We start from the raw sequence: 57,671 nt of genomic DNA, 5'->3' as shown, positions 1-57,671 counted from the left end.
CGCCCGGCAGGCCCATTTCCTGCGCCAATCCCTGGAACTGGAGATCGTGCACCTGTTGGCGCAACGGCCCGACCCGGTGCTGCACAAGCGCCTGAAAGCCAGCATCGACCTGCAACGCGTCAGCCATGCCAATGGCGAATACCAGCAGTTCATCGACGCCGACCAGGCCTTCCATCGCGACATGCATGCGGCTGCCGGCGTGACCAGCCTTTGGGAACTGGAGCAACGCTACAGCGGCCACCTGGACCGCCTGCGCCGACTGCATCTGCCCGAGGCCGGCAAGGCCGAACGCATCATGGACGACCACCAGCGCCTGCTGGATGCCATCGTGGCGCAGGAGCCTGGGCGGGCACAGCAAGTGCTGCGGGAACACCTGTCCGGCACGCTCAGCCAGGTCGCAGAGATCTGCAAGCGCTATCCGGAATACGTGCTGGCGGAGTGATGCGTCGCGGCGCGGGTTACCGCGTGCCGTCGTCGGCCGATTTCTTGAATGCCGCGGTCAGCGCTTCGGACGTGTACGCCACCAGGATGGACGCCCCCTGCTCCTTCATTTCCCTGCCGAGCTCATCCCACACGCGCGTCAGCTTGGGCACGACCGAAGACGACTTCCCCTCGCGCCGCAACGAATTCAATTCGTCCGCGCTGAAGAATTTTGAATACGAGGCGGCAAGCGTCTCGTTCCACCTGGGCTGATATTTGGGCAGCGCCCCCGCCAGTTCCGTTTCGACGTAACGGTCGGCCTTGCTTTGCCCCAGATTCGATACCATCCCGCGATACGTGACGGTACTGGAGATGGTTTTCCGGGCCATCATCGGCAGGTTTCTGCCAACCTGCTGTTCCTCGACAAACCTCAGGGCCGCCGCGTAGGCTGATTCGTCTGCAGCGGAGGCTGGCGTTGACCAAAACAGGCTGGACGCGAGCGTCAAAAAGGTGGCCGCCGTTGCCCGGCGAAGCGGGCGAGAAAACGTGTCGTCAATCTTAGCGAACAAGCATTCCATAGCATCACCCGAGGTAATGTGAAGAGAGTTGTCTATTGCCTTGAATTCCAACGAGAAAAACGTCCTGCCACCTCAATCCAGCGGATACCGCCGGATCACCGTCTTCCCATCCCGCTCCGCCAGCGACAGTAAGGCTTCGCCCGACGCGTCCATGCCCAACAAGCCCGTTTCCACGTCCTGCGGAACTTGGAACGGACGCCAGGTCTTGCCCTGGTCTCGCGTCGTGAAATAGGTTTTGGTGTATTCGTTGAATGAAAACAAATGGTCCGCGTAGGTCTTGATCACCCAGGCCTTGTGGCCGAACCAGGCGTCGCCGATCCAGCTGGGTTTGCCCTGCACCGTGGGCGACGCCGAACGCTCGTTCCAGACGCGTTCGGCCTGATCCAGTTCGTAGATGGCGTTGCCCGAGGTCTCGAACACGGCTTCCCCTCGGGTATAGCGCGCGTCGGGCGCCGGCGCGGGGACCGGTGGCACGTGCGGCGTGATGCGGAAGGCGGGTGAGGCGCCGTCCTGGAACTCCACTTCGAACCGCCGGGTTTCCAGCACTTCATTCTTTTCCGACGCATTCAGGCTGATTCGCGTGCGCCAGCTCCAGCCCACGGCGCGTCTCTCGTCCAGGGGGTACAGCGACCAGTCATAGGCCAATTGGCCGCCGTCCATGCCGGCTTTTTCCTGGAAGGCGCGGTCGAAGGCTTGCGCGTCGGGCCAGACCTGCTCGTCCAGCAAGGTGGCCGACCAGCGCCTGGCGCCGTCTTCGCTGACCAAGAGGCGCTGGCCGGCGTCGTGCCGCTCCAGGGCGATGACGCGATCCTGGGTCAGGAATACGGTGAACTGCAGCGGTGGCCCCAGCGTCACGTCCGGGTCGTAAGTCCAGGTCTTGCCCAAGTCATCAGAACGCAGCGTTTCCCACGCGGCTGGGGGCTCGCCCCCGGTCGGTGCGGCGGCGCTGCGCGGCGTGCCGGTGATCAGGTACAGCGTACGGCCTTGGGGCGAACCGATCAGGCTGACGCCCGTGTCGCCGCTGATCGAACCCAGCAGTTCAAACACGCCCGTGCCCTGCCCGCCATAGATCAGATTGCGCGTGTCGGCCAGCTGCCACGGATTCTGAGGGCGCGTGTTCAGGGCAGGCACCAGCGTGTCCAGCAGCGGCGCCTTTTCCAGTGCGGCCATCTCTTTGCCCGAGACCAGCCGTTGGCCGATCAGCAATTGGCGTTCGCCGAACCGTTGCAGGGACACCCGGGACGACAAAGCAAAGGGCGGGCCGTTGAGTTCGCCGATCACCTCGCTGCGCGCAAGCGGCTGGCCCAGGGGCACCAGTTGATAGATGCCATAGCCGATGATCCCCGCGACCGCGATCGCGGCGCCGCTGGCAAGCAGTCTAAGGTTCATGGCTGCAAAGCATCCTGATGCGTGGGCGCCCGCCATCTGGCCGGCGACTTTTAGGAAATTGACGAAACTATAGCGTGTCGCACATCGTTCTCTATACTGGCGTGACATACTCTCACGCCGCACCCGGCTGCACACGGAAACCCGACATGATCGCAAGGCACGCACGCTTCGCCCTGGCCCTGGCTATGCTGGGGACGGCCGGTTGGATGCAAACGGCAACTGCCGCGCCGCCCGACGTCTGCCAGGCCGTGACCGTGCGTGAAGGGGACCCGATTCCGCCCGATGCCTGCGCCGTCAATATCGCGCCTCGGAACCTGGACGTGTCGAACATCATCTTCGGCGACGGCCCGGCATGGACGCCACTGGATCCGCAGGCGATGCCCGGCGTCTTCTACGACACGGCGTCGATTGCGCCGATGACCGACCGGCCGGTCGTAATGGCGGTGACGGTCGCGTGGTTCTATGCGCAGCCGCGCGTGTCGGAGACGACCGGCCAGTCGTATGGTTCGGTGTCGCAGCCCGTTCTGCTGAACTGCAGCGCCAACACCTATACCGTCACGGAAACCCGGCATTACGCCGGCAGCAATGCCACGGGCGCGCTGGTGGAATCGATTCCGGTGGCGGGCATCCACAACGCGCCGGTGGCGCGCGACCCCGTCCAGCGCAAACTGCGCGCGATGGTCTGCCCGCCCCCGGGCAAGACCGTGCGCAAGTAGGCTTGACGCCCTACCCGCGCCAATAGCGGTACAGCGCCCGCGCCGCCGCATCCAGCAGGAAGCCCAGCACCCCGATCATCAGCACCATGGCCATCAGCTCGGAATAGGCCAGCCGATCACGCGTGTCCAGGATGAAATATCCCATTCCCGCAGACACGCCCAGCATTTCGCAAGGCACCAGCACGATCCACAGGATGCCGATGGCCAGGCGCACCCCGGTCAGGATATGGCCCAGCACGCCGGGCAGGATCACGCTGCGCAAGGTCTCCCAGCGCGTGGCGGCCACGCTTTGGGCCAGTTGCAGCCAACGGGGATCCAGCTGCTGCACGCCAGCCGCGGTGTTCAGCACGATGGGCCAGACCGCCGCGAAGGTCAGCAGGAAATAGACGGGGTCGTCGCCCACGCCGAACACCATCACCGCAATCGGCATCCAGGAAAGCGGCGAGATCATGCGCAGGAACTGCATGGCGGGCGACACCGCGGCCTCCAGCCGCCGCCAACTGCCGATCGCCAGCCCGAGCGGCACGCCGATCAATAGCGCAAAGCCCAGTCCCACGGCGATGCGCCGCAGGCTGACCAGGATATGCATGGGCAAGTCCGATGCGGTCAGCAGTTCGCCCAGGCTGACGAACGTGGCGCCGGGCGAAAAGCGCCGCGCCATGCCGCCTGCGGGCGAGAAGACGTCAGTGCCTAGCCACCACAGCGCCAGCAAGGCCGCCAAGCCGGCCAGCCCCAGCGCGCACCGCCCGCCCAGGCCCAGGCCGGCGTTACCGGCACGACTGGCCGGTTTGGCGGATGATCCGGCCGGAGCAACGGCGGCGTGCCCTTGCGAGCCAGCGACGGACTCGCGAGCCGTCACGCCTGCACCATTTCGGTCCGCGTATAGGCGTCCGGGAAGCCGAAGCGGTTCAACCCGCCCACGGATTCGATCGCGCGTCTGACGTAACGGTCGTCGACCAGCTCACGCGCGGCGCGTGCCGGGTCCAGGTCGGCCAGGAAACCCCGATCGGCCTCGATCAGCGTGTCGCGCAGGCGGCGCACCAGTTCCTCGGTATAGCTGGGGAACGGATAGGGTTGGAAGTCGATGCGCCGTTCGTCCCAGTCGGCGTGGCGGATGGCGCCAGTGCCCAGGTACCCCTCGCGGTCGGACGCGGGCGGCGCCAGCACCTTGGTCAGCGCCGGCAGGCCGTGCGGCGTATAGCGGTTAATGCCTTCCTTGGACAACAGCTGGGCGGTTTCGGCGCGGTTGTCGCGTATCCACAGTTGCGCCTGCACGATGGCGTCCACCACCTTTTGCGACCACTCCGGGCGTTGCTCCAGGTCGCGCTCGTGCATGAAGACCACGCAGCACGCATGGTTGCGCCAGACGTCGCCGGTAAAACGCAGCACCTTGCCCACGCCCAGGGTCTCAGCGACCGCGTTGAAGGGTTCGGCCACGATGTAACCGGCGATGCGGTTCTGCGCCAGCGCGGGCGGCATGTCGGCCGGCGCCATGACGATCAGGTTGACTTCGTTTGCGCCGACCGACCCGTCTTTCCGCGCCACGGGCGTCAGGCCGTTCTCGCGCAGCAGATACTGCAGCATGACGTTGTGGATGGAATACCAGAACGGGATGGCGACCGTCTTGCCGCCCAGTTCCTTGACGTTGTTGATGGCGGGCGCCACCGTCAGGCCCGATCCGCCCACGTGGTTCCAGGCCACAACCTTGGCCGGGACCTTGCTGCCGAAGCGCGCCCAGACCGTCATCGGCGACAGCAGGTGCACCACATTCACCTGGCCCGAGATGAAGGCCTCGATCACCTGCGCCCAGCTGCGCAGCAGCGTGGGCTTTTCCGCCTTGACGCCGGCCTTGTCGAACAGGCCGTTGTTATGCGCCACCAGCAGCGGCGCGGCGTCGGTGATGGGCAAGTAGCCGATGCGCACTGGCGCGTCGGGCTCGCTTTGTGCACGGGCGTTGAACGCCGACAGCAATGAGGTTGCGCCGCCTGCCGTCAGCAGGGCCGAGAGTTTCAACCAGTCGCGACGCGACATGTGTTCCAGGCACATCAATGAGCTCCTAGCAAGGGGTCAAACGTCAGTTCAAACGTGCACGGCATCGCCGCGCACGGCCCGCAGCGCAGCACGCAAGCGGGTCAGGATTTCCAGGCGCAGCGCGCCCATTTCGGGCAACAGGTCGGCGCGCGGGTGCGGCAGATCGACCTGCCATACGCCCAGGATGCGGCCAGGCACGCCGCCCAGCAGCACGATCCGGTCGGCAAGCACCAGCGCTTCGTCGATATCGTGCGTGATCAGGACGGCGGCGGTCTGGAAGTCGGCCACCACCTTGCGCAGCAGCGCCTGCATCTCGCTGCGCGTCACTTCATCCAGCGCACCGAAGGGTTCGTCCAGCAGCAGCACCGACGGCTGCCGAGCCAGACATCGCGCCAACGCGGTGCGCTGCGCCATGCCGCCGGACAACTGCGCCGGGCGCAGGTGCCGCGCGTGCGACAGGCCAACTTCGTCGATGGCTTGGTCCACCCGCGTCCGGCGCTGGCTATCCGTCAGTGCGGGTTGATGCTTGAAATCCAGGCCGAAGGCGACATTGCGTTCCAGCGACAGCCAAGGCAAGAGGCTGGGGTCCTGGAACGCCACGGCCACGCGGGGGTGCACGCCCGTCAAGGGCGAGCCTTCCATCAACAGCGACCCAGCGGTCGCAGCCTGCAGCCCGGCCAGCACGCGCAGCAGGCTGGACTTGCCCGCCCCGCTGGCGCCCAGCACGGCTACCACTTCGCCGCGTGCCAGATCCAGGTCCACGTCATGAAACACCGGACCCGCCGCGCCGGGATAGCGCAGCGCCAGGCCGCGCGCCTGCAATACCGGCGGCGCGCCGCCCGTCATGCGGCGGCCTCGGCAGCGAGTTTGGCCTGGCGTTTGGCCAGCTCGGTCTTCAACTGGACCAGACTCGGCGTGACGATCGGCAGGAATGCGGCTTCGCGCCAGCGCCGGGCGAAACCGGCACCGGCAGGCTTCAGATACGCCGCGCCGCCGCTGGCCTGCAATTCCAGCTGCACGGCTTGATGGGCCGCTTCCGCCAGCGCGATGCGGATTTCGAACAAGGCCCAGGGTTCGGCCACGAAGCGTTCGCTGCGCACGCCGGCGATCAAGCTGGCGCTAAGCGCTTCGACCTGCGCGTGCAGGGCTTGCAGCGGCTCGCCCAGGATGCCGCGCGATGCCTGGCCTTGGCCGGTTTGCGTGGCGGCCTGCAGGGCGCGGCGCGCCAGTCCGATGGACAGGCCGCATTGCAGCCCGGCGAACGCCGGCCGGGCGCGCGGCAAATACTGCCGGGCATCCGGATGGATCAACCATTCCGGGCCGATACGCACGCCCTGCACTGCCAGCGCCGCCGTGTTGCTGGATTGCAGGGCCAGCAAGGACAGGTCGGGGCTGCGGGCGAGGCCGGCGATGTCGTGCGGCAGCGCCACCACGGCAGGCGTGCCATCCGGCGCGGTGACGGCGGCGGCCACTAAAAAGCCTTGCAGGCGCAAGTTGGTCACCCACGGCATGCGGCCATCCAGCACCCATTGGCCATCGGCTTGCCGGGCGCTGATCTGCAGGGACTCGATGCCCGACAGGAATTTCATGGCGTTGGACAGCGCGGTGGCGCCGGCGTGTTCGCCGGCCAGCAGCGGCGTCATCCAGGCGTTGGCCAAAGCCGTATTCGGGCTGCGCAGCAGGTATTCGATGAAGACGCGCTGGCTCCAGGCCACGAAGGCGCTGGCGACCGACCGCTCGGCCACCTGGGACACGGCCTCGATCGCATCGCCGATGTCGGTGCCCGGCAAACCGCCCTGATCCGCCGGCACGCCGATTCGGAAGAGGCCCGCGTCGGCCAGCCGGGGCAGCACCGTGACGGCGTCCAGGCTGCCGTCGTCCAGGGCATCGGCATGCTGGTCCAGCCATGCCGCCAAGTCCGGGGGCAAGCTCCAGCCCGAGGCGGGGACTGCGCTAAGCGGTTGCCCCGCCATCACGCGCCGCTCCAGGCGTAGTCACGCAATTGGTCGTTCAGCGGCGTCTGGGCCAGGTTGTTGCCGAAGTTGCAGATGGTGGCCAGCCCGACGCCCACAATCACTTCCAGCGCGTTGCCGTCCGTGTAGCCGGCTTCACGCAGGGCCTGCAGGGCCTCGTCACTGACACGGCCGCGCGTCTGGATCACGGCTTCGGTGAAGGCCGCCAACGCCTGCAGGCGTTCATCGGGCACCACGCCCTGGGCGCGCAGCGCGTCCACGACTTCGGGCGACAGCCGCGCCTTGTTGCGGGCCAGCGCCGTATGGCCGGCCACGCAGAACGTGCAGCCATGGCGGGTGCCCGCCACCAGTTGAACCACTTCGCGTTCCTGCAAGGTGAGGCCGGCGCGCGCATTGATCTGCGACAGCGTCTGGTAGGCCTCCAGCGCGACGGGCGCGTTGGCCAGCACCCCCAGCAGATTGGACAGGTATCCCGAAGCCTGTTCCGCGGCGGCCAGCGCGGCGCGCGTGGGTTCGGGAGCGCTTTGCGCGGTATGGACGGGCAGACGGGCCATGAAGATCTCCTGGTGTATCGTGGAAAAGCATATTGTGCGGGTGCCCGGCGGCAAGCGACAATGCACGAAGATCGCAACTTGATGCTAGATCTTATCGACTTTCAGCTATGCGCTTATAACCGGATTCGATCTTCCATCATCCTCCCAAACTGCGACGGCGTTCCGACCGGATCAGTTTGACGCCCCTACCCGGCCCTCTACTTTGCCTTTCAAACCCGACCATACCGACCAAGCCGCCGTCGACGCCCTGTTGCTGTCCAGCCTGGAAGTCCAATCCAGCTTGTATCACCTGGGGCAATACTGCGGCAATTGGTCCGCCAGCACCAGCGGGCGGGCGCGCGCCAGTTTCCATCTGATCCTGCACGGCCGCTGCCGGGTGGACCTGGGCGAAGGGCAAGATGCGCTGACGCTGGCTGCGGGAGACGGCATCTTCTTCCTGCGCGACATCCCGCATGCCTTGACGCCGCTGGATCCGCCCGCCTCCGCCAGTGCCTTGTGCACGGCCATGGAGCCGCTGCTGCCGCGCCAGGCCGACAGCACGGGACTGGCCTGCGGGTTTTTCCAGTTCCGCCCCGGGTTGGCCGACCTGCTGGCCGATACGCTGCCTGACTACCTGGTGCTGCGCGCCGACGACGAACGCTTCCGCACGGCGCGCGGCGTTTTCGAATTGATCCTGGGCGAAACGGCGCGCGAACCGGGTGCGTCGCCCGTAGTGCTTGAACGGCTGACGGACCTGCTGATCTTCTTCATGCTGCGCTATCTGGCCATCCACGACCGGCAGGCCTATGGCCTGTTCGTGCTGGCGCGGGACCCGGCGATGGCGGGCCTGCTTCAGGCCATCCTGAAAGATCCTGCCGCCACGTGGAGCATGCAGGACATGGCGGACCGCCTGCATATGTCCAAGGCGACGTTCCATCGGCGCTTCACCCTGCAAAGCGGCACGACACCCGCGCAGCTGCTGCAACGATTGCGCATGCGCGTTGCGCGCCGCCACCTGAGCCAGGGCATGGGCATCCAGGACGCGGCCGAACGCGTGGGGTATCAATCCCAAGCCGCGTTCAGCCGCGTGTTCCAGCGTACAGAGGGGGTCGCGCCTTCGGCTTGGCGCAAGCGCGGCCCCGCCGTGGGCTAGGACCCGCCGGCGCTTTAGCCCAGCTTTAGCCCAAGCCCAGCAGCAGTTCCGCCAGCACGCCGGGATGCGTGATGTGCGCCTCGTGCGGGGCGGCGATGTCCACCCACTTCCAACCCTGCTGCGACTTCACCAGCTTGCGCGATTCTTCCAGCACCGCCAGTTCAGGCTGCGTGCAATGGATATAGGTGCGCGGACGCCCGTTGCCGATGGGATTCTTCAACGTCAGCGGCGTGGTGTAGCTGGCCAGCGGATGCGCGGTCAGGCGGCGCTTGACCCATTCGTAGTCCGCGCTGCCCGGGGTGAATCCCCAGGCCGCGGGAATCGGATCCGGGATCGGCACGGCCAGGCCGCCCGTGGCCTTCGAGGCTGCGGCGATGCGCGCGTCGGCATCCGCCTTCGGGTAGACCGAAAACGCATTCTGGCCGCTTTGCAGCACGATGGCGTCGAAGTACACCAGGTGCGCCAGGCGCTCGGGAATGCGGTCGGCCACGCCGGTAATGGGAATGCCGCCGAAGCTGTGGCCCACCAGGATCACCTCATTCAACTCTTCCGTTTCGATGACCTGCACCAGGTCTTCGACGAAGGTATCGATGGTGATGCCCTTGTTCAGCAGGTGGGCGCGGTCGCCCATGCCGGTATAGCTGGGCGCGTAGACGCGATGGCCGGCCGCCTGCAGGCGATCCGCTACCGGGCGCCAGCACCAGCCGCCGTGCCAGGAACCATGCGCCAGCACATAGGTCTTGGCCTTCTTGGCCGGCGCGGCGGCAAGCGCCGCCGACCCCGCCGCCAGGGCGGGCAGCCCGGCGGCCAGTTTCAACAGGGTTCTGCGGGGAATCATCGTCATTGCATTACACCTGCGCCAGCGCCTGTTCCAGGTCGGCGATCAGGTCGTCGATGTGTTCGATGCCGATAGACAGGCGGACCGTCTCTTCGCGCACGCCGGCCTTTTGCAGCTCTTCGGGATTCAGCTGGCGGTGCGTGGTGGAGGCGGGGTGCGTCGCCAGCGACTTGGAGTCACCGATGTTGACCAGTCGCGTGAACAGCTGCAAGGCATCCTGGAAGCGCGCACCGGCGTCGCGGCCGCCCTTCACGCCAAACGTGAACAGGCCCGGGACCTTGCCGCCCAGATACTTCTTCGCCAGCGCGTGGTCGGGGTGATCCGGCAGGCCGGCGTAGTTCACCCATTCCACCTTCGGATGCTCGCGCAGGAAGTTGGCGACCTTGACGGCGTTCTCGACGATGCGGTCCACGCGCAGCGCCAGCGTTTCAATGCCTTGCAGGATCTGGAACGAGTTGAACGGCGAGATCGCGGCGCCCGTGTTGCGCAACGGCACGACACGCGCACGGCCGATGTAGGCAGCGGCGCCGAAGGCTTCGGTGTAGACCACGCCGTGGTAGCTGACGTCGGGTTCGTTCAGGCGCTTGAAGCGCGTCTTGTGTTCGGCCCACGGGAACTTGCCAGAGTCGATGATGGCGCCGCCCAGGCTGGTGCCGTGGCCGCCCAGGTATTTGGTCAACGACTGCACCACGATGTCCGCGCCGTGCTCGATCGGGCGCAGCAGGTACGGCGACGGTACGGTGTTGTCCACGATCAGCGGCAGGCCGTGGCGGTGGGCCACGTCGGCCAGCGCGGCGATGTCGGTGATGTTGCCCAGCGGGTTGCCGACCGATTCCGCGAAGATGGCCTTGGTGCGGTCATCGATCTGCGCTTCGAAAGCGGCCAGATCGCTGGGGTTGGCAAAGCGCGTGGTGATGCCGTACTGCGGCAGCGTGTGCGCGAACAGGTTGTAGGTGCCGCCGTACAGCGTGCTGGACGAGATGATGTTGTCGCCCGCTTCGGCAATGGTCAGGATGGCGTAGGTGACCGCGGCCTGGCCCGAGGCCAGCGCCAGCGCGGCGATGCCGCCTTCCAGCGCCGCCACGCGCTGTTCCAGCACGTCGGTCGTGGGGTTCATGATGCGGGTGTAGATGTTGCCCGGCACCTTCAGGTCGAACAGGTCGGCGCCATGCTGCGTATCGTCGAACGCGTAGGCAACCGTCTGATAGATGGGCACGGCAACGGCGCGCGTCGTCGGATCGGGGCGGTAGCCGCCATGCACGGCAACGGTTTCCAGGCGCCAGTTGGGCTTCTTCGGTTCAGTCATGTGTCTCTCCAGGAGATGCGTTATTGATGATTCAGATCAGACGGCAAGCGCGCGCGGCGCGCAAGATGCGTTCAACGTCTGCATGATTGTTATAGGCGCCGACGGACAAGCGCACGTAACCATACTCCACTACGCTGGCCACCACGCCCGCTTGGCTCAAATGGGCCAAGGCGGCGGCGGGATCGGCCACGCGCAATGCCGTGGTGGTGCTGCGCAGCGCGGCGTCGGGCGGCGACACCACGTGCGCGCCCAATGCGCGCAAGCCCTCGCTGAGCGCTTGCGACAGTTCCAGGACCCAGGGTTCGATGCGCTCGGGTTGCGCGCCTTCGATCAGGTCCAAAGCGCCGGCCCAGCCGGCGATGCCGGGATAGTTGAGGTTGCCGGTTTCCAGCCGCCGGGCATCGCCCGCATCGGACACGCCCACCTGCCATTGCAGGCCGGTCTTGTCCAGCGTGGTCACGCCCGACGGGCCGATGTACAGCGGATCCAGCGCGTCCAGCAGCTTGGGCGACACATGCAGCAGCCCCACACCCAGCGGGCCCAGCAAGCCCTTGTGCGCACCGCAAGCGAAGGCGTCCACACGCCATTCATCGACGTGGGCGCGCAACAAGCCCGCGCCCTGGATGCCGTCGACCACCAGCCATATGCCGCGTTCCGCACAGCGGCGGCCCAGTTCGGCGATGTCGGTGCGCAAGCCCGTGCCGTACTGCACCCAAGACACCGCGATCAGGCGGGTGCGGGCGTCCACGTGCTGCCACAGATCATCGACCGTGTAGCGGTGCGATTGAGCTTGTGCCACCCGCACCTGCACGCCGCGGCGGCGCAGGTTCAACCAGGGCAAGGCGTTGGTGGGATGTTCCTGGTCGTCCACGATCAGGTTGTCGCCGTCCTGCCAGGCCAGGCCTTGCGCAACGGTGTTCAAGCCTTCGGTGGTGTTCTTGGTGAAAGCGAGCCGGCGCGCCTCTCCGCCGATCAGGCGGGCCAGGCGCACACGCAGCGCATCGGCATCGCGCAGCCATTGCGGCTTGTCGCTGCGGGCGTGCGTGATGCCATCGAAGAAGGCCGCGACGGCGTCCGCCACCTTGGGCGACAGCGGGCTGGTGTAGGCGATGTTGGCGTAGGCCTTGTCACGCGTGATGGGAAACAACTGCCTGAATTCGTCCTGCCAGCTCATGCGCGACCTTCCGTGTGAATGCAACTTGGTATGCCGGAATTCTAGGTATATGACGCCAATCTGGATAAGGCTAAGTTCTTATATTCATATGACCATATAGTCGCTCGAAAAACGCCGTCGGCCCCATAGAATTCATGCCTTTCTTGCATACACACAATACGGGAACGGCATGCGATTGACTCAACTCTTCAAGGCGGCGGGCGTCGCCGCGGCGCTGACGATTGCCGGCGCGGCGCACGCCGGCACGGTGGACACCATCAAGAAGCGCGGCGAACTGGTGTGCGGCGTCAGCCAGGGTTCGGCGGGACTTTCCATTGCCGACAAGCAAGGCCGCTGGACGGGCCTGGACGCGGACCTGTGCCGTGCGCTGGCCGCCGCCGTGTTGGGTGACCCCGAGAAAACGCGCTTCGTCCCGCTGAGTTCGCAGCAGCGCTTTCCGGCGCTGCAGTCGGGCGAGATCGACGTGCTGAACCGCAACACGACCATCACGTCCAGCCGCGACGCGGGTCTGGGGATCGTGTCCGCCGGCATCGTCTTTTATGACGGCCAGGGCTTCCTGGTGCCGCGCAAGCTGGGCGTGAAAAGCGCCACCGAACTGGATGGCGCGCAGGTCTGCGTGCAGCCCGGCACGGTCAACGAACAGAACCTGGTCGACTACTTCAAGAAGCACAAGCTCACGTACCGCCCGGTGGTGATCGAGAACCTGGTGGAACTGGAGCAGGCTTTCTATGCGGGCCGTTGCGACGTCTATCTGTCGGACGCCTCGACGTTGGCTGCCAGCCGCGCCGCGCGGGCCGGCAAGCCCGACGACTTCGTGATCTTGCCCGAGCGCATCAACAAATCGCCGCTGGGTCCGTTCGTGCGGCAGGATGACGCCCACTGGGCCGCCATCGTGCGCTGGACCGTCAACGCGCTGGTCGCCGCCGAAGAGCTAGGCATCACGGCGAAGAATGCCGACAGCCAGACGCAAAGCACCGACGCGCAAGTGCGCCGCCTGCTGGGCGTGGAGCCGGGCATCGGCAAGAGCTTTGGCCTGGACGAAAGCTGGGCGAAGAACGCCATCAAGGCCGTGGGCAACTACGGCGAAGTGTGGGACCGCAACCTGGGCGCGGCCACGCCGCTGAAGCTGGACCGCGGCCTGAACGCGCAGTGGAACCAGGGCGGCCTGCTGTATTCGCCGCCGTTCCAGTGAGTGTGATCCCCTGAACGCGGCAGGCGGGCTTTGGCCCGCCTTTTGCATTGGCACCGGCCATCATGACTGCAACGACCCTTCCCTTCCCCCCTCCCGGCCCGCTGCGCCGCTGGCTGCCGTCGGCAGCCTGGATCCTGGCGCTGGGCGGCATGGCCGCCGTGCTGCTGCTGCACATTGAATCCGTACAGACGGCGCGCGGCATCCAGGGCGGATTCGGCTTCCTGTTCCAATCCGCGGGCTTTCGCATTTCGGAAAGCCTGCTCGCCGTCTCGCCCGACGATCCTTACTGGATGTCCATCGCGGCCGGCCTGGTCAATACGCTGACCGTGGCGGCCGTGGCCATTCCGCTTGCGACCGCGTTGGGCATCGCGCTGGGCCTCATGCGCCTGTCGTCCCACGCCTTGGCCGCGCGCTGCGCCGCCGCCATCATCGCGCCGCTGCGCAACACGCCGGTGCTGCTGCAACTGTTCGTCTGGTACGGCTTGCTGCTGCGGCTGCCGGACATGCGGCAAGCGTGGTCGCCGCTGCCTTCCGTGCTGCTGTCCAACCGTGGGTTGGCGCTGCCCGCCGTGCAGGGCTGGCTGCCGTATGCCGCCGTCCTGCTGCTTGCCGTGGCGCTGGCCTGGCGTGCCAGGCGCCGCTGGGGCAACGGCGCCGCACTCGCCGCATTGGCCGTCGCCGCCTTGGCCTGGGCTTTGCTGCCCGCCATGCAGGTAGACCTGCCGGTCAAACGCGGCTTGGGGCTGCAAGGCGGCTGGCAGCCCAGCATCGAATTCGCGGCGCTGCTGATCGGTTTGGTCGTCTTTCATGCGGCCTACATCGCCGACATCGTGCGCGCCTCGGTCCGCGCGGTGCCCGTCGGGCTGGTCGAGGCCGGCCAGGCAATGGGCCTCGCGCCTTGGGGCGTGCTGCGGCTGGTGATCGCCCCCTACGCCACGCGCGTCGCCCTGCCCCCCTACGCAAACCAGTGCCTGGCACTGGTGAAGAACAGCACGCTGGCGATCGCGATCGGCTACCAGGAATTGATGGCCGTCATCAACACCGTCATCACCCAGACCGGCCTGGCGCTGGAAGGCATTGCATTGGCCGTGGCGGTCTATCTGACGCTGGCGCTGGTGCTGGGCGGGGGCCTGTCGGCCTGGAACGCGCGCAATACCCGGCACGGCCCTGGCGACACGCACGGCGCGCGACTGAGCGACCGCCCCTTGTGGCGCGCAACGGGAAGCAACCCGCATCCGTGGCGCGGCAAAGTCCTGTCGACGGTGTTGGCCGTGCTGCTGGCCGCGGTGGCCTGGACAATGCTGGACTGGGCCGTGTTGCGGGCCGTCTGGCTGGGCGACCCTGCGGCCTGCGCCAACGCTGCCGGCGCCTGCTGGGCCGCCGTGGGGGAAAACCTGCCGCTGCTCTTCTTCGGCACCATGTCGCCCGCCGACCGCTACCCGGCCTTCATCGCCTGCGCGGCGCTGCTGGGCGGAATCGGCTTGACGCTGGGCGCGCGCCGCCTGCCCGCCCGCGCGCGCGCCGCTGCGCTGGCTATCCTGTTGCTGATCGTCATCAGCGCCCTGACCGGTTGGCCGTGGGGCGGCGTCCTGATCGGCCCGCAGCGCTGGGGCGGCTTGCTGGTGACGTTGATCCTGGCCATCGCCGCCTTGGCCGCCGCCGTCCCGCTGGCCTTTGCGCTGGCCCTGCTACGCCGCTCCGGCAGTCGCGCAGGTTCGCTCGCTGCCGCCGGCCTGATTGAAGCCGTGCGCGGTGTTCCGCTGGTGACGCAACTGCTGTTCGCCTCCTTTGTGCTGCCCATGCTGCTGGGCGGCGGGGTCTCGAAGTTCAGCATGGCGCTGGCCGCGCTGACACTGCACACGGCTTGCCTGCTGGCCGAAGTGCTGCGCGGCGCGTTGCAAGCCATCCCGCCTGGCCAGATGATGGCAGCGCGGGCGCTGGGCATGCGCCCCGCCACGGCCTATGCGTCGGTCATCTGGCCGCAGGCCCGCCGCATTGCTGCGCCGGCCGCGCTGGGCGTCTTCGTGGGCGCCGTCAAAGATACATCCCTGGTCAGCATCATCGGCGTGTTCGATGTGCTGGGCGCGGCCAAGGCGGTGGTCGCCGGAACCGAATGGCGGCCCTACCACGTCGAAGTCTATCTGGCGGTGGCACTGCTGTACTTCGCGGCCAGCCTGGCGTTGTCGAAGGTTGCCCGGCGGATGGAGGCCCGCGCCGCCTAGAATGCGTGCCGACTCAGCCCTTGTTCAACGCCGCGGCGGCCTTGATCAATGCCTTGAACGCCTTTTCGTCGATGTTATCGCCTTCATGGATGTCGATGGCGCGGCGCGTGTTGCCCTCCAGGCTGGCGTTGAACAGCCCCGCCGGATCGGCCAGCGCCGCCCCCTTGGCGAAGGTCAGCTTCACCGCCGCCTTGTAGGTTTCGCCCGTGCAGAGGATGCCGCCATGCTCCCATACCGGCACCCCGCGCCATTTCCAGGTTTCGGCTACGTCCGGGACGGTCTGCTTGATCCACTTTCTGACCTGGGCCAGCGCGTCGCCGCGCCAGTCGTCCAGTTCGCGGATCCTGGCGTCGATCTTCTCGGAAGCGGTAGCGTCCTGCTCCGCGCCGGCTGCCTGGCTGGTTTTTGTTGCCATGCCTGTCACCCTCCTCGTCGGGATGGAATCAGCCCGCCCGCGAACCGAGCGGCGTGCGGTTCAGAAATCGGTCGAAGGCGCTGAGATACGCCGCCTCCGCCGCAGTCAGTTTGCGCTGCTTGTGCCAGGTCAGGAACACGTCCATCTCGGCCACGGATTCGGCCGGCGGCAGGCGCCGCAGTTCACCGTTGACCACATCCTGGCGTATCAGGTGTTCCGGCAGGAAGCTCAGCCCGATGCCGGCCACCACCATGCGCCGAACCTCTTCGATGTTGGACGAGGTGCCGACGATCCGGCCGGTGAAACCCTGCTGGTCCCGGAAGATGGTCAGCGGTGACAGCGTGTCGCCGATCTGGTCGCTGGCGAAGCACACGAAGTTCTGATCCATCAGGTCTTCGATGCTGACCCGCTGCTTGGAGAACAGCGGATGATGGCGCCCGCAGACGACGGCGTAGTGGTGGCGCAGGAACAGGCGCCGTTCCAGTCCCTCGACGGGTTTGCGGCACAGGCAGATGCCCAGTGCGGGCACGCGTTTGGTCAGCGCGTCCAGGATGGCCGCGCTGGGCAGCACGTCCATATGGAATTCGATCTTCGGGTAGCGCCGATGAAACTGCGCCAGGAAGTCGTCGTAGGCCGGGCTTTGCACCTTGCTCATCACCAGCAAACGCAACGTGCCGGCGATTTCGGCCTTGTCCTGGATAGCGGCATTTTCGATGCGCGCCATGGTGCCGTACATGTCCCGGGCGATCGCGTAGACCTCGTCGCCCAGGCCGGTCAGCCGGAATTCGCCATTGCGGCGGTGCAGCAGCATGCCGCCCACCGCGTCTTCCAGCCGCTTGAGCGCCTGGCTGACCGCGGGTTGGCTCAGATGCAGCGCCTGCGCGGCGCGGCCGACCCCGCGTTCCTGCACCACGAACATGAAGGTGCGCAGCAGGTTCCAGTCCATGCGCTCGGGCGCAAGCGGCAATGAGGTGGGATTTCGGGCGGGCGGCTGGGGCATGGCGTCGCGTACGGGGTCCGGGAAAAGACAGGATCGAACCCACGCAAGCGACGCCGCGTCCCAGTGCTCAGACGCCGGCCAGCCCCGCAAAAAACCGCGACGCGTTGGATTCCAACCCTTCGATATAGTAGCCGCCTTCCTGCACGATCAGGGTCGGAAGCCGCAGGCTGCCCACCTCGCGGCCCAGGCGCTCGAAGCCGTCTTCCGTGACGCTGACCATGGCTTGGGGGTCTTTCTCGAAGATATCGAAACCCAGCGACAGCACCAACGCGTCAGGCTGGAACAGTTCGATCGCGCGGCGCGCCTGCGCCAGGCGTTCGAAGAACACCGATTCTGGCGACCCGTGCGGCATCGGCAGGTTGACGTTGTAGCCATAGCCCTCGCCCGCCCCGCGTTCGTCCTCGAAACCCGCGACCACGGGATAGAAGTTCTCGGGATCGCCGTGGATCGACACGTACAGCACATCGCTGCGTTCGTAGAAGATCTCCTGGATGCCCTGGCCGTGGTGCATGTCGGTATCCAGGATGGCCACGCGCTGATACTTCGAACGCAAGCGCTGGGCGGCGATGGCGGCATTGTTCAAATAGCAGAACCCGCCAGCCGCGTCACGACGCGCATGGTGGCCGGGCGGCCGGCAGATCGCGTAGGCGTGGCGGTCGCCCGCCAGCACGGCCTCGGCCCCGGCGACGGCGCACTGCGCCGACCAATAGGCTGACTGCCAGGTTTGCGGACCTACCGGGCAACTGCCATCGGCCAGGTAGCGGCCGGCCTTGGCCAGCACGCCGCGCAGCGCGTTGGGTTCGCGCACGAACACGTTGGAGACGACTTCGCCGCCCCAGTCGCCCGGCAGCTTCATCCAGTCCTCATGGGCGCTTTGCAGGAACTGCAGATAGTCCAGGGAATGCACGGCCGACAACGCGCCTGCCCCATGGTCGGCCGGCGCCTGCACGTCAAACCCCAGCTTGCGCGCCGCCTGCACCAGGCCGTCCAGACGCGCCGGCACTTCCTGGGGCGTGCGCATCTTGCCGCGCGAAAAATACGTCTGTGGATGGTGCAGCTTCTGGTCGTCGTGAAAAAATGCCTTCATGCTTGCTGATCCTTCAGTTGGAATTGCTCGGTGCGCTGGCCCACATTGCCCAGCAGCAGGACGGAAACCAGGGAAAGCAAAGAAATCGCCGAAAACAGCAACGCCAGCGGCCACCACTGGCCTTTGAAGTTCTCGGCCAGCACGGTGCCCAGCAAGGGCGTCAAACCACCGAAGATCGCGCCCGACAGCTGATAAGCCATCGAGATGCCGGTGTAGCGGATGCTCGTCGGAAAGCTGTCGCTGACGTAGCCCGCGATCACCGCGTAATACGCGCCCATGAAGAGTACCGCCACCCCCACGCCCAGCGTAATACTGGTAAGCGAGCCCTGGTCGACCAGGTTGAACATGGCGTAAGGCGTGAACATCGACACGAAGGCCATCGCACCCAGGAAGCGCAGGTTGCCAACGCGACTGGCGATGTAGGCGGCCAGCGGCGTGATGAAGAACTGCATGATCGACACAACCAGCAAGCAATCCAGGATCACCGCCCGGTTCAGCCCGACGTACTGCGTCGTGTAGGCAATCATGAACGTGTTGGTGAAGTAGAAGCCGGCAATGCCCAGCACGTTGGCGCCGACGGCCAGCGCCAGCAGCCGGGGTGCGCCGCGCAACACCTGTGCAAGCGGCGCCTGGGCGGGCTTGGCCGGTTTGTGGGATGGGGCGGACTTGGCGCGGTCGGCCTGCGCCTGCTTTTCAGCCAGGAAGTCCGGCGATTCGTTGACACTTAGCCGGATCACGAACCCCACGACCAGCAGCACCGCCGAAAACAGGAACGGCACGCGCCATCCCCAGCTGAGGAACGCCGCGTCGTCCAGGCCCGTCACCAGCTTGAACATCAGCATCGACAGGATCAGCCCGGCGGGGCTGCCCAATTGCGCGAAGGACGCGAAGAAGGTGCGCTTGCTCTTGTCCGGCGAATGTTCGCCGGCCATCAGCACCGCCCCGCCCCATTCGCCGCCCACGGCAATCCCCTGCACGATCCGCAGCAGGATCAGCAGCACGGGCGCCCAGAAGCCGATGGATGCATAGGTGGGCAACAGGCCGATCAGCACCGTGACCGTGCCCATCATGACCAGCGTGATCACCAGGGATTTCTTGCGGCCGATCTTGTCGCCGATGTGGCCGAAGATCGCGCCGCCCAACGGCCGGGCGAAGAAGCCCACCGCGAACGTGCCCAAGGCGGCCAGGGTTCCGTAGAAGCCCGTGGCCGACGGGAAAAAGAGTTTGCCAAACACCAGCGCGGCAGCGGTGGCATAGATATAGAAGTCGTACCACTCGATCATGGTGCCGACGAAAGCGGCGGTGGACGCGCGCACCGGCTGGTGCCCCGTCGCAGGTTTTCCCCTCATGTTTATCTCTCTTAAGGTAGGTTGAGGTCTATCAGCCCGCTGTTATAGCCCTGGCCCAACCATAAGAAAAATTCTTATTTCTTATCCGCCGAATTACTTCGGCTAATGAGTAAAAACCCTTATCACGTATTTTCGCGCCGCCGTCTTGCAGCTAGCCCGCGGCCCCGCTCATCCGCTGCAACCACGCCGGCCGCGGTGCCGCATCCAGCCAGTTCTTCACGATCAGCCCCAGCTCGGTATCGCCCGATATTCGCAGCCGGCGCTGGAAGAACAAGGTGTCCGCGTCGGTCTCAGCCCGAATCAAACGGAACAGGTCAGCCAGCTTCGCGCCCAGTTCCAATTCACATGGTGCACGGCTCCACGCAGGCCGGAACGCGCTGTCGCGCACCGTAAAGGCACTGCGCAGGCCCAGGTCTTCGATGGTGATGGCGAAACTGCGGCCGTCGAGTTCCGGCGACGGGGACAGCCATTTGAGCCGTCTTGCCAATTCCAATCCCGCCACGAAGTGCAGGGATACCACCGGCGTGGGCACACGCCGGCCCAACTGCGCGAATAGGGCCGGCGGGTTCAGGTTCCAGGTCGCGCTCATGCCGTGGCCTCCAGCAATTCGATGCCGGAGCGGCCGTGGTAATAGCCGTTGCACCGTCCGATACCCGCAGGTGGCGCGACGGCGGCGGGCGTGCCGCCGCGACGCGTCGCGTCCAGCGCAGCCACGGCGTCCAGCGTGCCCGCCGACTGCGGGCTGACACGCAGCACGTCGACGCCCATGCGGGCCAGTTCAGGCGCCTGAGCCAGCAAATCCAGGCAGGCGGCGGACTGCACCTGGATGCCGTTGATGCCCAGGAATTCACGCGACTCGCGCGTGCGCATGTCCAAGCCATCTGGGTGTTCGATGCAGCGGAACCCGCAATCGTCCTTCTTCAGCCGAAAATGCCGCGCGGTGAAGCAGCGTGCGGAAAAGGCCAGTGCCATACGGCCCCACACCATCACTTCGGCCGCCATGTCTGCCGGCCGCTCTTCCAATAGCCGTGCGAGCGTGCCGCCGTCCATTTCCAGCGGCGCCACGAAGCGCACCGCGCCCTGGCTTGCCAGCCATTGCAGCGTGCCGCCGTGATAGGCGTTCACGTGCGGGCCCGCCACGAAAGCACGGCCTGCCAGGTGCCGCACGGCGCCCAGTTCGCCCGCTTCGACCATGAAGTCATCCTGGTCGCAAAGCTTCTTCAGCGCGTGGGCCTCTGCCCCGGTTTCGATCAAGGTGCGGCCGGACAGCACCACGGTCTTGCCTGCGGCGCGCAGGTCGCGCGCCAGGTCCAACCAATCGTCCGCCCGCAGTTCGTGACGTCGGCTACAGACGGTTTCGCCGATATAGAGGATGTCGGCCGCGCTATCGGCCAGGTCGGCGTAAAAGTCCAGCGTACGCTGGCGCGGCCAGTAATACAGCAACGGGCCGACGGATATCTGGAATGCGTTCGGTTTCATTTCCATGGACGTTCAAATGCGCCTTGGGTGACTTGGGATCCTTCCGCGTGGCGCGCCAGCAAGGCGTTCCATTCGGGTCGCGGCGAGAAGCGCGCAGCGTCGGCATGCACGCTGTCCAGCGCCGCACGCAAGGTCGACACCACTTGCGTGACATAGGCGGGGCTACGCTGGCGGCCTTCGATCTTGATGGCGGACACGCCCATTTCGGCCAGGCGCGGCAACAGGCCGATGGCGTTCAGGCTGGTGGGCTCTTCCAGCGCATGGTCGGCCTGCCCGTCGATTTCGAAGCGGCCTTTGCACAAGGTGGGATAGGCGGCGGGTTCGCCGGGTTCGTAGCGGTCGATCAAAATGCCGGACAGGCGCGCGTCCATGCGGCCGTTTTCTTCCACCCAGCGCACGGCGTGCGCGGGCGAACAGACGCCCTTGTTGTTGGGCGAATCACCGGTGGCGTACGACGACAGCAGGCACCGGCCCTCGGCCATGACGCACAGGCTGCCAAAGCCGAAGACTTCGACTTCCACACTGACGTTGGCACAGATGCGCGCGACTTCGGCCAGGGTCAGAACGCGTGGCAGCACCACGCGGCGGATGCCGAATTGCTCTTTCATCAATTCAATGGCGTCGGCATGCGTGGCGGAACCCTGCACGGACAGATGCAGGCGCAAATCGGGATAGCGGTCGCTGGCGTAGGCCAGCAGCCCGGGATCGGCCATGATGACCGCATCCGCGCCCAGCCCGTGCGCAGCGTCTACCGCGTCGCGCCATTCCTGCGCGCGGCCCGCCTGCACGAACGTGTTGATGGCGAACAGCACCTGACGCCCCTTGCGATGCGCCAGTTCGACGCCTGCGCGGATGTCGTTTTCGGTGAAGTTGAGCCCGGCGAAATTGCGGGCGTTGGTCGCATTCTTGAGCCCGAGATAGACGGTGTCGGCGCCCGCCTCGATGGCGGCTTTCAAGGCGGCGAGGCTGCCGGCCGGGGCCACGAGCTCGATGGGAGAGGTTCGAGTTTGCATGCCGGCCAGTCTAGGGTCCGGCGGGCATCCCGGCCTTGTCGCAGATCAAACCGGGGTGCGGCCGCAAGCGTGATGGCGCGGCGCTATTCCTCGGAATGCAGCCCGTGTTCCACGGCGTACACGGCGACCTGCACGCGACTGGTCAGGTTCAGCTTTTTCAGCACGTTCTGAACGTGGATCTTGACGGTGCTTTCGCTCACATCGAGCTCGCGCGCAATGACCTTGTTGCTGGCGCCGCGCGCCAGGCATTGGACGATTTGCGTTTCGCGCGCCGTCAGCCGGTGGCGTTCGGCGCTGCCAGAAGCCTGGGCCGCCTGCGAGGCCGCCCCGCGGAACTGATCCACCAGCTTGGCCGTCATGCTTTCGGCGATGACCGACTCACCCGCCGCGGCGCGGCGGATGGCAGAGGTCAGGACCTCGGCATCGATGTTCTTCACCAGATAGCCGCGGGCGCCGTCGCGCAGCGCCTGGCCCAGTTCGTCGGCCTCTTCCGAGACCGTCAGGATGATGACCGCACAGGACGGCAGGTCCTGCGTCAATAGTTGCAGCGTTTCCAGGCCGGACAGGCCGGGGAGGTTCAGGTCCAGCAGGATGACGTCGGGCTTGAGTTCCTTGGCGCGCTTGATGCCTTCCACGCCGTCGCCGGCTTCGGCCACCACTTCGAAATCGGGCTGGCGTTGCAGCAGCAGGCGCACGCCCGAGCGGAAAAGCGTGTGGTCATCGACAAGCAGGATACGGATAGGCATGTTCAGAACGTGTCAGGCGGCCTGGCGTTCGCTGCCAGGCAAGGTCAGCGCCACGCGCGTGCCGGCGCCGGGCTGGGATTCCAGTTTTATCACGGCGCGCATCCGCGCGGCGCGCTCCTGCATGATGTGCAGGCCCACGTGGGACTCGCCGCGCGCAGCCACTTCGGCGGGGTCGTAGCCCTGCCCGTCATCCTGGATCATCAGCGAGAAGTCGCGTTCGTTGTTGACCGACACCTGCACCTGGCTGGCCTCGGAATGCTTGCGCACATTGGACAGTGCCTCTTGCAGGATGAACAGCACTTGCAGCTGCTGCTCGGGCGGCAACGGACCGCCCTCGTCCCCGCCGAAGCGCAGCTCGGTCTGGATGCCGGTCTGTCGGCGGAAGCGCTCCACGGTGGATTCAATGGCGGCTTGCAGATCGCCCTGCCCCAGCTTGCTGCGGAAATTGGTCAGCAATTCGCGCACGTCCTGGTAGCTTTCGTCCACGCCCGTACGCAACAGCGGCAGGATCTCGGTAATCTCTTCCTGGTCGCCGCGCTTGACTGCCGCGTCCAGCATCTGCAGTTGCAGGTTCAGGAAGTTCAGACCTTGCGCCAGGCTGTCGTGCAGGCCCTGGGCGACCAGCCCGCGCTCCTGCACCACCGCCAGTTGGCGGGCCTGCGCGCTAAGCCGCCGGTTATCCAGCGCCACGCCCAGGTGCTGCCCCAGGGTTTCCAGCAACTGGGAGTCCGACGGCGCCAGACGGCGTTGCTGGCGGAAATGCAGCGAATACGATCCCAGCACTTCGTCGCGGGTCACGATGCGGAACACCGCCACGCTGGCAAAGCCCTCGCGTTGGCAGTTCAGATCCAGTTCGGGCGGCGAATGACGGAAATCCTGGATGACGATGACGCCTGCCTGGCGCGTGGCGACGCCGCAGTAGCAGTCGTCCACCTTCATGCAGTGTTCGGATTCCACGAGCTCGTTCGACAGCCCCACCGACACCACCAGGTTCAGCTTTTCATTGGTGGGGTCCAGCGCGCGGATGCTGCCGCCTTCGGCGTCGAACTGCAACATGACGCGGCGCAGGAAGCCGTCGCACATGGCTTCGATCTCGTTGGGCTGGTTCAGGAAGGCCGCCATGTCGTACAGCGCGCCGATATCCCGGTTCTGCGCGGCCAACTGCGCCGTCTTGTGCTCGACGCGCTGTTCCAGGCCGGTGTACAGGTCTTGCAGCTCGTCCGCCATGCGGTTGTAGCCACGGGCCAACAGGCCGAATTCGTCCTGGCTTTCCACCGGCAGCCGCGTGCTGAATTCGCGTTCGGCCATGCGCTGCAAGCCGTCACGCAACCGCAGCACCGGCGCGATGATCCATAGGTAAAGCAGATAGATCATGGCCAGCGTGCCGGCGCTGGCGATGGCCGCCAGAATGCCTTGCGACAGGCGCAGCGACGTGGTCTTGCCGGCGTTGTCCTGTTCGATCATCCGTACCAGCGTGTCGGCGCGCGACACGAATTCCGGCAGGGTCTGCAGATAGGCGGCCGCATCGGGCTGCGCAATGGCGCGCAAGGCGGCAGGTCGCATCACGTCTTGCCAGTAACTGGCCACATCGTGCCATTGCGCACGGATCGCTTCGTCACTGGGGATGAACAGCGGACGGGCGGGGTTGCCTCTTGCCAGCCGCGCAATGGTCTCGTCCAGCACCGCGATCTGTTCCTGGGTGCGGACTTCTCGGCCGGCTTGCGGGCGCATCAGCTCCACTGCCACGCGGTTGGCGCGCATGCGCAGGCTGCCCGTGTCGTTGATGGCGGCGCCCGCCCCTTCCAGTTGCCACGACAGCCACAGCGTCCAGCTGATCATGGACAGCACCACCACCAGCGCCACCAGCGAACTGGCGATGATGCGCGTAGACAGGCGATGCCGGGGGGAAGGCAGGCCGTCAAGTCCGGAAATGGGTGAAGAAGACGTCATGAAGATCGGTGCGGGCGGCGCGGTACGGTTAATAGTGTAGTCGCCTTCAACCCAGGCCCAGCGCGCCGCACAGGAAGTCCGCCACGTGCGCCGGGTCGTTCAGCGGCAGGCAGGGCAAGGCGGTGTCCAGCGGCGCGTCGGTCACGATCGCCAGGAAACTGCCGTCTTCAGCGTGCAGCGGCGGCTTGCCCAGCGCGGGGCGATAGACCTCGATGCGCGGGATTGCCGCCTGCTTGAATCCTTCCACCAGAACCAGGTCAGCCGGTGACAGGCGTGCGAGTTGGTCCGCCAGCGATGGTTCCGGCGCATCGCGCAGTTCGTGCACGATGGCATACCGGTACGGCGAGGCCACCATCACCTCCTGGGCGCCCGCCAGCCGGAAGCGCGCGCTGTCCTTGCCCGGGGGCTCCATCTGGAAGTCGTGATGGCTGTGCTTGATGACGTTGACGCGCAGCCCCCGCGCCGCCAGCAAAGGCAGCATCGCTTCGATCAAGGTGGTCTTGCCGCTGCCGGACCGGCCGGCGATACCGAAAACTGGGCTCATGCATGCTCCGTAAACAAGGGACAGACCATAGGTAAAAACGCGTCCGCCCGCGGCGAGTATGCCAGCAAAGCCCCGGCCACCAGGTCGAAATACCAGCCATGCAGCGTCAGATCGCCCGCCTGGACGGCGCGGCGCACGAAGGGCAATTCCTCAAGGTTGCGCAGCGAAATCAGGATGGACGCCTGCTCGCAGGCGCGGCGGCGTTCGGCGTCAGTGGCGTGAGGCATCTGGCGCAGCACCCGATGGCGGGCCGGCTCGGCGATATCCATCCAGCGCTCCAGATAGTCGGTTTCGCCGTCGCTCCGCGTGCGGCGCTCCATCAGCGCGCGGATGCCGCCGCAGTGCGCGTGCCCTAGGACGATGACGCGGCTGACCCTCAGCTGCTCCACCGCGAACTGTATGGCGGCCAGCACGCCTTGCAAGCCGCGGTCGGCGCTGGTGGGCGGCACCAGGTTGGCCACATTGCGCACGGCGAAGATGTCTCCGGGGTCGCAGCCCAGCATCATGGCGGGGTCCACGCGGGAATCGCAGCAGCCGATCAGCAAGGTGCTGGGGTGCTGGCCGTCACGCAGGTTGCGGTACAGCGCGGGCGCCTCTTCGTAATACTGCTGTTGAAAGCGCTGGAAACCGTCGATGAAGCGTTCGATGTCTCCCATCTCAGCCCCCCGTCTGCGCCATGAACCGGACGATGCGCTCGGGGCGCGTGACGAAATCATGGCGTTCCGGCTTGGCGGCAATGCCCGCCAGGATCGCGCGCACCAGTTCGGCGTCGCTGGCTCCGCCGCGCAGCAGGCGGCCCAGCGGCACCTGGGCTTCCTGCCCCAGGCACAGGTACAACGTGCCATCGACGCCCAGCCGCACCCGGTTGCAGGTGGCGCAGAAGTGCCGCGACATGGGCGTAATCACGCCCAGCACCGGCGCGCCCTCACCCACCGTCCAGTACCGCGCCGGGCCCGTTCCCGAACCCGCCAACGCCGGCACCAGACCCGCCTCGCCGGCCAGGCGCGCGCCCATGGCATTCAAATCCGTGTGGGTGAAGCCGCGGCCGCACTCCCCCATCGGCATGGGTTCGATCAGGCGCAGCACAAAGCCCTGCCCCATCGCGTAGTCCAGCAGGCGGCGCACATCGGCCTCGGGCGTGGCGGCATGCACCACACTGTTCAGCTTGATGGGCGAAAAGCCTGCCTGGCGGGCGGCCGCCAGCCCCGCCAGCACAGAATCCAGGCAATCGCGCCCGGTGATCTGGCTGAAGGCGGCGGCGTCCAGCGTGTCCAGGCTGATGTTCAGCCGCGTCACGCCTGCGGCGCGCAGGTCTTCGGCATGACGAACCAGTTGCGTGCCATTGGTGGACACCGACAGGTCGGTGAGGCCCGGCATCGCCGCGATGTCACGGGCCAGGCCCGCCACGCCGCGGCGCAACAGCGGTTCGCCGCCCGTCAGCCGGACCTTGCTGACGCCCAGGCGCACGAACAGGCCCACCAGCCTGGCCATTTCGTCATGGCGCAGCCAGTTGGCCGGGGTTTCGAAGCCCTTGAAATCCTTGGGCAGGCAGTAGCTGCAACGCAGGTCGCAGCGGTCCGTGACCGAGACGCGCAGGTAGTCGATCCGGCGTCCGAAGCCGTCTGTCAGGGGGCCCGCAGCAGGCTCGTCCATCATGCGGCGCTCCCGCCATAGACCCGTTCGGGCTCGCCGCCCGCCTCCAGGTCGATCCCCTGGACGTCGGCGCGTTCGACCAGCAGCTTGGTGTATTGCCGCCAGGCGGTGTCGCGGCTCATGGACGTGAGCGCCATGGCGATCTGCTGCGCCACGTGTTCATAAGGCAGCAGCCGGCCTTCGATACGGCGCGTCACCCGCACGATGTGCAGGCCATGGCGGGTCTGCAGCAGTTGCGGCAGCAGGCCGCCCGAAGGCAACGCGAAGACGGCGCGCTCGAACTCCGGCACCGTGTCGCCACGGCCCAACTGACCCAGGTTGCCGCCCACCGTCGCCGACGGGCAGTTGGATTGCTCGCGCGCCACCTCGGCAAAGCGCGAGGGGTCGGTCAGCAACTCCTGCAGCACCACGTTGGCATGAGCGCGCAGCATGTCCAGGTTCACGGTGGGTGTCACCTGGAACAGGATGTGGTCGGCCTCGACCAACTCTCCCACCATGAAGCGCTGCGGGTGCATCTGGTAGAAGCGGCGACAGGCGGCCTCGTCGGCCTCCGGCGCGGGCGCCTGCGCGGCGAGCAAGGCGCTGATGGCGCCCTCCTCGTCCTCGGCATCCAGGCCCAGACGGGCCGCTTCGTCCAGCAGCACCCGGCGCAAGACCAGCGCGGTGACCGCGTGGCGCATAGGGTTGCCGGCTTCCGCGTGCAGCGGCAGTTCGCGTTCCAGATCCGCGTCGTTCAGTTCGACGCCATTGACGATGACAGGCATGTTCGGCTCCTGGTGCGTGGGTTCAGCGCGGGCGGACCAGCTGCCAGGCGCGGCCCAGATAGCCCAGCGAGGCAAAGCCGCTCCAGACGTGGACGAGACGCGTGAACGGGAAGATCACGAACAAGGTCAGGCCCATGAACAGGTGCGCCTTGAACAGCAGCGGCACGTCGGCGATATGGCTGGCCGCGTCGCCCTGGAAGGTGACGATGTGCTGCGCCCACGTCATCAGGCGCACCATCATTTCACCGTCCATGTGGCCCGCGGACAGCACGATGGTCGACAGGCCCAGCAGCAAGGTCACAAGGATCCACAACAGCAGCAGCTTGTCGCCGGGACGCGTCGTGCGGGCGATGCGCGGATCGGTCAGGCGGCGGTGGATCAGGATCAAGAGGCCAATCAGGCAGATTCCGCCCATGACGCCGCCAGCCACCATCGCGACCGTCTGCTTCAACGTGTGCGAAACGCCCAGCGTGTCCCACACCACCACCGGCGTCAGCAGCCCGGCAAGATGCCCGAAGAACAGGCCCAGGATGCCGACGTGGAACAGGATGTTGCCCAGCCGCAGTTGGCCGCGGTGCAGCAACTGCGAGCTGTCCGTCTTCCACGTGTATTGTTCGCGCTCGAAACGCGCCAGGCTGCCCAACAGGAAGACCGTCAGCGCGATGTAGGGGTAGATGCCGAAAAGAAACTGATTCAGGGAATTCATGATGCGTCTTCCTGAGCATTAATGGGCGGCCGGCGCCCGGGGGTAGAAGCGCACGGTTTGCGCGCCATCGCCCGAGAACGGCCGCAACAGCGGCTCTACGCCGTCCTGGCTGACGCCGTAGGTCTCCATGGCTTCGTCCATGTCGCGCACGGGCGCTTCGGTCTGTTCCCGCGGAATCACCCGGGACTCGGCGCGCAGCACCGCGAAGATGCCAGCGTAGGGGCTGCCGCCCTTGGCCAGCCGCGCGCCGATGGCCGCCAGCACGTGAATGGCTTCGTCCAGCAGGTCCTGCGCCTGAGCTGGATCGATCACGCCCAGGAATTCCAGGAACAGCGGCACGTGGTCCGGCAGTTCGGACACGACCGGCTCGAACCCCTGGCCGCGGTAGGTCTCCAGCAGGTCGACCATGGCCTGGCCGCGGTCGCGGCTTTCGCCGTGCACGTGTTCGAACAGGTGCAGCGAGTGCGAACGGTTGCGGTCGAACGTCGCCACGTAGTTCTCCTGCACGGCGATCAGGTCGTTGGTGGCCAGGTAACCGACCAGGGGCTGCAGGGCTTCCTCGGCGTCGGGGAAGTCAGCCAGCATCGACTCCACGTCGCCCAAGGCATCCAGCAGTTCAGGCTCGGGGTAGCTGAGCAAGGCGGAAAGCAAGCGGTACAAATTCATGGTTTTCTCCTTTCCTAGCGGGCCAGCGCGGCCTTCTTGCGGGATTTCGGCATTTCGATGAAGATCTCGTTACCTTGGGGCTTGCGACCGAACAAGGTGCCTTCGGACACGCCGCCCGAGCAGCCGTTGCCGAAGGTGAATCCGCAACTGCCCTTCTCGTTGAAGCTGTCTTCCACCACTTCCTTATGGCTGCTGGGCACGACGAAACGGTCTTCGTAGTCGGCAATGGCCATGATCTTGTACATGTCCTGTACGGTTTCCTCGGTCAGGCCGACCTGTTCCAACAGCGCCGTGTCGCGTTCGCCGTGCACGGTCTCGGACCGCTTATAGGCGCGCATGGCCAGCATGCGCTCCAGGGCCTGCAGCACGGGGGCTTCCTTGCCCGCCGTCAGCAGGTTGGCCAGGTAGCGCACCGGGATGCGCAGGCTGGACACGTCCGGGATCATGGCGCTCTTGCCCACGGTGCGCTGCGGCATCTGGCCGGCTTCGGCTGCCGTCTGGATGGGCGACAGCGGCGGGATGTACCAGACCATCGGCAAGGTGCGGTATTCAGGGTGCAGCGGGAAGGCCACGCGCCATTGCACCGCCATCTTGTAGACGGGCGACTGGCGCGCAGACTCCAGCCACGATTCCGGAATGCCCTGCTCGCGCGCGGCGGCGATCACTTCCGGCGAATGCGGGTCCAGGAACAGGTCCAGCTGCGATTCATACAGGTCCTGCTCGTTGGCGGTGGCCGCGGCGCGTTCGATCTGGTCGGCGTCATACAGCATGACGCCCAGGTAGCGGATGCGGCCGACGCAGGTTTCCGAGCAGACGGTAGGCTGGCCGGCTTCGATGCGCGGATAGCAGAACGTGCACTTTTCCGCCTTGCCGCTGCTCCAGTTGTAGTAGATCTTCTTGTACGGGCAGCCCGAGATGCACATGCGCCAGCCGCGGCACTTGTCCTGGTCCACCAGCACGATGCCGTCGTCTTCACGCTTGTAGATGGAACCGGACGGGCAGCTGGCGACACAGGCCGGGTTCAGGCAGTGTTCGCACAGGCGGGGCAAGTACATCATGAAGGTGTTCTCGAACGTCGAGTACATCTCTTTCTGCACGCCCTCGAACAAGGCGTCGCGGCTGCGCGAGCTGAATTCCCCGCCCAGGTCGTCTTCCCAGTTCGGGCCCCAATGGATCTTGTCCATCTTCTTGCCGGTCAGCACCGAAATGGGACGCGCGGTGGGCGGCGTCTGCAGCAAGGGCGCGTTCTGCAAATGCTCGTAGTCGAAGGTAAAGGGCTCGTAGTAGTCGTCAATGGCCGGCAGGTTCGGGTTGGCGAACAGGTTGGCCAGGATGCGCAGCTTGCCGCCCTGGCGCGGTTCCAGCTTGCCGGCAGCCGTGCGCTTCCAGCCGCCCTTCCACTTGTCCTGGTTTTCCCATTCCTTGGGATAGCCGATGCCGGGCTTGGTTTCCACGTTGTTGAACCAGGCATATTCGACACCGTCGCGGCTGGTCCAGACGTTCTTGCAGGTGACCGAGCAAGTGTGGCAGCCGATGCACTTGTCCAGGTTCAGCACCATGCCGATTTGGGCGCGTATCCTCATGATTGCTTCTCTTCTTGTTGCGTTGCCTGCGTGGCGGGGTCTTCAACGAGCGGGCCTTCCAGCCAGTCCACTTTCTTCATCTTGCGCAACACCACGAACTCGTCGCGGTTGGCGCCGACCGTGCCGTAGTAATTGAAACCGTAGGCCTGCTGGGCGTAGCCGCCGATCATGTGCGTGGGCTTGAGCACCGTACGCGTGACCGAGTTATGGATGCCGCCGCGCTTGCCGCTGGTTTCCGCCCCCGGCACGTTCACGATCTTTTCCTGGGCGTGGTACATCAGGCACATGCCCACCGGCACGCGCTGGCTGACGACCACGCGCGCGGTCAAGGTGCCGTTGACGTTGAAGACTTCGACCCAGTCGTTGTCCACCAGCCCGGCCTGCTTGGCCTCGGCTTCCGACACCCACACGTGGGGGCCGCCGCGGCTGAGCGTCAGCATGCGCAGGTTGTCCGAATAGGTGCTGTGGATGCCCCATTTCTGGTGCGGCGTCAGCCAGTTCAGGACCAGTTCCTTTTCGCCGTTCGGGTAGCGGCCCAGCATGGGCGCCACCGTCTTGGTGTCGATGGCCGGCTTGTAGACGCAGGAGCCTTCGCCGAAATCCAGCATCCAGCGGTGGTCCTGGTAGAACTGCTGGCGGCCGGTCAGCGTGCGCCATGGGATCAGTTCGTGCACGTTCGTATAGCCGGCGTTGTAGCTGACCTCTTCGCTTTCCAGGCCCGACCAGGTCGGCGCCGAAATGATCTTGCGCGGCTGCGCCTGGACGTCGCGGAAGCGGATCTTGTCGTGCTCGCGGCCGATGGCCAGATGGGTGTGGTCGCGCCCGGTAATCTTGCCCAGCGCTTCCCAGGCCTTGACCGACACGTGGCCATTGGTCTCGGGTGCGAAGGTCAGGATCATTTCGGCCGCGTCGATGGCGGTGTCCAAGCGCGGACGGCCCTGGCTGACACCAGCGTCAGAGACGCTTTCATTGATGCCGGCCAGCTCGCGCACTTCGTGCTCGGTGTTCCAGTTGATGCCCTTGCCGCCGTTGCCCAGCTTGTCCAGCAAGGGGCCGACCGACGTGAACTTGCGGTAGATGTCGTTGTAGTCGCGCTCCACCACCGTCATCGACGGCGCAGTCTTGCCCGGCACCAGATCGCACTCGCCCAGCTTCCAGTCGCGGGGCTCGAAGGCCTGACCCAGTTCCCCCGGGGTGTCGTGCATCAGGGGCGTCATCACCAGGTCGCGGCGCTTGCCCAGGTAGGGGCCGCCGATCTCGCTGAACTTCTTGGCCAGCAGCTTGTAGATCTCCCAGTCGGTCTTGCTCTCCCACAAGGGTTGCACCGCTTCGCTCAAGGGGTGGATGAAGGGGTGCATATCGGACGTGTTCAGGTCGTCCTTTTCGTACCAGGTGGCCGTCGGCAGCACGATGTCGCCGTACAGGCAGGTCGTGCTCATGCGGAAGTCCAGCACGGTCAGCAAGTCCAGCTTGCCTTCGGCCGCATCGTCCTGGAAGGTCACTTCCGTGGGCTTGATCGCGTCGCCTTCGTCGCCGAACACCGCGTTTTGCGCGCCCAGCAGGTACTTCAGGAAGTACTCGTGGCCCTTGCCGCTGGAGCCCAGGATGTTGGAACGCCAGACGAACATGTTGCGCGGGAAGTTGGCCGGATCGTCCGGGTCTTCGCACGACATGCGCAGCGCACCTGACTTCAGCTGTTCAACCGCATGCGCGATGGGGTCGCGGCCTTCGGCCTCGGCCTGGGCCACCACATCCAGCGGGTTGGTGCGCAGTTGCGGGGCCGACGGCAGCCATCCCATGCGCTCGGCGCGGGCGTTCAGGTCGATCATGCTGAGTTCGCCGTACTTGGCGCGGTCGGCGGTCGGGCCCAGGATTTCCTGCACGTTCAGCTTTTCATGGCGCCACTGGCTGGTGTGCGCATAGAAGAACGACGTGCCGTTCATCTGGCGCGGCGGGCGCGCCCAGTCGGAACCGAATGCCAGCGGAGCCCAGCCGAACTGCGGGCGCAGCTTTTCCTGGCCCACGTAATGCGCCCAGCCGCCGCCGCTCTTGCCCACGCAGCCGCACATCATCAGCATGTTGATGATGCCGCGGTAGATCATGTCCATGTGGTACCAGTGGTTCAGGCCGGCGCCCACGATCACCATCGACTTGCCTTCGGTGTCGTGCGCGTTTTGCGCGAATTCGCGCGCCACCTGGATCACTTGCGCGCGCGGCACGCCGGTGTGCTTTTCCTGCCAGGCCGGCGTGTAGGGCACGTCGTCGTCGAACGAGGCCGCAACGTTGCCGCCGCCGAGTCCTCGGTCCAGGCCATAGTTGGCCATCTGCAGGTCGTACACCGTGGCGACCAGCGCCTCGGTGCCGTCGGCCAGACGGATGCGGCGGGCCGGCACATTGCGCACCAGCAATTCGTCGTGTTCGCTGCCGAAGTACGGAAAGCCCACGCCGACGACATCGCTGCCAGCGTCCAACAGGCTCAACGTCGGTTCAATATCGCGGCCATTGCCGCCGTCTTTGGATTCCAGGTTCCAGCGGCCGACCTTTTCGCCGCCGTTGACCGCGCCCTCACCCCAGCGAAAGCCGATGCTGCCGTTGGGCGCAACCAGGTCGCCGCTCTTGGCGTCCAGCACCAGCGTCTTCCAATCGGGGTTGTTCTGTTCGCCCAGCGCGCCGTCCAGGTGCGAGGCGCGCAGGAAGTGGTCGGGGGCATAGAAGCCGTCGCGGGGTTTCAGCAGCACCAGCATCGGCATGTCGGTATAGCGCCGCACATAGTCCTGGAAGTAGGGCGACGGGTTCGCCGACAGGTGGAATTCCTTCAGGATCACGTGGCCCATGGCCATCGCCAGCGCGGCGTCGGTGCCCTGCTTGGGCGCCAGCCAGATGTCGCCGAACTTGACCATTTCGCCAAAGTCGCTGGAGACGGCCACCGTCTTGGTGCCCTTGTAGCGGACCTCGGTGTAGAAGTGGGCGTCGGGCGTGCGGGTCTGGGGCACGTTCGAGCCCCACACCATCAGGTAGGTCGAGTTGTACCAGTCGGCCGATTCCGGCACGTCGGTCTGTTCGCCCCAGATCTGCGGGCTGGCCGGCGGCAGGTCGCAATACCAGTCATAGAAGCTCAGGCACACGCCGCCCAGCAGGCTCAGGTAGCGCGCGCCGGCGGCGTAGCTGACCATGGACATAGCCGGAATCGGCGAAAAGCCGATTACGCGGTCGGGGCCGTACTTCTTGATGGTCAGCGCATTGGCGGCGGCGATGATCTCGGTGGCCGTATCCCAGTCGGCGCGCACGAAGCCGCCCAGGCCGCGGATGGACTTGTAGCGCTTGGCGCGCACGGGGTCCTGGCTGATCCATTCCCACGCGGCGATCGGGTCCATGGTCTTGCGCGCTTCGCGCCACATTTCCATCAGGCGGCCCCGGATCATCGGGTACTTCACCCGCTGCGCCGAATACACGTACCAGCTGTAGGACGCGCCCCGGGGACAGCCGCGAGGCTCGTGGTTGGGCAGGTCGGGACGCGTGCGCGGATAGTCCGTCTGCTGCGTTTCCCAGGTGATCAGGCCATTCTTGACGTAGACCTTCCACGAGCACGAGCCCGTGCAGTTCACCCCGTGGGTCGAACGCACGACCTTGTCGTGCTGCCAGCGGGAGCGGTATGCGTTTTCCCACTTGCGGTCTTCGTTGACCGTTTCGCCGTGGCCGTCCGCAAACGTGGACTTCACCCGCGACATGAACTTCAACCGGTCCAGAAAATGACTCATTGTGTTTCTCCAAGAACGCCGGCCTGGCCGGCGCGTACTGCGATCGTTGCCGTTGAATCCACTTTAGGCGCCGCTCTGTCCCCCGCCTATTCGCCAGTGGCACAGGCGGCGCACGGCAGAGTGACTAGTCACAGCGAGGAAAGCGACGGGGTGAGTGGTTGGTTGCGAGGTGCGCGCGTCGTGTAGGCGCCGGCGTCATGATGGGTTTCGCGCGTTGGGCTTTCGGGTTCTTACCGGGTGGGTGGAGCGCGACCCGCGCTAGCCACGCACACCCCCTTCCAGCGCGCGCAACCCATCGACTCCCCCAGTCAGCACGGCACCGGGGCATTGCGGCGGGCGTAGAACCACCAGGTGATCACCATGCAGGTGGCGTAGAAGCCGATGAAGCAATACAGCGCGGCCTGCACGCTGCCCGTCATTTCCAGCGACGTGCCGAAGCTGCGGGGAATGAAAAAGCCGCCGTAGGCTCCAATGGCGCCGGAAAACCCCAGCACGGCCGCCGATTCCTTGGCCGCTTCGCTCATGGCCTGCTTCTGGCCGGCGGCGCCCTTGCCTTTGGCCGCCTGCGTGCGTTCGCGCAGGAAGATCACGGGGATCATGCGGAAGGTGGACCCGTTGCCCAGGCCGGTCAGTGCGAACAGCACGATGAACATGGCCAGGAAGCCGTTGAAGTCGCCCCCCTGCCCGCCCACGGGCAGGAACATCACCACGCCCAGCACCGCGGCGATCATGCCGGCGAAGGTGAACAGCGTGACGCGCGCGCCGCCCAGCTTGTCGGACACCCAGCCGCCCACCGGACGCGTGAGCGACCCCACGAGCGGCCCCAGGAAGGCATAGGCCATGGGGTCGACCTGCGGGAACAGGGTCTTGGTCAGCATGGCGAAGCCCGCCGAGAAACCGATGAAGGAGCCGAAGGTGCCCACATACAGCCAGCACATCAGCCAGTTGTGCTTGCGCTTGAAGATCACGGCCTGGTCGGCAAACGACGCGCGGGCGTCGGCGATGTCATTCATGCCGAACCACGCGGCGATGGCCGCAATGGCGATGGGGATCACCCAGATGAAGCCCGCGTTCTGCAGCCACAGGTTCTGCTGCGCGCCATTGACGGTGATTTCCTGCGGGGCGCCGCCGGCCACGCCGAAGACGCCCACCGAGATCACGACGGGCACCACGAACTGCACGAGCGACACGCCCAGGTTGCCGATACCCGCATTCAGGCCCGTGGCCAGACCCTTCTTTTCCTTGGGGAAAAAGAAGCTGATGTTGGCCATGCTGGAACTGAAGTTGCCGCCGCCCAGGCCGCACAAGAGCGCCAGGATCAGCAAGGTGGGAAACGAGGTGGTCGGGTCGCGCAGCGCGAAACCCATGCCCAGCGCCGGGATCAGGAGCGAGGCCGTGGAAATGGCGGTCCACTTGCGGCCGCCGAAGACCGGGACCAGAAAGGAATAGAAGATGCGCAACGTGGCGCCCGACAGCGCCGGCAGCGCGGTCAGCCAGAACAGCTGGTTCTTCGACAGCATGAAGCCCGCGCGATCCAGGTTGACCACCACCACGCTCCACAGCATCCAGATGCTGAACGCCAGCATCAGGGCGGGGATGGAGATCCAGAGGTTGCGGTTGGCGACGCGCGCGCCGGTCTGCTTCCAGAAGCCGGGATTATCGGGCTCCCAACGCGACAGGACTTGAGTGGACATGATGAAGGCTCTTTGTAGGGGTGGGAGGGATCAGGCGGATTGCTTGGCGACGGCCGCCGACGCGCTGGCCGCGCTTTCGGGCCGGAAACTGAAGTGCATGAAGATCAGCGATACGCAGACCGTGCCGTACAGCAGCATGAAAGCGCTGGAGCGCACGCCGGTCAGGTCGAGCAGCACGCCGAACAGGATGGGCAGCACGAAGCCCCCCAAGCCGCCGGCCAGGCCGACGATGCCGGACACTGCGCCGATGTTCTCGCCGAACTCGTCCGAGATGAACTTGAAGACCGAGGCCTTGCCGATCGCCATGGCGATGCCGACGATGAACAGCAGCACGGTGAACGACACCGGTCCCAGCGCGATGCCGAAGCTGCGCGGACCATTGGCGGTCATGACGGTGAATTCGGTTTGCGGATAGCTCAGCAGGAAGAACGCCACCCAGCACACCCACATCACCCACCAGGTGGTCTTGTAGGCGCCGTGGCGGTCCGAGATCCAGCCGCCCAGGGCGCGCAGCACCCCGCCCGGCAACGAGAAGCACGCAGCCAGCAAGGCGGCCAGCTTCATGTCGAAGCCGTATTCGCCGATGTAGTACTTGGTCATCCACAGCGCCAGCGCCACATAGCCGCCGAACACCACCGAGTAGTACTGGCAGTAGCGCCAGACGCGCGGGTCCTTCAACATGGCGAACTGCGCCGACAGGGACGCGCCGCGCGTGACGCGGTGCGCCGGGTCGGAGGCCGAGAACATCCAGAACAGCACGGCTGTGACCAGAAGCGCCACCGCGTATACCTGCGGCACGATGACCCAGGCGCCGCCGGCGGCGGCGATCAGCGCCGGCGCCACGAACTTGGTGATGGCCGACCCCGAATTGCCCGCGCCAAACACGCCCATCGCCAGGCCCTGCTTGTTGCGCGGAAACCAGCGCGCCACATACGGCGTGCCGACCGAGAACGAGCCGCCCGTCAGGCCGACGAACAGCGCCAGCACCAGGAACTGCCAGTATTCGGTGGCGTAGGACAGCAGCCAGATCGGCACCACCGCCAGCAGCATCAGGATGAAGAACACTGGCCGGCCGCCGTAGCGGTCAGTCCAGATGCCCAGCGGCACCCGTACCAGCGAGCCGGTCAGTACCGGCATGGCGGCCAACAGGCCGAATTGGGTTTCGGACAGGCCCAGCTGCGCCTTGATGGGGATGCCCAGCACCGCAAAGATCATCCAGACCGCGAAACAGATGGTGAAGGCAAACGTGCTGGAAATCAGGACCCGCATCGGCCTGCCGGATGGGGAAGTTGCTGCTGTCATGGTTACTCTCGCTTGGCTCACGGATACAGGGAATTCAGGGCTCTAGCCTAGGGACCGCATGCCCGTGCCGCCATTCGCCGGCTGACCATCCGGCCCCGCCAATGTGCCTAGTCACTGCCGGGTTCCCGGGCAGGTTTGCGCCAGATCAAACAATCGCGCTGGCGGGCGGGCAGGCGCAGGATTAATATGCATTTCAAATACACCTTTAATCCGACAGACCGCCATGCCTCCGCTGCTGACCATCGACGAACCCGCTGCGCCCGCCCGGCAGCCCCGCCCCCAATGGGGCGCTTTCACCGAAATGGGGTTCCGTCCGCTGTATCTGGCGGGCTGCTTCTGGGCGCTGGCGTCCGTATGGCTGTGGGTGCATGCGCCGGCCCGCATCACGGGCGTCATGGGCGGCATGTTCTGGCACGCGCACGAGATGCTGTGGGGCTTCGTTGCCACCATCGCCGTGGGCTTCCTGCTGACGGCGGGCGCCAACTGGACGGGCAAGAATCCCTTGCGCGGCAACGCGCTGGCGGGCCTGTGCCTGCTGTGGATCGTGGCGCGCGCGGGCTATCTGGTGCCGGGCCGGCCCGCGTTCCTGGTGGCCGCCGCGGCGGATCTGGGCTTTTTCCTGTGGGGCGCCGCCGCCTTGGGCCGCGCCGTGTGGGTGACGCGCAACCAGCGCAATGCGGGAGTGCCTTTCCTGTTGCTGGGGCTGGCCGCCGCCAACGCCATGTACCTGTGGGCCGTGGTGCAAGGCGATTATCTTGCCCTGATGCGTTACTTCAACGCCGGCCTGCTGTGCATGGCGGTACTGACGCTGCTGATCGCGCGCCGCGTCCTGCCCTTTTTCGCCAAACGCGCCGTGGCGGGCCTGGATATCCCCGCGCACACGCGCAGCGGACATTGGCAACTGGGGCTGGGCGTGGTCGCCATCGCCTGCCTCACGGCCGACGTCCCGCGTTTGGCCGCGCTGGCGCTGGCGGCGACCGGACTGATCGCGCTGGCGCAATGGGTCTCCTGGAAACCCTGGGCCGTGCGCCGCGTGCCGCTGCTATGGATTCTGTATGCGGGCTATCTGGGCGTGGGGATCGGCCTGCTGGTGGGCGCCGCGCATCTGGCCGGCTACGTCGTGCGCCCGGCCTGGCCCGCGCATGTGATCGGGGTGGCCGGGTTTTCGGTGCTGATACTGGGCATGGTCACCCGCACCGCGCTGGGCCACCTGGGACGGCCGCTGCAGACCGACCGCAGCATGGTGGTCAGCTACGCGTTGATGATCCTGGCGGCGTTGCTGCGCCTGGCCGCCCTGCTGCCCACTGCCGCCACGGTCGGCTTGCTGCATGCCGCCACGACGGCTTGGGTGCTGGCCTTGGCGCTGTACCTGTGGCGCTTTTTCCCGATGATGATCCGCCCGCGCGCCGACGCCGCCAAGTCGGCGGCGCCCGTCATGCGCGTGGTGCCCGTGGCCCGGCGCACCTGACGCCGGGCGCCGCCCATCAGTCGCGGCCTTCGCGGCGCTCGATGGCTGCGATTTCGCGCTTCATCGCCTTGAGCCAGGACTTCAGCAGGCCCTGGTCCGAGAACTGCATGACCTCGTGTTCCAGTTCGCGGATGTATTCCTGGATGTCGACGATATCGGCGTCCAGGTCTTCCATCACCGTTTCCGGGTCGAACGAGGCGAACGGATCCAGGTCGTAGCGCAGCTTGAAGCCTTCTTCCGCGTAGGCGGCCTGGTGCAGGACTTCGTCCAACTGGGCTTGCAGGACGGCGTTGACTTGCGGCAGGCGCGCGTCGTCGATGTCGGCGGCCGTGTCCACATCGGCTTGAAGGTCGGGATTCTGCGCAGCCCGGCTGACGCGCACCTGCTCGGCGTCCTGCAGCGCTTGCCATGCCACGGCATTCGGCGTGTTGCTGCGGGTGGCCAGACGCGCCAGCGCCAGCAGCTCCTCGGCTTCGTCGTCTACGTATTGGTCCTGGATCAGGGCAAGCAGCCGGGCTGGCGACAAGGCGCCCGGGTCGGTGTCCGGATCCAGCCCCAATGCGTCAGCCAGTTCCACCTTGGCGTCTTCGGTCTCGTCCGCCGCGTCCGCGTCATAGTCCGACCCGCCGTGCTTTTTATAAAGCACTTTCAGGCGCCCGGTGTCGCAGGCCGCCGGCAGCTCGCTCTTGGCGGCCAATTCCAGCAGTTCTTCGGAAAACTCCACCACCAGTTCAGACACGAATTCGCGTTCCGACTTGGACAGCCCCATGTTCTTGTGCGCGTGGTCGAAGCACAGCACCAGCTTCATGCGCAGTTCTTGCAGCTTTTGCTCCAGCGGCGACAGCCCTTCGGAATACTTGCGCTGGTAGTCGGCCTCAACCGCCTGCCATTGCCGCACACGGGCGCGTTCCGTCTCCAATCGGGCTTGAAGGCGTTCGAACAACTGCCGCGGACTTTCGAGGGGATGCTCACCCATGGACCTGCTCCTTGCTGACCTGCTATTGAAAATAGCCGCCACTATAACGACTAGCCAGTCACGCCGCGGCGGAACTTGCGCCCAGGCGTGCCAATTCGACGCGATTGCCGCCCAGCGCCTTCGCGCGGTACAGCGCATGGTCTGCCGCGGCAAGGCCGGCGGCCAACGGCGGCACGTCGCCGTCGAACTGCGCCAGGCCGACGCTGACGGTGGCCGGTATCCCCACGCCCCGCGCAGGATCCGCCATCGTCTCGGCGAAACGCCTGACGATGGCTTCGGCCAGCAGGTGGGCGCGGCGCGCGTCGTCGCCCGACAGCAGGCACGCGAACTCTTCGCCGCCGATCCGGGCCAGTACGGCGGCCGGGCCGACCGTAGCCTGGGCTACGCCCGCAAACGACGTCAGCACCTTGTCGCCCGTTTCGTGGCCGTGCAGGTCGTTGATCGATTTGAAATGGTCAAGGTCGAACGCAAGCATGGCAACGGGGCCCTGCCCGGCCGGGCCGCCGATGACGCGCGCGCCCTGCTCGAAGAACCACCGGCGGTTGCCCAGCCGGGTCAGATAGTCGGTCTGGGATTCCTGCAGCAATTGGCCATGCGTCTCTTCGCGGATCAGCTTGACCAGCGTCATGGGCAAAATGACCGAATACAGCACGCCCTCGTACATGGTGATGTTGCTGGCGGCCCACAACACCTCCTGGCCGAAGGTCGCCACCATCCAGGGCAGCACGCCCGCGCGGCCGGCATACAGCAACGCATGAATGGCCGTCACCACCACGATGATCCGTCGGGCCGGCAGCGCTTGCATGGCTCGGCACCGCAACATCTCCAGCGACGTCATGCCACTGATCAGGGCAATCGGCACCGCGCTGGCGTAGGCCCACACGACATCCTGCCATCGCGTCCCGGCCACCGCCCACACCAGCGCCATCAGCGCCAGCAGCGCCACGGACCCGGCGCGGTATTGACGCCCCCGCAGGGACGCCACGCCGTTGAGCACCAGCAGGTAACCCGAGAGAATGACAAGGTTGCTGAGCGCCGACCCGAACGCTCCGGGAAGATCCCGCCGGAACAGGACCAGCACGCATCCCATCGCCAACGTGGCAAAGCCGCTTCCCAGCATGCGCAGCGTCTTGCTGCGCAGGGGATGGGCCCGAAGCTCCCAGAAGATCATCCCCGCGCTGGCCAGCAGCGTCCCGATGATAAGGAGATATAGGGTATGGAGATCGACGTACATGCCGTAGAAGAGGCGCATTGCGCCGGTACTTCGCGGCGACGGCCGGATTTTACGTTGAATTCCAGACAACCATATGGCGAAAACCCCTCTTGAAAACCTTCGTTAATAACGCTAATCATTATTATTAATATAGAATCTCGGCTGTCCGCAACATCCTGACTGGCAGCCCAGATGTCACTGCCCTCTTTCGCGGGCCACCCTTCCCGAACCCAGCGCCTGATCCTGGTCGCCGCCGCCCTGTTGCTGGCCGTGCTGATCGCGGTTGCGTACGGGTTGATGGGGAGTCAAGGCCCCGCCCCCGCCCGCCCGCCCGAATACGGGCAAATTCCCGTGGCTGTCAGCGTAGCCGCCGCCCGCATGGGCCCGCTGCAACGCGATCTGCACGCGCTGGGCACCATCACGCCGCTGGCGCAGGTGACTTTGCGCAGCCAGGTCGACGGCGAACTGGTCCGCCTGCATTACACCGAAGGCCAGGCCGTCACCCGGGGCCAATTGCTGGCCGAAATCGACGCCCGGCCCTATCTGGCCGCGCTGGGCGCCGCCGAGGGAGAACTGGCGCGCACCCAGGCGTTGCTGGACAACGCCCAGGCCGATTTGCAGCGCTACCGGCGCCTGGCGCGTCAGGAATCCGTGGCGGGCCAGCAACTGGATACCGCCGAAGCCCAGGTGCGCGCGTACACCGCGCAACGCCAATTGAACCGGGCCCAAGTCGCCGATGCCGAACGCCTGCTGGGTCATACGCGCATCGTCGCCCCGCAGGACGGCCGCATCGGCCTGCGCCGCATCGACGCCGGCAACCACGTGCGGGCCGACGATGCCAACGGCCTGACCACGCTGGTGCAGACGATGCCGATTTCGGCGATCTTCAGCATTTCCGAGACCCGGCTGGACATCCTGCGCCGGGCGCAGGCCAAGACGGCGGTGCTGCGGGTGCAGGCCTGGGACGCGGACGACCGCCGCATCCTGGCCGAAGGCACCCTGGAAGCGCTGGACAACCGCATCCAGACAGCCAGCGGCACCGTGCGCCTGCGCGCCCGCTTCGACAACGCCGACGAATCGCTGTTTCCCAACCAGTTCGTGAACATCAGGCTGGCCGTGGTGCAGCAGGACAATGTCATCACCATTCCGTCGGCCGCCGTGCAATATGGCTCCGAAGGCGCCTTCGTGTTCGTCATCGGCGACGACCAGCGCGCCACGCGCCGGGTCCTGCAACTGGGTTCCGCCAACGCCGGCCACGTGGTCGTGGAAGCGGGCCTGGCCGTTGCCGAGCGCGTCGTAGTCGAAGGCGTGGACCGCCTGCACGACGGACGCGACGTCCAGATCGTCGAGCCCCTAGCCGTCCCGCCCCTTACCTGATCCGCGCATGAGCCTGTCACGCCCTTTCATCCTGCGCCCGGTCGCAACGTCCTTCCTGATGATCGCCTTGCTGCTGTCGGGCATCCTGGCCTGGCGCATGCTGCCGGTCGCCGCCCTGCCGCAGGTGGATTACCCGATCATCCAGGTCACGACCCAGTACCCCGGGGCGAGTCCGACCGTCACGGCGCGCGCGGTCACGGCGCCGCTGGAGCGGCGATTCGGGCAGATCCCAGGCTTGAAACAGATGTCGTCCACCAGCGGCAGCGGCATTTCGGTGATCACGCTGCAGTTCTCGCTGGACGTATCCCTGGGCGTGGCCGAACAGGAAGTGCAGGCCGCCATCAGCGCCAGCGGTTCGCTGCTGCCGACGGACCTGCCCACGCCCCCCATCTACCGCAAGGTCAACCCCGCCGACGTGCCCATCCTGACGCTGGCCGTCACGTCCGATTCGCTGCCGCTGCCCAAGGTCTACGACCTGGTGGACACGCGGATGACGCAACGCCTGTCGCAACTGTCCGGCGTGGGCATGGTCAGCCTGGCCGGCGGACAACGCCCGGCCGTGCGGGTGCAGGTCAACCCGATGGCGCTGGCCGCCCGCGGCTTGCAGCTGTCCGACGTACAGGAAGCCATCAGCAAGGCCAATTCGAACCAGCCCAAAGGCAGCTTCGACGGCCCGGTGCGCTCGGTCATCATGGACGCCAACGACCAGTTGCAAAGCGCGGAGGAATACCGCGAGCTGATCGTCGCCTGGAAGAACGGCGCACCGGTGCGGTTGGGCCAGGTCGCCACGATCGAGGACGGCGCTGAAGACCGCTACCTGGCCGCCTGGGTCGACAAGCAGCCCGCCGTGCTGGTCAACATCCAGCGCCAGCCTGGCGCCAACGTCATCGCCGTGGCCGATCAGGTCAAGGCGTTGCTACCCCAGCTGACGGCCAGCCTGCCCGCCGCGGCACAGGTGCGCATCCTGACCGACCGCACCGAGAGCATCCGTGCGTCGGTCCGCGGCGTGCAGTGGGAACTGGTGTTCGCCGTGGGCCTGGTGGTGTTGGTGACCTTCCTGTTCCTGCGCAACCTGCCCGCCACCCTGATCCCCAGCCTGGCGGTGCCGCTGTCCCTGATCGGCACCTTCGGGTTCATGCATCTTGCCGGGTTTTCCACCAATAACCTGACGTTGATGGCCCTGACCATCGGCGCGGGCTTCGTCGTGGACGACGCCATCGTCATGCTGGAGAACATCGCGCGCTACCGCGAGCAGGGCCACAGCCCAATGTCGGCCGCGCTGAAAGGCGCCGGCCAGATCGGCTTTACGCTGGTGTCGCTGACGCTGTCGCTGATCGCCGTGCTGATTCCTCTACTGTTCATGGAAGACGTGGTGGGCCGGCTATTCCGCGAATTCGCCATCACGCTGGCGGTGGCCATCCTGATATCGCTGGCGGTGTCGCTGACCCTGACGCCGATGATGTGCGCGCGCCTGCTGCCCGCACACGTGGAATCCCGTCCCGGGCTGCTGGACCGCGTGCAGGCCCGCTACGCCGGCTGGCTGGACGTGACCTTGCGCCACCAGCGCCTGACGCTGCTGGTCATGGTGGCCACCGTGGTGCTGACGGGCCTGCTGTACCTGGCGGTGCCCAAGGGATTCTTCCCGGTGCAGGACGGCGGCGTGCTGCAAGGCGTGACCCAGTCGTCGCAGAACACCTCGTTCGACGCCATGTCGCGCCGCCAGCAAGCGGTGGCGCAATCCCTGTTGGCCGACCCGGACGTGCAGAGCCTGTCGTCGTTCATCGGGATCGACGGCATGAACACCACGCTGAACACCGGCCGCCTGCTGATCAACCTGAAACCCTGGGCCGAGCGCAGCGCCCCGCTGGCAGACATCATGGCCCGGCTGGACTCCCGCGCCCGCGAGGTGCAGGGCATTTCGCTCTTCCTGCAGCCCGTGCAGGAACTGAACATCGAAGACCGCGTCAGCCGCGGCCAGTACCAGTTCACGCTCACCTCGCCCGACAGCGCGCTGCTGACCCAGTGGAGCCACGCGCTGATGCAGCGCCTGGCGCAATCGCCCGAATTGGCCGAGGTCTCGTCCGACCTGCAAGGCGACGGCCGCCAGGCCTTCCTGCAAGTCAACCGCGACACCGCCGCGCGGCTGGGCGTGACGATGGACGACGTGGTGCAGACGCTGTACAACGCGTTCGGCCAGCGCCAGGTCGCCACCCTGTTCACCCAGTCCAACCAGTACCGCGTGGTGCTGGAAGTGGACCGGCGCCTGGCCTTGAGCCCCGACGCGCTGGAACGCATCCATCTGCAGACCGAAGACGGCCAGGCGATTCCGCTGTCGGCGCTGGCCACCGTCAGCGAACGCGCCGTGCCGCTGGCCGTGAACCACCTGTCGCAATTCCCCGCAGTGAACCTGTCGTTCAACCTGCCGCCGGGCGGCTCACTGGGCGAGGCCATCGCCGCCATCGACACCGCCCAGCGCGACATCGGCATGCCGCCCAGCGTCGAACTGCGCCTGCAGGGCGCGGCGTCGGCGTTCCAGGCGTCGCTGTCCAACACGCTGTGGCTGATGCTGGCTGCCGTGGTCACGATGTATCTGGTGCTGGGCATGCTGTATGAAAGCGCCATCCACCCCGTCACCATCCTGTCGACCCTGCCGTCGGCCACGGTGGGCGCGCTGCTGGCGCTGCTGCTGACAGGCCGGCCGCTGGACCTGATCGCCGTCATCGGCATCATCCTGCTGATCGGGCTGGTGAAGAAGAACGGCATCATGATGGTGGACTTCGCGCTGGAAGCCGAGCGCGCGCGCGGCCTGCCGCCTGAAGCCGCCATCCGCGAGGCCGCGCTGCTGCGCCTGCGCCCCATCCTGATGACGACGCTGGCCGCCTTGTTCGGCGCGTTGCCGTTGATGCTGGCCACGGGCTCCGGCGCCGAATTGCGCCAGCCGCTGGGCTGGGTCATGGTGGGTGGGCTGCTGGTCAGCCAGGTGCTGACGCTGTTCACCACCCCCGCGGTCTACCTGTTCTTCCACCGCCTGGGCCAGCGACGTGGCGTTGCCGCCAAGCCCGCCCGGACTGACGGGCCCGCGGCATGATCCGGGCGTTGCTGCACCGGCCGGTCGCCTGCATCTTCCTGGCGCTGGCGCTGACACTGCTGGGCGCGGTGGCCTGGCGGCTGTTGCCGGTGGCGCCGCTGCCCCAGGTGGATTTCCCCACCATCGAAGTGCGTGCCGACCTGCCGGGCGCCAGCCCCGAAAGCATGGCCAGCACCGTGGCCGCGCCGCTGGAGCGCGCCTTAGGCAGCATCGCCGGCGTCAGCGCCATGACCTCGTCCAGCAACCAGGGCGCCACGCGCGTCCAGTTGCAGTTCGATCTGGACCGTGACATCAACGAAGCGGCGCGCGACGTGCAGGCCGCCATCAACGCGGCCCGCGCCGAATTGCCCGCGGGTATGCCGGGCAACCCCAGCTACCGCAAAATCAACCCGTCGCAGGCGCCCATCATGGCGCTGGCGCTCAGCTCCCCTACCCGCCCGGCCGGCCAGCTCTACGATCTGGGCGCGACGGTGCTGGCGCAGAAGATCTCGCAGATCAACGGGGTGGGCGAAGTGACGATGGGCGGCAGTTCGCTGCCCGCCGTGCGGGTGCAGGTCAATCCCAACGCACTGGCCCACTATGGCGTGGCGCTGGATGAGGTGCGCGCGGCCATCTCGGATGCGGCGCCCATGCGGCCGCAGGGCCAGCTGGATTCGGCCGGCCAGCGCTGGGAAGTCGGCACGCCAGCCCAGCCGCGCACCGCCCAGGAATACGAAAGCCTGATCGTGCGCCACGAAGATGGCGCCGTCATCCGGCTGGCGCAGGTGGCGAAAGTCAGCGATTCGGTGGAAAACCGCTACAGCAGCGGCTTTCACAACCGTAACCCGGCCGTGGTGCTGACCATCAGCCGCCAGCCTGGCTCGAACATCATCGAAACCATCAAGGCCATCAACGAGGCCCTGCCCGGCCTGCGCGCGCTGATGCCAGCCGACGTGGACCTGACCGTGGCGCTGGACCGTTCGCCCGGCATCAATGCCACGCTGCGCGAAGCGCACGTCACGCTGGCGCTGGCCACGGCGCTGGTCATCCTGGTCGTGTGGCTGTTCCTGGGCAATGCGCGCGCGGCGGCGATCCCCAGCGTGGCCATCCCGGTCTGCCTGATCGCCACTTTCGCCGTCATGTACGTGTGGGGCTTTTCGCTGAACAACCTGTCGCTGATGGCGCTGATCGTGGCCGCCGGCCTGGTGGTGGACGACGCGATCGTCGTGCTGGAGAACATCTCGCGGCACATCGAACGGGGCCTGTCGCCCAGAAAGGCGGCGCTGCGCGGCGTGCGAGAAGTCGGTTTCACGCTGGTCGCCATGACCGTGGCGCTTAGCGTGGTGTTCGTCTCCATCCTGTTCATGGGCGGGCTGGTGGAACGGCTGTTCCGCGAATTCTCGATCACGCTGGTGGCAGCCACGGTGATTTCGCTGGTGGTGTCGGTGGCCATCATCCCCGCCCTGTGCGCGCGCTGGCTCAAGCCGGGCGCGGCGCATCAGGCGGCCCCCCCTCGCCCCTCTCGCATGCAGGCGGCGTTTGCACGGGTGCACGACTGGTACGGCGCGTCGCTGGCCCGTGTGCTGGGCCATGCGCGCCTGACGCTGTTGCTGCTGGCGGGCGTCATCGGGCTGAACGTCTACCTGTATGTGGACGCCCCCAAGGGCTTTTTGCCGGTGCAAGATACCGGCCAGCTGGTCGGCTTCGTGCGCGGCGACGACGGGTTCTCGTTCCAGGTCATGCAGCCCAAGATCGACCAATACCGCCAGCTGGTGCTAAAGCACCCGGCCGTGCAGGACGTCATCGGCTACAACGGCGGCGGGCTGGGCATCAGCAATTCGCTGTTCCTGATCCGGCTGAAACCCGTGTCTCAGCGCGACGAGTCCTCGACCGAGGTCATCAACTGGCTGCGTACGAACTCTCCGGCGGTGCCGGGTGGCATGTTCTTCCTGAACGTGGACCAGGACTTGCGCATGCCCGGCGGCTTCGGCAACTCGGGCGACCACGAGCTGGCCATCATGGCCAGCGACGTGCCCGCCCTGCGGGAATGGTCCCGCAAGATCTCCAAGGCCATGCAGGCCATCCCGGAACTGCGCGACGTGGATGCCGAAGGCGATGGCGCCACCCAGCAGGTCGTAATCAACATCGACCGCAGCGCCGCGCAGCGCCTGGGCGTGGACATGAACACGATCAGCAGCGTGCTCAGCAATTCCTTCAGCCAGCGCCAGGTGGCCACCCTGTACGACGCCATGAACCAGTACCGGGTGGTTCTGGAACTGGACCCCCGCTACACCGAAGACCCCGAGGTGCTGGAACAGGTGCAGGTCGTGGCCGCCGACGGCACGCGCGTGCCGTTGACGGCGTTCGCGACGTACGAGAACGGCCTGGTCAACGACCGCGTCTTCCACGACGGGCTGTTCGCGGCCGTAGGCGTCGGCTTCTCGCTGGCCGAAGGCGTGTCCCTGGAACAGGGGCTGGCCGCCATCGACGCCACCATGGCAAAACTGATGGTGCCGTCATCCATCCAGACGCGCCTGGGCGGCGACGCCCGCAACTTCCAGCAAAGCGTGCAAGACCAGCCCTGGCTGATCCTGGCGGTGCTGATCGCCATCTATCTGGTGCTGGGCATCCTGTATGAAAGCCCGCTGCATCCGCTGACCATTTTGTCGACACTGCCTTCGGCGGGCGTGGGCGCACTGCTGGCGTTGCGCTTAGCCAACATCGAGTTCACCCTGATTGCGCTGCTGGGGCTGTTCCTGCTTGTCGGCATCGTCATGAAGAACGCGATCCTGATGATCGACTTCGCGCTCAGCCTGGAACGGCGTGAAGGATTGACGCCTGAACAGGCCATCCACCGCGCCGCAATGCTGCGCCTGCGGCCCATCGTCATGACCAATCTTGCGGGGCTGCTAGGCGCGCTGCCGCTTGTGCTGGGCATGGGCGAAGGCTCCGAACTGCGGCGCCCGCTGGGCATCGCGATCGTCGGCGGCCTCATGATCAGCCAGTTCCTGACGCTGTACACGACGCCGATCGTCTACCTGGCGTTGGAACGGCTGCGGCTGAAAGTCCGCTCCACACGGGCCCGCACGGCTTAGTCCCATCGCCCTAGTCCGGCAGGACCAGTGCTTCGCATATCAATCCCCAGGCGTACATGGTAATGTCGCTGCGTGTATTCCGATAACAGCGCGTAACCACGGCGTTCTGGCGCCGACGCAGAAAAAGGGGACTATGCACGCGTCCACGCCACCCATTGTTTTTCCGCATCAAGTGGCGAACCCATCCCCGGTTTCTGATTCGTTGAAGCTTCAAACGCTGTTTACGTGATTGATCAGGCCGAAGAGACCATGACTGTGCAAACGGAATTTCCCATTGTGGGTATTGGCGCTTCCGCTGGCGGCGTCGAGGCGTTGGAAGGCTTTTTCCGCGGCGTGCCCCCGAAGCCGGGGTTGGCGTTCGTCGTGCTCACGCATTTGAGCCCCGCGCGCGAAAGCCACCTGCCCGAGGTGATCCAGCATTACACCGGCCTGAAGGTCCAGACCGCCACGCAGGACGCGGAAGTCCTGGTCGACAACGTCTACGTCCTGCCCGCCGATGCCGTGATGTCGATCCATGAAGGGCGCCTGCGGCTGCGCCAACGGGTACCCGAGCAGCGTGGCCCCCGTCCGATCGACCTGTTCTTCACGTCGCTGGCGCTGGATCGCGGCGAATTCTCGGCGGGCGTCGTGCTGTCCGGCGGCGACTCTGACGGCACGCTGGGCATTAAGGCCATCAAGGAGCAAGGCGGCCTGACCCTGGCGCAGTCGGCTGACGGATTCGGCCCGAGCAGCCCGGAAATGCCCGGCAGCGCGATTGCCACCGGCCTGGTGGATTTCATCGTGCCGGCTGATCAGATGGGCGCCAAGCTGGTCGATTTCGCGGTCGGGCTGGGCCACCTGGACGATCTGGACGACGCTGCGGCCCAAGGGCCGGAGCGCGGCCGGCTGGAAGCCGCCAAGCACGAGATCTACGCCTTGCTGCGGACCCGCATCGGCCACGATTTCAGCGGCTACAAGAGCAAGACCTTCATGCGCCGCGTGCAGCGCCGCATGCATGTGAACCAGATGCCCACGCTTGCCGCCTATGTCGAATTCCTGAAGCAGAACTCCCAGGAAGCGGGCGCCCTGTTTCGCGACCTGCTGATCAGCGTCACGAATTTCTTTCGCGATGCCGAGGCCTTCGAATCGTTGCAGGAGCAGGTCATTCCGCAACTGCTGAAAGACCGCGGCGCGTCGGAAACCATACGTCTATGGGTGCCGGGCTGCGCCACAGGCGAAGAGGTCTATTCCCTGGCAATCCTGCTGCGCGAATACCTGGATACCCTGGCGACCGCGCCCCGAGTGCAGGTTTTCGCCACCGACATCGACGACCGCGCCCTGGCCGTCGCGCGCGCGGCGCGATATCCCGCCGCCTTGCTTGACGGGGTATCGCAGGCGCGGCGCGAACGCTACTTCGTGGCCGATGGCGACAGTTACGTGGTCAGCAAGGCCGTGCGCGACCTGTGCATTTTCTCGCCGCACAACGTGTTGCGGGACCCGCCGTTTTCCCGGATCGACCTGGTGTCGTGCCGCAATCTGCTGATCTATTTCGGCGGCGGCATCCAGAAGCAGGTCATTCCCACCTTCCATTATGCGTTGCGGCCGGGCGGCTATCTGTTCCTGGGCATGTCGGAAAACGTCACCCAGTTCAACGACCTGTTCAGCCCGATCAACAAGAAACACCGGATCTTCCAGCGCCGCACGGATATCGGCGCGCAGCCACGCCCTACGATCACCCTGCCCTCCATGCATAAACCGGACCTGCCCCATTCCGCGCTGCGCCGCGCGCAGACCGGCGCTTCGGCGCTACGCCAATCCGTCGATAGCCAGGTACTGGCGCAACATGCGCCGCCCCACGTGCTGGTCAACCGCGACGGCGACATCGTCTATTACTCCGGGCGCACCGGCAAGTATCTAGAGGCCGCCGCCGGCGTACCAACGCGCCAAGTGCTGACCCTGGCGCGCAAGGGGCTGCGCCTGGACCTGCGCACGCTGTTGCACGAGGCCGCCGAAACCGGCCTGCCCGCCGTGCGTGAGAGCGTGGCCGTGGAAGGCGAGGACGGCCGCGTCCAGATGGTGACCCTGACCGTGGAACCTCTGGCCGACCACAAGGAAAACGAGCCGCTGTTCCTGATCCTGTTTGCCGATCACGGCCCCCCGCTGAACCGCGACGAAGCCTACGCGCAAGGCAGCATCACGCAGCAAGGCGCGGCCCAGCAGATCGAACTGGAGCTGCGAGACACGCGCGAGCGCCTGCAATCCATGATCGAGGAATACGAGACCGCGCTGGAGGAACTGAAGTCTTCCAATGAAGAGCTGGTGTCGGTCAACGAGGAATTCCAATCCACCAACGAGGAATTGGAAGCCTCCAAGGAAGAGCTGGTATCGCTGAACGAAGAGCTGCACACCGTCAACGCCGAACTCCACGGCAAGGTCGACGAGCTGGACCGCAGCAACAGCGACCTGCACAACCTGTTTGAAAGCACGGCGATCGCCACGTTGTTCCTGGACCGCGACCTGATCATCCGCAGCTTCACGCCGGCCATGGGCGACGTCTTCAACATCCTGCCCAGCGACTGCGGCCGCCCCATCACCGATCTGGCCAGCCGTTTCGACCTGCCCTCTTTCGCCAACGACATCGCCCAGGTCTACACCCACTATCAACCCATCGAACGCCGCATCGCCGGCACCCTGGACGGCAAGCACTACCTGCTGCGCCTGGTGCCTTACCGCAGCAGCGACAGCCAGGTCGACGGCGTCGTCGTGACGTTCATCGACATCACCCTCATCACCCGCGCCGAACGGCGCCACCGCGTCCTGATATCCGAACTGCAGCACCGGACCCGCAACTTGCTGGCGCTGGTGCAGAGCGTGGCGCGGCGCACCTTGGGCGACGGCGAACCCTTCCAGCGTCTGGACACGCGCCTGGCCGCCCTGAGCCGCGTACAGGGCATGCTGAGCGAAACCAACGGGGAAAAGATCGAACTCAGCGGCGTCGTGCATCGCGAACTCGACGCGGTCGGCAACGAACGCCAGGTCACGATCAACGGCCCCGAAGTCCGCATCAGCCCGGAACGCATCCAGACGCTGGCACTGGCCGTTCACGAACTGGCGACCAATGCCGTGAAATACGGCGCACTGCGCTATGAATCGGGCCGGCTGGACGTGAAATGGCGGATCGAACGCCGCGACGGCGACACCGAGCACCTGGTCCTGGATTGGACGGAGTCCGGCCTTCCCGCCGCGCCGGACGCGACGCATCAGGGCTATGGTCGTGAATTGATCGAGCAGACGCTCGTCGTCGCGCTACGCGCGAAGACCGCCCTGGAGTTCAAGCCGGACGGCATCGCCTGTCATATCGACATGCCGCTTGAGCACGCAAACGAAGCCAACGACGACGCGACGCCCAAGTAATCCTGGCTCCCGCGGCCGTCTTCACTCGCGGGAGCCGATTCGGCGGGCTTACTCCGGCAACCGCGTCGCCGCCGTCAACCGTTCGGCCATGAACGCCAGGAACTCGCGCGCCAGCAACGGCAAGGTCCTGCCCTGCAATGTCAGCACCTGGATGCTTCGTTGCCGCATTTCCGGATTCGTGAACGGCACGCCCGCCAATTTGTCGCTGCCCACCTGGCCCATCAGGGTCAGATACCCCGTCAACGCCACGATCCGGCTACCGGGCAGCATCGGCAGAAACGCCGCCGAATGGTTCGACACATAGGCCGGTTCAATGTGCAGCCCCGCGTTCGCGCAGGCCGTATCGAACAGTTGCCGCACCGTCGTGCCCTGGTCGCCGAGCGACAGCGGATAGTCCGCCAGATCCCGCATGCCCACGCTGCGCCGGCTGGCCAGCGGATGATCCCGGCACATCACCGCGTACACCGGCGCCCGCGTCAGCAGTTCGGTCTTCAAGCGTTCGTCCTGCACTGTGGAATAGCGCAATGCGATCTGCGACAGGCCTTCCAGGATCTGCCGGCTGACCTCCTCGGGCCGCTCCACATGCAGATGAAACCGCGCCTGCGGCCGTACCTGCTTGAATTCGGCCATGCTGAGCGGCAGGAAGCGATGGGCGAAACCTTCGGTACACGCCAGCCGGATGGTGACGTCGCCCACGTGGCCGCGCTGGCGGATCTGGGTGGTGACGCGCTCGGCCTCCAACGCGGCGGCGTTGGCGTAAGCCGCAAGCTGCCGGCCGGCTTCGCTAAGCGCCATGCCGCGCGCCTGGCGCTCAAACAGCACGATGCCCAGGTCGTCTTCCAGCTTGGCGATCTGGCGGCTGATGGCCGAAGCCGCCACGTGCTGGGCGGCGGCCGCGCCGGCAATCGATCCGCAACGGACGACTTCCAGGAAATACCGCAAGGCCAGTGAAATCATGATGGGCTCCAAATCCATGCCTTAAAGGCATGGGAAAGATGCTAATTATCTAATTGTGGCACGGGGTGAAGCGTAATAACTTTGTGCTTCCTTTGCGTACCCGAGAGCCGATGTGATTCGCGAACAAGCCGTCCTCCATGCCGTTGAAGCCTTTGATTCCGGCGCCCTGCTGGCCACGTTGACGCGTCGCGTCGCCTACGCGACGGAAAGCGAAGTGCCGGAACAGGCGCCCGCGCAGCATGCCTACCTGAACGAAGACCTGATCCCGCTGCTGACGGCGCTGGGCTTTTCCTGTGAGGTCCACGCGAATCCCGCCGGGGTCGACCTGCCCATCCTGGTCGCGCGCCGTATCGAACAGCCCGGCCTGCCGACCGTGCTGATGTATGGCCATGGCGACGTCGTGCGTGGCAACGCCGCCAAATGGGAAGGGGGCCGCGATCCCTGGCGCCTGCAAGTCGAGGGCGACCGCTGGTACGGCCGCGGCACGGCCGACAACAAAGGCCAGCACTCCATCAATCTGGAAGCGCTGCGGCAAGTCATCGCCGCACGGGACGGCAAACTGGGTTTCAACACGACCTGGCTCATCGAAACCGGCGAAGAAGCGGGCTCGCCCGGCCTGGCCGCCTTCTGCGAAGCCCAGCGCGAGGCGCTGGCGGCCGACGTGTTCATTGCCAGCGACGGCCCGCGCCTGAATGCAGAACGCCCCACGCTCTTCATGGGATCGCGCGGGGCAGTCAATTTCGAATTGAAGCTGCGCGCACGCGAACGCGGTTACCACTCCGGCAACTGGGGCGGCCTGCTGGCCAATCCGGCCATCGTGCTGATGCACGCCATCGGCACGCTGGTGGATGCCAAGGGCCGCATCACCGTCGACGGCCTGCGCCCGCCCCCCATCCCGGCCGCGGTGGCTGACGCGTTGGCCGACCTGCACGTTGGCGGCGGCGAAGACGACCCCGAGATCAACGCCTGGTGGGGCGAACCCGGCCTGTCCGCGCCCGAGAAGGTGTTCGGCTGGAACAGCCTGGACGTCCTGACCTTTGGCGCGGGCGATCCCGCCAAGCCCGTGAACGCGATCCCGGCGGAAGCCGTGGCCTGGTGCCAGCTGCGTTTCGTGGTGGGCACCGACTGGCGCGCGCTGGAAACCCATGTGCGCGAACACCTGCACCAGGCGGGGTTTGCAGACGTGCAGGTGCGGATCGGCATGCAGGCCGGCGCCACGCGTTTGTCGCCCGACAATGCCTGGGTGCGCTGGGCCGCCGCGTCGCTGGAACGCACGACCGGCAAGCGGCCCGCGCTGTTGCCCAATCTGGGCGGCTCGTTGCCCAACGATATCTTTGCCGACCAACTGGGTTTGCCCACCCTGTGGGTACCGCACTCCTACCCCGCCTGCGCGCAGCATGCGCCCAATGAACACCTGCTGGGCAGCGTGGCGCGCGAAGGGCTGGCCATCATGGCCGGCCTGTTCTGGGACCTGGGCGACCAGGGCCCCGCCCTGCGCGACGCGGCGGTGGCCTCGGCTACCGCGTGAATGCGTCTTCCCTTTTTCGCTTTCCCCTTTTGACTGATCGAGAGCTTTGCCATGACCGCTAGATTTTGTGCCGCCGTGATGGCGTTCAACCTTGCCGTCGCCGCCTATGCGGGCGAGGCCCATGCCGCGTATCCCGAACAGCCGATCAAGATCGTCGTGCCGTTCACGCCGGGCGGCGCCACCGATGCGGTGGCCCGGCTGCTGGCCAACAAGCTGTCGAGCAGCCTGGGGCAATCCGTGATCGTCGAGAACCGCCCTGGCGCGTCCACCGTGATCGGCGCCGACGCCGTGGCGCGCGCGCAGCCCGACGGCTACACCCTGCTGTTGTCGGGCAGCACGACCTATACCGTGCTGCCGGCGTTGAAATCGACGTTGCCCTATGACCCGATGCACAGCTACGAACACATCGCCATCGTTGCGATGGCCCCGGTCGTGCTGCTGGCGCAGAACGGGCTGGCGGCCAATACGGTGCAGGAAGCCGCCGCGCTGGCCAAGCAGCAAAGCGACAAGGGCGGCCTGATGTACGGCACCTTCGGCCCGGGCTCCGCGCCACACCTGGCTGGCGAAATGTTTGCCGAAGCCGTGGGCGCCAAGATGATGCCGGTGCCTTACAAGGGCAGCGCGCAATTGATCACGGCCATGATCGGCGGCGAGGTCGCGTTGGGCGTGGACACGGTGTCGTCGGCCGCGCCGCAAGTGCGCGCGGGCAAGGTCCGCGCACTGGCCGTCACGGGCGAACACCGTGTACCGCAGCTGCCGGACGTGCCCACCTTCACCGAAGCGGGCATTGCCCAAGTGTCCTTTGTGGGCTGGTACGCGCTGGCCGCCCCCGCGCGCACGCCTGCGCCGGTCATCGACACGCTGAACCGCGCGGTCGCCAAGATCATGGAAGATCCGCAGGTGCGCCGCGCAGTCTCGGATCTGGCGCTGGAGCCGGTCTACCTGCCGGGCCAGGCGTTCCAGGAGCAGATCGCCCGCGAACTGCGCACGTTCGGCGACGTAGCCAAGCGCGCGAACATCACGCTGGACTGATCGGGAAGGCCCAGCCGGACACGGCGTCCGGCCGGGCCCGCCGGATCAATACTTGTAGTTCACGCCCAGCATGGCGCTGAACGGCGCGCCATAGTAGTTGCTGTAGACGTTGGTGCTGGCGTAGTACTTCTTGTCGAAGACGTTGTTCAGGTTCAAGGTCGCCGACCACTGGCGGTTGAACTGGTAACGCGCCATCAGGTCCACCAGCGCATAACCGCTTTGCGACGACTCCAGCGGCTGGCCGCCCGGGCCGCGGCTGGAATAGTTGCTGCCGCTTTCCCAGCGCACCCCGCCGCCCACCGTCAAGGCGCTTAGATCGCCCGGCAGGCGATACGTGGTGTACAGCTTGGCGATGTGGCGCGGCAGGCCGACTTGCGTGATGAAACCTTGCGGCAGGCGGCGATCCACATAGGCGTAGGACAGCTGCATCTGCCAGCCCGGCGTCAGTTCGCCGGTGATTTCGGCTTCCACGCCCCGCATCACCGCGCCGTCGGCGGCCACGTAGGCGTTGTCGCCATTCGGGGCCAGACGGTCGCCGTCCAGCATGGCGTAGTTGTCCTGACGGGTCCGGAACAAGGCCAGCGAGCCATTCAGGCGACCGTCCAGGAACGCCGACTTCAGGCCAATCTCATAGGTATTGCCCTTGATGGGTTCCAGCACGCCGCCCGTCACGCTTTGCGCCTGCTGGGGCTGGAAGATGCTCGTGTAGCTGGCATAGGCGGACAAGGTGCTGGTCAGGTCGTAGACGATGCCGGCATAGGGGGTGTAGACGCCCTGCTCGCGCATGTTGTCCGGGTAGGACGACCCATCGGTGTAGTTGTAGGACGCCTGTTGATCCCACCACGTCACCCGCGATCCCAGCACCACGGACAGCGCGTCGGTCGGACGCAGCCGGACCGCGCCATAGATCGACGCCTGCTTTTCGGTGTAATAGCGCTTGCCGGTCGACTGCCAGTCCGGTTCGGGCATGTCGCCATTCCACTGGCGGATGTCGGGAATCTTGGGGTCGTAGCCCGGCGCGGTCCAAAGCGGATAGGTGTCGTAGTCGCCCTTGGTGCGCGATGCGCTTGCGCCCACCACCAGGTCATGCTGGCGGCCGAAGGCGTCGAAGGCACCGGTCAGACTTGCGTCGACCGCATTCTGGGTCTTGGGAATGGGCCATTTGGCCACCCACACCGACGCACCCTGGCCCGTCGTCGAGTTGGCCCAGCCGTTGCTGCTGAACCAGCCATAGGTGCGGTCGTTGTCGTCGCCGGTGCGGGACACGGTTACCGAACCCTTCCACAACGGCGCGAACTCGTGGTCCAGCGTGGCGAACACGTTGTAGCGCGTGCGGTCCTGGCGGCTCCAGTTGGTCGCCGAGTTGAAGCGCTGCGGGAAATCCGTTTTCGTGCCGTCCGCATACGCGGCCGGAAAGCCGAAGTACGAGCATGCCGTGCATTTCTTGCGCTGATATTCCGCGCCGAGCGTCAGCAGGGTGCTTTCGGCCAGATCCGCCTCGACCACGCCGTAAAGCAATTGCGAATCCTGCTTGACGCGGTCAACGAACGAACCGCCCTCCTGCCACGCGCCGACCAGCCTGCCCCGCAGTTTGCCCGATTCGTCCAGCGGGCTGCCCAGATCGAATTCCGTGCGCTTGTAGTCCCAGGAACCGACGGCCGCGCCCACGCCCGCCTCGAACTCGCGGGTGGGCCGCTTGCGCACCAGGTTGATCGACGCCGCGGGGTTGCCCGCGCCGTTCAACAGGCCGGTGGAACCGCGCACCACTTCGATCCGGTCGTACAGCGCGGTGTCCAGCCCCAGGGCATTGAAGTCCTTGTGCGTGGGCACGCCGTCCACCTGCATGTTGGTGATTTCCATGCCGCGGGCGTACAAGCCCTTTTCGTTGTCGTCGGCCGACCCCTTTTTCTTGAAGGTCAGGCCCGGCGTGTTGGCGATGGCGTCCTCCAGGGTGTTAAGCCCCTGGTCCGACAGGCGCTGGCGCGTCATCACCGAAACCGATTGCGGTGTCTCACGCAGGGTCATCGGCAGCTTGGTGGCGGTGGTGGACAGGCCCACCGTGTACGAGTCCGTGCCTTCGCTGGGCGCGGGCTCGCGCGAGCCCAGCACTTCGACCGGGGCAAGCGTCTGCGCACCGGCCACGCGCAGGCCGTAGTTATTGCCGCCCTGGCTGACAGCCTCCAGCCCGGTGCCCGCCAGCATGGCCGCCAGGCCCGAGGCGATGCCGTAATCGCCTTGCAGGCCGGCGCTTTGCTTGCCTTGCGTCAGTTGGGCGTCAAAAGACAGCACCACGCCCGCCTGGGCGGCAAAACGGCCCAGCGCCAGGCCCAG

45 protein-coding genes (1 of these 45 running past the window's edge) are annotated in these 57,671 nt (G+C 66.2%); 12 read left to right on the top strand and 33 right to left on the bottom strand.

The window, feature by feature from the left end; translation table 11 throughout:
• On the top strand, positions 1-442 hold the 3' portion of the coding sequence (locus AC27VE_RS05540) for a GntR family transcriptional regulator (protein ID WP_488703246.1). The gene continues 248 nt to the left of window position 1, outside the view; 442 of the gene's 690 nt are visible here — the last part of the coding sequence; the start codon falls outside the window, past its left edge; it ends in the stop codon at positions 440-442.
• Between the two features lie 16 nt (positions 443-458).
• Here AC27VE_RS05540 and AC27VE_RS05535 read toward each other — a convergent pair whose 3' ends face one another.
• Both AC27VE_RS05535 and AC27VE_RS05530 read right to left on the bottom strand, forming a co-directional pair.
• The gene (locus AC27VE_RS05535) at positions 459-989 is read right to left on the bottom strand and encodes a hypothetical protein (RefSeq protein ID WP_488703245.1); all 531 of its coding nucleotides are present in this window, start codon (positions 987-989) and stop codon (positions 459-461) included.
• A gap of 81 nt (positions 990-1,070) precedes the next feature.
• Positions 1,071-2,387 (bottom strand): hypothetical protein, encoded by a 1,317-nt coding sequence (locus AC27VE_RS05530; protein WP_488703244.1) that lies wholly within the window; start codon positions 2,385-2,387, stop codon positions 1,071-1,073.
• Between the two features lie 146 nt (positions 2,388-2,533).
• On the opposite strand from AC27VE_RS05530, the gene AC27VE_RS05525 reads away from it, so the two are divergent.
• Positions 2,534-3,103, top strand: a complete 570-nt coding sequence (locus tag AC27VE_RS05525) for a surface-adhesin E family protein (RefSeq protein WP_488703243.1) — start codon at positions 2,534-2,536, stop codon at positions 3,101-3,103.
• Between the two features lie 10 nt (positions 3,104-3,113).
• On the opposite strand, the gene AC27VE_RS05520 is transcribed toward AC27VE_RS05525, so the two are convergent.
• The 5 genes from AC27VE_RS05520 to AC27VE_RS05500 are packed head-to-tail and all read right to left on the bottom strand — an operon-like array spanning position 3,114 to position 7,661.
• Entirely contained in the window at positions 3,114-3,962 is an 849-nt protein-coding gene (locus AC27VE_RS05520; protein WP_006223216.1) for an ABC transporter permease, read from the bottom strand.
• Positions 3,959-5,149: an ABC transporter substrate-binding protein gene (locus AC27VE_RS05515; RefSeq protein WP_488703242.1), complete on the bottom strand. Its 1,191-nt coding sequence runs from the start codon at positions 5,147-5,149 to the stop codon at positions 3,959-3,961. The genes AC27VE_RS05520 and AC27VE_RS05515 overlap by 4 nt, the downstream gene beginning before the upstream one ends.
• Before the next feature lie 33 nt (positions 5,150-5,182).
• A complete protein-coding gene (locus tag AC27VE_RS05510) occupies positions 5,183-5,980 on the bottom strand; it encodes an ABC transporter ATP-binding protein (protein WP_488703241.1) in 798 nt (265 codons plus the stop codon).
• Positions 5,977-7,107, bottom strand: a complete 1,131-nt coding sequence (locus AC27VE_RS05505) for an acyl-CoA dehydrogenase (RefSeq protein ID WP_488703340.1) — start codon at positions 7,105-7,107, stop codon at positions 5,977-5,979. The genes AC27VE_RS05510 and AC27VE_RS05505 overlap by 4 nt, the downstream gene beginning before the upstream one ends.
• On the bottom strand, positions 7,107-7,661 hold the full coding sequence (locus AC27VE_RS05500; protein WP_088588196.1) for a carboxymuconolactone decarboxylase family protein: 555 nt from the start codon (positions 7,659-7,661) through the stop codon (positions 7,107-7,109). Before AC27VE_RS05500 ends, AC27VE_RS05505 begins: the two co-directional genes overlap by 1 nt.
• Before the next feature lie 202 nt (positions 7,662-7,863).
• On the opposite strand from AC27VE_RS05500, the gene AC27VE_RS05495 reads away from it, so the two are divergent.
• On the top strand, positions 7,864-8,793 hold the full coding sequence (locus AC27VE_RS05495) for an AraC family transcriptional regulator (RefSeq protein ID WP_488703240.1): 930 nt from the start codon (positions 7,864-7,866) through the stop codon (positions 8,791-8,793).
• 25 nt (positions 8,794-8,818) lie between these two features.
• Here AC27VE_RS05495 and AC27VE_RS05490 read toward each other — a convergent pair whose 3' ends face one another.
• From AC27VE_RS05490 to AC27VE_RS05480, 3 genes are read right to left on the bottom strand one after another with little or no spacing between them, the layout of a single operon-like run.
• Positions 8,819-9,637 (bottom strand): alpha/beta fold hydrolase, encoded by an 819-nt coding sequence (locus AC27VE_RS05490; protein WP_234818250.1) that lies wholly within the window; start codon positions 9,635-9,637, stop codon positions 8,819-8,821.
• A 4-nt stretch (positions 9,638-9,641) separates the two neighbouring features.
• Positions 9,642-10,937 carry an O-acetylhomoserine aminocarboxypropyltransferase/cysteine synthase family protein gene (locus AC27VE_RS05485; RefSeq protein ID WP_488703239.1) on the bottom strand — a complete coding sequence of 432 codons (1,296 nt, stop codon included), beginning with the start codon at positions 10,935-10,937 and terminating at the stop codon, positions 9,642-9,644.
• Between the two features lie 31 nt (positions 10,938-10,968).
• Positions 10,969-12,111, bottom strand: coding sequence for an aminotransferase class V-fold PLP-dependent enzyme (locus AC27VE_RS05480; protein WP_488703238.1), 1,143 nt, complete (start codon positions 12,109-12,111; stop codon positions 10,969-10,971).
• Between the two features lie 169 nt (positions 12,112-12,280).
• Between AC27VE_RS05480 and AC27VE_RS05475 the strand changes: the two genes are divergently transcribed.
• Both AC27VE_RS05475 and AC27VE_RS05470 read left to right on the top strand, forming a co-directional pair.
• Positions 12,281-13,303 carry an amino acid ABC transporter substrate-binding protein gene (locus AC27VE_RS05475; protein WP_488703237.1) on the top strand — a complete coding sequence of 341 codons (1,023 nt, stop codon included), beginning with the start codon at positions 12,281-12,283 and terminating at the stop codon, positions 13,301-13,303.
• Between the two features lie 62 nt (positions 13,304-13,365).
• Positions 13,366-15,525, top strand: coding sequence for an ABC transporter permease subunit (locus tag AC27VE_RS05470; RefSeq protein ID WP_488703236.1), 2,160 nt, complete (start codon positions 13,366-13,368; stop codon positions 15,523-15,525).
• 13 nt (positions 15,526-15,538) lie between these two features.
• On the opposite strand, the gene AC27VE_RS05465 is transcribed toward AC27VE_RS05470, so the two are convergent.
• From AC27VE_RS05465 to AC27VE_RS05375, 19 genes are all read right to left on the bottom strand, one after another.
• On the bottom strand, positions 15,539-15,940 hold the full coding sequence (locus tag AC27VE_RS05465) for a DUF1801 domain-containing protein (protein ID WP_488703235.1): 402 nt from the start codon (positions 15,938-15,940) through the stop codon (positions 15,539-15,541).
• 28 nt (positions 15,941-15,968) lie between these two features.
• A complete protein-coding gene (locus AC27VE_RS05460; protein ID WP_088588201.1) occupies positions 15,969-16,940 on the bottom strand; it encodes a LysR family transcriptional regulator in 972 nt (323 codons plus the stop codon).
• 67 nt (positions 16,941-17,007) lie between these two features.
• On the bottom strand, positions 17,008-18,027 hold the full coding sequence (locus AC27VE_RS05455; protein WP_315130684.1) for a histone deacetylase family protein: 1,020 nt from the start codon (positions 18,025-18,027) through the stop codon (positions 17,008-17,010).
• Entirely contained in the window at positions 18,024-19,376 is a 1,353-nt protein-coding gene (locus AC27VE_RS05450; protein ID WP_088588203.1) for an MFS transporter, read from the bottom strand. The genes AC27VE_RS05455 and AC27VE_RS05450 overlap by 4 nt, the downstream gene beginning before the upstream one ends.
• A 151-nt stretch (positions 19,377-19,527) precedes the next feature.
• Positions 19,528-19,965, bottom strand: coding sequence for a ubiquinone anaerobic biosynthesis accessory factor UbiT (gene ubiT, locus AC27VE_RS05445; protein WP_488703234.1), 438 nt, complete (start codon positions 19,963-19,965; stop codon positions 19,528-19,530).
• Entirely contained in the window at positions 19,962-20,855 is an 894-nt protein-coding gene (locus AC27VE_RS05440) for a U32 family peptidase (protein ID WP_488703339.1), read from the bottom strand. The genes ubiT and AC27VE_RS05440 overlap by 4 nt, the downstream gene beginning before the upstream one ends.
• Positions 20,852-21,868: a ubiquinone anaerobic biosynthesis protein UbiU gene (ubiU, locus tag AC27VE_RS05435; protein ID WP_006223236.1), complete on the bottom strand. Its 1,017-nt coding sequence runs from the start codon at positions 21,866-21,868 to the stop codon at positions 20,852-20,854. Before ubiU ends, AC27VE_RS05440 begins: the two co-directional genes overlap by 4 nt.
• 83 nt (positions 21,869-21,951) lie before the next feature.
• The gene (locus AC27VE_RS05430) at positions 21,952-22,614 is read right to left on the bottom strand and encodes a response regulator (RefSeq protein ID WP_280027499.1); all 663 of its coding nucleotides are present in this window, start codon (positions 22,612-22,614) and stop codon (positions 21,952-21,954) included.
• Positions 22,615-22,626: 12 nt separating this feature from the next.
• Positions 22,627-24,564 (bottom strand): type IV pili methyl-accepting chemotaxis transducer N-terminal domain-containing protein, encoded by a 1,938-nt coding sequence (locus AC27VE_RS05425; RefSeq protein ID WP_488703233.1) that lies wholly within the window; start codon positions 24,562-24,564, stop codon positions 22,627-22,629.
• Positions 24,565-24,610: 46 nt separating this feature from the next.
• Positions 24,611-25,108, bottom strand: a complete 498-nt coding sequence (gene mobB / locus AC27VE_RS05420) for a molybdopterin-guanine dinucleotide biosynthesis protein B (RefSeq protein ID WP_006223239.1) — start codon at positions 25,106-25,108, stop codon at positions 24,611-24,613.
• Positions 25,105-25,764 (bottom strand): carbonic anhydrase, encoded by a 660-nt coding sequence (locus tag AC27VE_RS05415; RefSeq protein ID WP_424625938.1) that lies wholly within the window; start codon positions 25,762-25,764, stop codon positions 25,105-25,107. The genes mobB and AC27VE_RS05415 overlap by 4 nt, the downstream gene beginning before the upstream one ends.
• A gap of 1 nt (position 25,765) precedes the next feature.
• Entirely contained in the window at positions 25,766-26,764 is a 999-nt protein-coding gene (moaA, locus tag AC27VE_RS05410) for a GTP 3',8-cyclase MoaA (RefSeq protein ID WP_488703232.1), read from the bottom strand.
• Positions 26,761-27,525 (bottom strand): peptidylprolyl isomerase, encoded by a 765-nt coding sequence (locus AC27VE_RS05405; RefSeq protein WP_488703231.1) that lies wholly within the window; start codon positions 27,523-27,525, stop codon positions 26,761-26,763. The genes moaA and AC27VE_RS05405 overlap by 4 nt, the downstream gene beginning before the upstream one ends.
• Before the next feature lie 22 nt (positions 27,526-27,547).
• Complete coding sequence (gene narI / locus AC27VE_RS05400) at positions 27,548-28,231, bottom strand: respiratory nitrate reductase subunit gamma (protein ID WP_088588212.1); 684 nt, start codon at positions 28,229-28,231, stop codon at positions 27,548-27,550.
• A gap of 18 nt (positions 28,232-28,249) precedes the next feature.
• Positions 28,250-28,897 carry a nitrate reductase molybdenum cofactor assembly chaperone gene (gene narJ, locus AC27VE_RS05395; protein ID WP_006223244.1) on the bottom strand — a complete coding sequence of 216 codons (648 nt, stop codon included), beginning with the start codon at positions 28,895-28,897 and terminating at the stop codon, positions 28,250-28,252.
• Positions 28,898-28,911: 14 nt separating this feature from the next.
• Positions 28,912-30,480: a nitrate reductase subunit beta gene (gene narH, locus AC27VE_RS05390; protein ID WP_488703230.1), complete on the bottom strand. Its 1,569-nt coding sequence runs from the start codon at positions 30,478-30,480 to the stop codon at positions 28,912-28,914.
• Positions 30,477-34,238 (bottom strand): nitrate reductase subunit alpha, encoded by a 3,762-nt coding sequence (locus tag AC27VE_RS05385; RefSeq protein ID WP_488703229.1) that lies wholly within the window; start codon positions 34,236-34,238, stop codon positions 30,477-30,479. The genes narH and AC27VE_RS05385 overlap by 4 nt, the downstream gene beginning before the upstream one ends.
• A gap of 308 nt (positions 34,239-34,546) precedes the next feature.
• Positions 34,547-35,932, bottom strand: a complete 1,386-nt coding sequence (locus AC27VE_RS05380) for a NarK family nitrate/nitrite MFS transporter (protein ID WP_427955723.1) — start codon at positions 35,930-35,932, stop codon at positions 34,547-34,549.
• Between the two features lie 30 nt (positions 35,933-35,962).
• Positions 35,963-37,234: an MFS transporter gene (locus AC27VE_RS05375; protein WP_488703228.1), complete on the bottom strand. Its 1,272-nt coding sequence runs from the start codon at positions 37,232-37,234 to the stop codon at positions 35,963-35,965.
• A 223-nt stretch (positions 37,235-37,457) separates the two neighbouring features.
• Here AC27VE_RS05375 and AC27VE_RS05370 point away from each other — a divergent pair, with 223 nt between their 5' ends.
• Positions 37,458-38,702 (top strand): NnrS family protein, encoded by a 1,245-nt coding sequence (locus tag AC27VE_RS05370; protein WP_488703227.1) that lies wholly within the window; start codon positions 37,458-37,460, stop codon positions 38,700-38,702.
• 16 nt (positions 38,703-38,718) lie between these two features.
• Here AC27VE_RS05370 and AC27VE_RS05365 read toward each other — a convergent pair whose 3' ends face one another.
• Together AC27VE_RS05365 and AC27VE_RS05360 are read right to left on the bottom strand one after the other, a co-directional pair.
• Positions 38,719-39,678: a molecular chaperone DnaJ gene (locus AC27VE_RS05365; protein WP_488703226.1), complete on the bottom strand. Its 960-nt coding sequence runs from the start codon at positions 39,676-39,678 to the stop codon at positions 38,719-38,721.
• A gap of 58 nt (positions 39,679-39,736) precedes the next feature.
• On the bottom strand, positions 39,737-40,912 hold the full coding sequence (locus tag AC27VE_RS05360) for a GGDEF domain-containing protein (RefSeq protein WP_488703338.1): 1,176 nt from the start codon (positions 40,910-40,912) through the stop codon (positions 39,737-39,739).
• Between the two features lie 171 nt (positions 40,913-41,083).
• Between AC27VE_RS05360 and AC27VE_RS05355 the strand changes: the two genes are divergently transcribed.
• The 4 genes from AC27VE_RS05355 (at position 41,084) to AC27VE_RS05340 (ending at position 51,823) form a co-directional block, all read left to right on the top strand.
• Positions 41,084-42,268, top strand: coding sequence for an efflux RND transporter periplasmic adaptor subunit (locus tag AC27VE_RS05355; protein ID WP_488703225.1), 1,185 nt, complete (start codon positions 41,084-41,086; stop codon positions 42,266-42,268).
• Between the two features lie 7 nt (positions 42,269-42,275).
• Entirely contained in the window at positions 42,276-45,356 is a 3,081-nt protein-coding gene (locus AC27VE_RS05350; protein WP_488703224.1) for a multidrug efflux RND transporter permease subunit, read from the top strand.
• Positions 45,353-48,430 (top strand): efflux RND transporter permease subunit, encoded by a 3,078-nt coding sequence (locus AC27VE_RS05345; protein WP_488703223.1) that lies wholly within the window; start codon positions 45,353-45,355, stop codon positions 48,428-48,430. The genes AC27VE_RS05350 and AC27VE_RS05345 overlap by 4 nt, the downstream gene beginning before the upstream one ends.
• A 249-nt stretch (positions 48,431-48,679) precedes the next feature.
• Positions 48,680-51,823: a CheR family methyltransferase gene (locus AC27VE_RS05340; RefSeq protein ID WP_488703222.1), complete on the top strand. Its 3,144-nt coding sequence runs from the start codon at positions 48,680-48,682 to the stop codon at positions 51,821-51,823.
• 48 nt (positions 51,824-51,871) lie between these two features.
• Here the strand turns inward: AC27VE_RS05340 and AC27VE_RS05335 are convergent, their stop codons facing one another.
• Positions 51,872-52,780: a LysR family transcriptional regulator gene (locus AC27VE_RS05335; protein ID WP_088588539.1), complete on the bottom strand. Its 909-nt coding sequence runs from the start codon at positions 52,778-52,780 to the stop codon at positions 51,872-51,874.
• A gap of 112 nt (positions 52,781-52,892) precedes the next feature.
• Between AC27VE_RS05335 and AC27VE_RS05330 the strand changes: the two genes are divergently transcribed.
• Entirely contained in the window at positions 52,893-54,308 is a 1,416-nt protein-coding gene (locus AC27VE_RS05330; RefSeq protein ID WP_488703221.1) for a M20 family metallopeptidase, read from the top strand.
• A gap of 51 nt (positions 54,309-54,359) precedes the next feature.
• On the top strand, positions 54,360-55,340 hold the full coding sequence (locus AC27VE_RS05325; RefSeq protein WP_427962094.1) for a Bug family tripartite tricarboxylate transporter substrate binding protein: 981 nt from the start codon (positions 54,360-54,362) through the stop codon (positions 55,338-55,340).
• A 45-nt stretch (positions 55,341-55,385) separates the two neighbouring features.
• Here AC27VE_RS05325 and AC27VE_RS05320 read toward each other — a convergent pair.
• Positions 55,386-57,671, bottom strand: a 2,286-nt coding sequence (locus tag AC27VE_RS05320; RefSeq protein WP_488703220.1) for a TonB-dependent siderophore receptor, incomplete at its 5' end; no start/stop codon positions are given.

Source organism: Achromobacter sp. 18P8.1.1, from assembly GCF_057799415.1.
The sequence above is the reverse complement of the archived record's forward strand: the minus strand, read 5'-3'. Positions and strand labels throughout refer to the sequence as shown.

Bases quoted from the DNA above. Each gene is read 5' to 3' on its own strand.
- AC27VE_RS05530 (WP_488703244.1), bottom strand. From the start codon at position 2,387: ATGAACCTTAGACTGCTTGCCAGCGGCGCCGCGATCGCGGTCGCGGGG.
- AC27VE_RS05525 (WP_488703243.1), top strand. From the start codon at position 2,534: ATGATCGCAAGGCACGCACGCTTCGCCCTGGCCCTGGCTATGCTGGGG.
- AC27VE_RS05515 (WP_488703242.1), bottom strand. From the start codon at position 5,149: ATGTGCCTGGAACACATGTCGCGTCGCGACTGGTTGAAACTCTCGGCC.
- AC27VE_RS05510 (WP_488703241.1), bottom strand. From the start codon at position 5,980: ATGACGGGCGGCGCGCCGCCGGTATTGCAGGCGCGCGGCCTGGCGCTG.
- AC27VE_RS05505 (WP_488703340.1), bottom strand. From the start codon at position 7,107: ATGGCGGGGCAACCGCTTAGCGCAGTCCCCGCCTCGGGCTGGAGCTTG.
- AC27VE_RS05500 (WP_088588196.1), bottom strand. From the start codon at position 7,661: ATGGCCCGTCTGCCCGTCCATACCGCGCAAAGCGCTCCCGAACCCACG.
- AC27VE_RS05490 (WP_234818250.1), bottom strand. From the start codon at position 9,637: ATGACGATGATTCCCCGCAGAACCCTGTTGAAACTGGCCGCCGGGCTG.
- AC27VE_RS05485 (WP_488703239.1), bottom strand. From the start codon at position 10,937: ATGACTGAACCGAAGAAGCCCAACTGGCGCCTGGAAACCGTTGCCGTG.
- AC27VE_RS05480 (WP_488703238.1), bottom strand. From the start codon at position 12,111: ATGAGCTGGCAGGACGAATTCAGGCAGTTGTTTCCCATCACGCGTGAC.
- AC27VE_RS05475 (WP_488703237.1), top strand. From the start codon at position 12,281: ATGCGATTGACTCAACTCTTCAAGGCGGCGGGCGTCGCCGCGGCGCTG.
- AC27VE_RS05470 (WP_488703236.1), top strand. From the start codon at position 13,366: ATGACTGCAACGACCCTTCCCTTCCCCCCTCCCGGCCCGCTGCGCCGC.
- AC27VE_RS05465 (WP_488703235.1), bottom strand. From the start codon at position 15,940: ATGGCAACAAAAACCAGCCAGGCAGCCGGCGCGGAGCAGGACGCTACC.
- AC27VE_RS05460 (WP_088588201.1), bottom strand. From the start codon at position 16,940: ATGCCCCAGCCGCCCGCCCGAAATCCCACCTCATTGCCGCTTGCGCCC.
- AC27VE_RS05455 (WP_315130684.1), bottom strand. From the start codon at position 18,027: ATGAAGGCATTTTTTCACGACGACCAGAAGCTGCACCATCCACAGACG.
- AC27VE_RS05450 (WP_088588203.1), bottom strand. From the start codon at position 19,376: ATGAGGGGAAAACCTGCGACGGGGCACCAGCCGGTGCGCGCGTCCACC.
- ubiT (WP_488703234.1), bottom strand. From the start codon at position 19,965: ATGAGCGCGACCTGGAACCTGAACCCGCCGGCCCTATTCGCGCAGTTG.
- AC27VE_RS05440 (WP_488703339.1), bottom strand. From the start codon at position 20,855: ATGAAACCGAACGCATTCCAGATATCCGTCGGCCCGTTGCTGTATTAC.
- ubiU (WP_006223236.1), bottom strand. From the start codon at position 21,868: ATGCAAACTCGAACCTCTCCCATCGAGCTCGTGGCCCCGGCCGGCAGC.
- AC27VE_RS05430 (WP_280027499.1), bottom strand. From the start codon at position 22,614: ATGCCTATCCGTATCCTGCTTGTCGATGACCACACGCTTTTCCGCTCG.
- AC27VE_RS05425 (WP_488703233.1), bottom strand. From the start codon at position 24,564: ATGACGTCTTCTTCACCCATTTCCGGACTTGACGGCCTGCCTTCCCCC.
- mobB (WP_006223239.1), bottom strand. From the start codon at position 25,108: ATGAGCCCAGTTTTCGGTATCGCCGGCCGGTCCGGCAGCGGCAAGACC.
- AC27VE_RS05415 (WP_424625938.1), bottom strand. From the start codon at position 25,764: ATGGGAGACATCGAACGCTTCATCGACGGTTTCCAGCGCTTTCAACAG.
- moaA (WP_488703232.1), bottom strand. From the start codon at position 26,764: ATGATGGACGAGCCTGCTGCGGGCCCCCTGACAGACGGCTTCGGACGC.
- AC27VE_RS05405 (WP_488703231.1), bottom strand. From the start codon at position 27,525: ATGCCTGTCATCGTCAATGGCGTCGAACTGAACGACGCGGATCTGGAA.
- narI (WP_088588212.1), bottom strand. From the start codon at position 28,231: ATGAATTCCCTGAATCAGTTTCTTTTCGGCATCTACCCCTACATCGCG.
- narJ (WP_006223244.1), bottom strand. From the start codon at position 28,897: ATGAATTTGTACCGCTTGCTTTCCGCCTTGCTCAGCTACCCCGAGCCT.
- narH (WP_488703230.1), bottom strand. From the start codon at position 30,480: ATGAGGATACGCGCCCAAATCGGCATGGTGCTGAACCTGGACAAGTGC.
- AC27VE_RS05385 (WP_488703229.1), bottom strand. From the start codon at position 34,238: ATGAGTCATTTTCTGGACCGGTTGAAGTTCATGTCGCGGGTGAAGTCC.
- AC27VE_RS05380 (WP_427955723.1), bottom strand. From the start codon at position 35,932: ATGTCCACTCAAGTCCTGTCGCGTTGGGAGCCCGATAATCCCGGCTTC.
- AC27VE_RS05375 (WP_488703228.1), bottom strand. From the start codon at position 37,234: ATGACAGCAGCAACTTCCCCATCCGGCAGGCCGATGCGGGTCCTGATT.
- AC27VE_RS05370 (WP_488703227.1), top strand. From the start codon at position 37,458: ATGCCTCCGCTGCTGACCATCGACGAACCCGCTGCGCCCGCCCGGCAG.
- AC27VE_RS05365 (WP_488703226.1), bottom strand. From the start codon at position 39,678: ATGGGTGAGCATCCCCTCGAAAGTCCGCGGCAGTTGTTCGAACGCCTT.
- AC27VE_RS05360 (WP_488703338.1), bottom strand. From the start codon at position 40,912: ATGTACGTCGATCTCCATACCCTATATCTCCTTATCATCGGGACGCTG.
- AC27VE_RS05355 (WP_488703225.1), top strand. From the start codon at position 41,084: ATGTCACTGCCCTCTTTCGCGGGCCACCCTTCCCGAACCCAGCGCCTG.
- AC27VE_RS05350 (WP_488703224.1), top strand. From the start codon at position 42,276: ATGAGCCTGTCACGCCCTTTCATCCTGCGCCCGGTCGCAACGTCCTTC.
- AC27VE_RS05345 (WP_488703223.1), top strand. From the start codon at position 45,353: ATGATCCGGGCGTTGCTGCACCGGCCGGTCGCCTGCATCTTCCTGGCG.
- AC27VE_RS05340 (WP_488703222.1), top strand. From the start codon at position 48,680: ATGACTGTGCAAACGGAATTTCCCATTGTGGGTATTGGCGCTTCCGCT.
- AC27VE_RS05335 (WP_088588539.1), bottom strand. From the start codon at position 52,780: ATGATTTCACTGGCCTTGCGGTATTTCCTGGAAGTCGTCCGTTGCGGA.
- AC27VE_RS05325 (WP_427962094.1), top strand. From the start codon at position 54,360: ATGACCGCTAGATTTTGTGCCGCCGTGATGGCGTTCAACCTTGCCGTC.